The following is a 41,013-nucleotide window of genomic DNA, read 5'->3' on the forward strand; positions in this document are numbered from 1 at the left end:
CACCACCCCAGGGGTGTGTACTTCCGGTATGTGTAGGCCCTTAAACCACCAACCCCCCCGTGTTACCACACGCTTCTGCGACGCTTGTCGGCCCCGGTCCCGCAGCTGCGGGACCGGGGCCGACAAGCGTCGCGAAAACTACTTCTTGGTGATGTCCGTCCAGACCGGCGTTCCGTACGCGTCGTACCGTACGTCCGTCACGTTCTTCGAATATCCCGCAGTCGTCGCGTAGTTCCACAGCGGGATCGTCGGGAGGTCGCGGACGAGCTCCTTCTCGGCGTCCTGCCACAGCGTCAGCGCGGCCGCCTCGTTCGGGGCACCCATCGCCTGGTTGGCCAGGTCGTCGAAGGTCTTGTTCGAGTACGTGGAGTCGTTGGCCGCCGCGCCGGTCATGTAGATGTCGGCGAGGAAGTTGTCGGGGAAGGCGTAATCGCCCTTCCAGCCCGTACGGAAGAGCGTCGAACCCAACTTCCTGTTCGTGACGTCGTCACGGAAGCTGGCGAACTCGGGGTACATCTTGGCTTCGCAGGGGACCCCGAGGTTGGCGCTGATGCTGTTGCACACCGCGTCGATCCACACCTTGTGCGGACCGTCGGCGTTCGAGGCGATCTGCACCTTGCCGCCAGGGACGCCGCCGCCCTCGGCGATGAGCGCCTTGGCCCGGACCGGGTCGAACTTGCCGACCTCACCCAGGACGTCCTTGTGGCCGGGGATGCCCGGGGCGAGCCAGTCGACGGCGGCCGGACGGTCGTTCTGGTAGAGCGCCTTGAGGATCGCCTCGCGGTCGATGCCCATCGAGAGGCCCTGCCTGACCTTGGCCTTCTCCGGCTTCTTCCACTCGGCGTTGTAGAGCGGGAAGGCGATCTTCTGGATGCCGAGCTGCGGCTGGGCCACCGCCCGGTCACCGAGGTCCTGCTTGTACTTGGTGCTCGCCGCGATCGGGATCTGGTCGATCACGTCCAGCTTGTTGTCCATCAGCGCGACGTAACCAGCGTCGTAGCCGGTGTAGAACACCAGTCGGCCGCCGGCCGACTTGGCCTTGTCGGCACCGGCGTACTTGTCGTAGCGCTTGACGGTGATGGACTTCTTCTGCGCCCACCCGCCGTTCTTGGTGTCGATCTCGAACGGACCGTTGCCGATCGGCGTCTTGCCGTACTTCGCCGGGTCCTTGTAGAACTCCTGCGGCAGCGGGTTGTAGGCGGTGTACGGAAGCCGCGCCTGGAACGAGGCCACCGGCTGGGACAGCTTCACCGTGAACGTCGTGTCGTCGACGACCTTGAGCCCGGACATCTCCTTGCCCGTGGGCGCGGGCGGCTTCTGCGCGCCCTCCTCGCCGTCCGGGTCCTTGGGGTGCACGACGTCGTAACCCTCGAAGATGGAGAACCAGGAGGAGTTGATCTGACTGTTCGCCGCGTTGGCGCCCCAGTTCCACGCGTCCACGAAAGACTTGGCGTTGACCGGCTCGCCGTTGTGGAAGGTCCAGCCGGGCTTCACCTTGATGGTGAAGTTCTGGTTGTCCGTGCTCTGGAGGTCCGCCGCCAGCGCGGGGACCGGGCCGCCGGTCTTCTCGTCGTACGTGTACAGACCCCGGAACATCAGGTTCTGCGCGTAGGACCCGCCGGTCTCCATGGCGTTGGCCGGCTGGATCGGCCGCTGCGGCTGGGAGCCGTACGCCGTCCAGTACCCCTTGGGCAGGGAGTCGGTGCTTCCACCACCGCCGCAGGCGGTGGCGACCAGCGCGATTGCCGAGACCACGACGAGTGGTGCCGTGTACCGGACGGTGGGACGTCTCATCGTGAGGCCTCACAGTAAGAATTCGGACAATTAGTACGAATTTCCCACATGATCCACAGCCCTGCACGCTGGACTACGCCAATACACCTCAAAGTATGAAAAAGAGCCCCGGACCAGTGAACCGGTCCGGGGCCCCTTCGCGTACTCGAAGCATCACGCTACGCCGACGATGTCCTTGTCCTCGGCGAAGTGGCAGCGGCTCGGGTGGGCCGCGAGGTCCAGCATCCCGACCGGGATGATCAGCTCCGGTGTCTGCTCCGCGCAGATGTCCTCGGCCTTCCAGCAGCGCGTACGGAAACGGCAGCCGGACGGCGGGTTCGCCGGCGACGGCACGTCTCCGGTCAGGATGATCCGCTCGCGTGTCTCCCGGCCCGCCGGGTCCGGCACCGGAACCGCGGAGAGCAGCGCCTGGGTGTACGGGTGCGTCGGGTGTTCGTAGATCTGCTCGTCGGTGCCGATCTCGACCATCCGGCCGAGGTACATCACCGCGACACGGTCCGAGATGTGCCGGACGATCGACAGGTCGTGCGCGATGAACACGTACGACAGGCCCAGCTCGTCCTGCAACTTCTCGAACAGGTTGATGACCTGCGCCTGGACGGAGACGTCCAGCGCGGACACCGGCTCGTCCGCCACGATGATCTCGGGGTTCAGGGCCAGACCGCGGGCGATGCCGATGCGCTGCCGCTGACCGCCGGAGAACTGGTGCGGGTAGCGGTTGATGTGCTCCGGGCTCAGCCCGACCAGCTCCAGGAGCTCCTGGACCTTGGCCTTGCGCTCGCCCTTGGGCGCGACCTCCGGGTGGATGTCGTACGGCTCACCGATGATGTCGCCGACGGTCATCCGCGGGTCGAGCGAGGTGTACGGGTCCTGGAACACCATTTGGATGTTCCGGCGGACGGCCTTGAGGGCCTTGCCGGACAGCTTGGAGATGTCCTCACCCTTGTAGAGCACCTGGCCGGCGGTGGCCTTCTCCAGGTTCATCAGGAGCCGCGCCACCGTGGACTTGCCACAGCCTGACTCACCGACGACGCCGAGCGTCTCGCCCTTGTACAGGTCGAAGGTCACGCCGTCGACGGCCTTGACCGCGCCGACCTTCTTCTGGAAGAGAATGCCCTGGGTGATCGGGTAGTGCTTGACCAGATCCCTGACCTGCAGGATCGGCTCACCCTTGGCCGGGTTAGACGAGGCTGCCATCGAGGACCTCCTTCGAGAAGTGGCAGGCGCTGCCGCGGCCGGAGGTGACCTCAAGCAGCTGCGGGGTGTCGGTACGGCAGATGTCCTGCGCGTACGGGCACCGCGGGTTGAACGCGCACCCGGACGGGATGCGCATCAGGTTCGGCGGCAGGCCCTTGATCGCGTAGAGCTCCTGGCCCTTCTGGTCCAAGCGCGGGATCGACTCGAGGAGGCCCTTGGTGTACGGGTGCGACGGGTTGGCGTACAGCTCCCGTACGGGTGCCTGCTCGACGATCCGGCCCGCGTACATCACCGCGATCTTGTCGGCCACGTCCGCGACCACACCCAGGTCGTGGGTGATCAGGATCAGACCCATGTTGGACTCGCGCTGCAGCTCCGCGAGCAGGTCCATGATCTGCGCCTGCACCGTCACGTCGAGGGCCGTGGTGGGCTCGTCCGCGATGATCAGCTCGGGGTCCAGGGCCAGCGCCATGGCGATCATGATGCGCTGGCGCATACCGCCGGAGAACTGGTGCGGGTAGTCGTTGACCCGCTCCTTGGCGGCCGGGATACGCACCCGGTCCATCAGCTCGACGGCCTTGACCTTCGCGTCCTTGCGGGACATGCCACGGTGCACCCGGAACATCTCGCCGAGCTGGAAGCCCACCGAGTAGACCGGGTTCAGGGCGCTGAGCGCGTCCTGGAAGATCATCGCGATCTTCTGGCCGCGGATCTTCCGGCGCTCCTCTTCGGACATGCGGAGCATGTCCTTGCCGTGGAAGCGGATCTCCCCGGAGGGGATCCTCCCCGGCGGCATGTCGAGGATGCCCATGATCGCCTGGGCGGTCACGGACTTACCGGAGCCCGACTCACCGAGGACGGCGAGGGTCTCACCGGCGTTCACGGCGTACGAGACACCGTTGATCGCCTTGGCCACACCGTCGCGGGTGTGGAACTCCACGAACAGGTTGTCGACCTCGAGCAGCGGAGCGGCCGCGGCGTCCTTCACTGCGTCCTTCGCGAGAGTTTCGGTCGTCACTGTGCCACCCACCTCAACGGAGCTTCGGGTCGAGGGCGTCGCGAACCACGTCGCCGAGCAGGATGAAGCTGAACACGGTCACCGAGAGGAACGCGGCCGGCCAGAACAGCTGGGCCGGGGCGTCGCGGATCACGGTCGTCGCGTTGGAGATGTCGCCACCCCACGAGACGATCGACGACGGGAGCCCGATGCCCAGGAAGGACAGCGTGGCCTCGGCGGCGATGAAGGTGCCCAGCGAGATGGTCGCCACCACGATCACCGGGGCGATGGAGTTCGGCAGGATGTGCTTCGTGATGATCCGGCTGGTCCCGGCGCCCAGGGCTCGGGCGGCGGTCACGTAGTCGTTCTCCTTGGTCGTGATGACCGAACCGCGCATGATGCGGGTGACCTGCATCCAGCCGAAGACACCGAGTGCGGTGCAGACGGTGAGCACACCGCGGTCGTCCTTGAAGGCGTTCATGAACACCAGGGCGCCGAGGATCGTCGGGATGCCGAAGAAGATGTCGGTGAAGCGGGCCAGGATCGCGTCGACCCAGCCGCCGAAGTAACCGGCGAGGGCGCCGACGAGGGTGCCGAAAACCACGATGAACAGGGTGGTGCCGACACCGACCATGATCGAGGCGCGGGCACCGTACATGGTCCGGGCGTAGACGTCACAGCCCTGGACTGTGGTGCCGAACAGGTGCCCGTCGGACGAGCCCAGGTTGGTCTCCTGGATCGGGCAGAACTTCGGGTCGGCGCCGGTGAACAGCGAGGGCCAGGCGGCCATCACCAGGATCACGACCATCAGGAACGCCGAGATCCAGAACTTGGGCGAGCGGCGCATCTCGCGCCAGGCCTCGCCCCACGCGCTGCGGGCCTGCTGGGCCGCGGCGGCGGGCTCCGCCGATGTGGAGGGCTCCGTACGCGGGCCCGCCTTCGTCAGCGTGGTGCCTTCTTCGGCGGCCAGGGCGGTGGCGGGGTTCTCCCCCACTGCCGAGGTCAGGGCTTGGTCGGCGCTGCCGACCGGAAGCTGTTCGCCGGACTTCTTATGGTTCTCAGGCATACCGGATCCTCGGGTCCAGGACGGCGTACAGCAGGTCGACGATCAGGTTCATCACCATGTAGATGATGACCAGGGCCGCGACCGCGCCGACGACGGTGGCCGACTCGTGCTTGGTGACCGCCAGGTAGATCAGGCGGCCGACGCCGTCGACGTTGAAGATGCCCTCGGTGACGATCGCACCGGCCATCAGGCCGCCCAGGTCGGCGCCCAGGAAGGTGACGACCGGGATGAGCGAGTTGCGCAGCAGGTGGACCGTGACGACACGGCGGCGGGGAAGCCCCTTCGCGGTGGCGGTACGGACGTAATCCGCGCGCATGTTCTCCACGACGCTGGTGCGGGTCAGCCGGGCGACGTACGCCATCGACAGACCGGCGAGCACGATGGCCGGGAGGATGAGCTGGCCCCAGGTCGGCGTGCCGACCTGGGCGGTGGCCTCGAAGACACCCCACTTCAGGCCCAGCCCGTACTGCAGGATGAAGCCGAGCACGAAGACCGGGACCGACAAGATGACCAGCGTGCCGATGAGCACGATCGAGTCGATGAGCTTGCCGCGCTTGAGGCCGGCGAGCAGACCGAGGCCGATGCCCAGGACGATCTCGATCGCGAAGGCCAGCAGGGCGAGCCTGATCGTGACCGGGAACGCGATCGCCAGTTCCTCGGAGACTGGAAGGCCGGAGAAGCTGATACCGAAGTCGCCCTGCACCAAGCCGGAGATGTAGTGCCAGTACTGCAAGAGCAGAGGCTGGTCCAGATAAAACTGCTTGCGCATCTCCGCCACGAAGGACGGATCCACCGCCTTGTCCCCGAACATGGCCGAGATGGGGTCGCCACCAAGTTTGTAGACCATGAAATAGATCAAGAACGTTGTCCCGATGAACACCGGGATCATCTGGAGCAGTCGTCGCACGACATATCGCCCCATACATACCCTCCTGCAGTCATAGCCGGCCGGTCCGCCCGGCTGCCGCGCCACAGCCGACGCGGCCTGTTTCCAGACATCGCCGGCCAGGTGATCAGTATTGTCCCTTACCCACGATTCTCGCCCGTTTTGCGGGTCCGTTTCGGTATGGCTCGGAACGCAGCCCGGCCGGAGGTATAACCCCCCGGCCGGGCTGAGAACGTGCTTACACCGTGCTTACTTGACGGTGATCTGGGTCCACATCGGGACACCGAAGACGTCGAAGCTGACGTTGCTCACCTTGGTCGAGGAACCGGCGGTGGTGGCGTAATACCACAGCGGGATCGACGGCATGGTCTTGACGAGCTCACGCTCGGCGTCCTGCCACAGCTTGACGGCCTCATCGCTGTTGGTCGCCGCGGAGGCCTGCTTGGTCAGCGCGTCGAACTTCTCGTCGCTGTACTTGGAGTCGTTCGAGGAGGCGCCGGTCTTGTAGATGTCGGCGAGGAAGTTGTCCGGGTACGCGTAGTCACCCTTCCAGCCGGTTCGGTACGCCGAGGTCATCTTGCTCTTCGTCACGTCCGTACGGAACGACGCGAACTCGGGGTACATCTTGCCCTCACACGGGATGCCCGTGTTGAGGTTGAAGTTGTGGCAGACCGCGTCGATCCAGGTCTTGTGCGGACCGTCGGCGTTCGACGAGATGGTCAGCTTCCCGCCGGGGATGCCGCCACCCTCCTTGATGAGAGCGGCGCCCTTCTTGGCGTCGAACTTGCCGAACTCACCAAGCACGTCGGTGTGGCCCGGGATGCCCGGGGCCAGCCAGTCGATCGCCGCGGGGCGGTCGTTCTGGTAGACCCCCTTGAGGATGGCCTCACGGTCGATGGCCATCGAGATGCCCTGGCGGACCTTGGCACCGTCCGGCAGCGCCTTCCACGCGGGGTCGTACAGCGGGAAGCCGATCTTCTGGAGGGCCAGCTGCGTCGAGGTGATCGCGCGGTCGCCCAGGTCCTTCTTGTATTTGGTCATCGCCGACGTCGGGATCTGGTCGATCACGTCGAGCTTGTTGTCGAGCAGCGCGACGTAGGCGGCGTCGTAACCGGTGTAGAACACCTGACGGACACCCGCGGCCTTCGCCTTGTCCTCACCGGCGTACTTGTCGTAGCGCTTGACGGTGATGGACTTCTTCTGGTTCCAGCCGCCGTTCTTCTTGTCCAGCTCGAACGGGCCGTTGCCGACCGGCTCCTTGCCGAACTTCTCCGGGTCCTTGAAGAACGCCGAGGGCAGCGGGGAGAAGACGTTGTACGCCAGCTTCGCCTTGAAGGAGGCGACCGGGGTGGAAAGCTTCACCGTCAAGGTGGTGTCGTCCACGACCTTCAGACCGGTCATGGTCTGCGCGGTCGGGGCCGGCGGGGCCGCGTCCTTGGGTGCGTCCTTCGGGGCCGACGGGTGAACCGCGTCGAAGCCCTCGATGTCGGCGAACCAGGAAGCGTTGATCTGCTTGTTGGTGGCGAGCGCGCCCCAGTTCCAGGCGTCCACGAACGACTTGGCCGTGACCGGCTCGCCGTTGTGGAAGGTCCAGCCGGTCTTGATCTTGATGGTGAAGTTGGTGTTGTCCGTCGTCTGGAAGTCCGCGGCCATGGCCGGGACCGGCGCGCCGGTCTTCTCATCATTGCTGTAGAGACCGCGGAAGAGCACGTCCAGCGCGTACGAGCCACCGGTCTCGTTGGCGTTCGCCGGCTGGATCGGGTTCTGCGGCTGGGTGCTGCTCGCCGAGTAGTAGCCCTTGGGCAGCTTGTCGCCGCCACCGCTGCTCGAACCACAAGCCGTCGCAGCGAGCGCGAGTGCCGACGCTCCGACGACCAATGTCACACGCTTTCCGCGCATGGGTGCCTCCCCTGTTTCTTTACCTACGGAAGTGGGAGCGGTGAGCGTCAATGAGCCCCACCGCACCTGCCCGGCGAGTCAACGCTCCCGAGCGCATGACCTGGTTCCGAGCACAAGCGCGTCTACTATCCGTCACCGAATGGCTGTATCCAACAAGTCGGAGATTGCATTTTGATCACATAGGCCGTACGGGCGTCTCATATTTCGGACGCCCAGGACTCGTGCGCAAGCTGCACCATTCGGGGAGGTCGTACCGCTGACCGGAGCATACAGTCCGATGAACGAAACATAAGCAGTTGGTTAAGACTGAGTTCCAGCGACAGGAAAGTGCACGCAGAGTGACTGGATTCAGTCGCGGCCAGGCCGCCCGCGAGCGACCGTCAGCCGCGGACCCACCCTGCGCGACCTGGGCAGATTCAACAACCGGTTGCACGTAACCACACCACACATCATGGCAACGCGATCACTGGATGTCATCAGTCCTGAGCACACCGCATGGACATGTTGATTACGCGACGCGGCGGTAACATCCACGTTTCCAAGATCGCCACTACAGGCGGACCTTGTCCGACATGCGGACTCGACGGCCTTTCACCTTACCTTCGTCGGTTGAAGTCATGCCCTGCCTTCACATACAGGGGTGCGAGATGCCATGCACTCCGCATGTCCACGGTTCCCCACTAGCGAGCGATTTACGACCTTGCCCGAGACTGTCCGTTTTGATGACAGTTCCGCATCGATTCAGATCATTCACGTATGAAATGTCCGGATCGCCCATATTTAACGGCGACGGAACTGGTGACGGCCGACCGCCGCCCCGGACCGGGGGCGCCAGCCGGCCGCCGTCGTACGGACTACCGGTACCGCGCTACTTCTTGGTGATCTCAGACCACGCCGGACGGCCGAAGGCGTCGTACTGCACGTTGGTGACCTTCGTCGAGTGACCACCGTTGGTCACGTGGTACCAGAGCGGAATGCTCGGCAGGGTCTTCTTCAGCTCCTGCTCGGCCTGCTGCCAGATCGGGAGTGACTGCTCGGCCGGGGCCGCCATCGCCTGCTTCGTCAGCTTGTCGAAGGCCGGGTCGGAGTACGTGGTGTCGTTCGACGGAGCGTCGGTCTTGTAGATGTCCGCCAGGAAGTTGTCCGGGAACGGGTAGTCGCCCATCCACGCGGTGGAGTACGCCGAGGTCATCTTCTTGCTGGTGATGTCCTGCCGCAGGTCGGCGAACAGCGGGTAGGGCTTGCCCGCGCAGACCTCGCCGCCCATGGTCTGGTTGATGCTGTTGCAGACCGCGTCGGCCCACGTCTTGTCGCCGCGGTCGCTTCCGTACCCGATGGTCATCTTGCCGCCGGGCAGGCCGCCGCCCTCCGCGATCAGGGCCTTGGCCTTGACCGGGTTGAACTTGCCGGTCTCACCCAGGACGTCACTGTTGCCGGGCAGGCCCGTCGCCAGCCAGTCGGTGGCCGGCTTGTAGTCCCCGTTGAACAGTGACTTGACGATGCCCTCGCGGTCGACGGCCAGGGAAATGCCCTCCCGGACCTTCGCGCCGTCCTTGAGTGCCTTCCAGGCCGGGTCGTAGAGCGGGAAGCCGATCTTCTGGATCCGCAGCTGCGGCTGGGTGATCGCCCGGGTGCCCAGGTCGGTCTTGAAGGTCTTGAGCGCCATCGGCGGGATCTTGTCGATCACGTCGAGCTTGTGGTCCCGCAGAGCGGTGTACGCGGCGTCCGGCGTTGTGTAGAAGACCAGGCGCGCGCCCTTCGACTTCGCCTTGTCACCGCCTTGGTACTCGTCGAACCGCTGCATAGTGATCGACTTCTTCTGCTGCCAGCCGCCGTTCTTGACGTCCAGCTTGAACGGCCCGTTGCCGATCGGCTCCTTGCCGTACTTCTCCGGGTCCTTGTAGAACTCGGCGGGCAGCGGCGAAAAGACGATGTAACCGAGCTTGGCCTTGAAGGAGGAGACCGGCTGCACCAGCTTGATGGTGAAGGTGTGATCGTCGACGATCTTCAGCCCGGACATCTCCTTGGCCGTGGGCGCGGGGGCCTCGAGCGGGCCCTTCTTGCCGTCCGGGTCCTTCGGGTGGACGTCGGCGTAGCCCTCGATGTCGGCGAACCACGCGGCGTTGATCTGCTTGCTGGGGCTCAGTGCGCCGAAGTTCCAGGCGTCCACGTAGGACTTCGCGGTGACCGGCTCGCCGTTGTGGAACTTCCAGCCGGACTTGATCTTCACGGTGTAGTTCTGCGAGTCGGTCGTCTCGAAGGTCTCCGCCATCGCCGGAACCGTGGCACCGGTCTTGCTGTCGTAGTCGAAAAGCCCGGTGAAGAGCATCATCAGCGGGAACCCGCCGCCGGTCTCGTTCGCGTTGGCCGGCTGGAGCAGGTTCTGCGGCTGGATGCTCGACACCGTGTAGTAGCCGGCCGGGACACCCGAGCCGCTGGAACTGCTGCCACCGCAAGCGGTCGCGGTCAGCGCCAGCGCGGCCAGGCCGGCGATACCGGTGAAGCGCGTACGTGTACGCATGGGGAATCCTCCTGCGGGAAAAACCGTCGGGTGGTGTGAGCTGGACGGCCGCCCTGGAAGGGGGTACACGCCAACCACATCCGCCAGTCCGGGGGCGGCTCAATGCCGTGCGATCCCGGGCCTGTGGGCGGAGCGCCTCTCACTATTGGTCAATGCCAGGCAAAGACCAACCCCCCGGGCGATCTCATTCAGATAACACCCATCTGCCATACACGGCACATATCCCCTGGTCAAGAGCATAGAAAAGGGATAAAAGATCCGACCGTACGGGCTCCTGATCCCTGTGCCTCGCCGCTGTCCCCGACTACTCCGTCGGGGTAGTCGCGTCCCCCCTGGTGGGCGCCACGGTTACGCCGCGACCTTCGGAGTAAAAGTGGTCCGGGTGCGGTCATCGTCGTAGCTGAAGACGACCTCCGCGCTGAACGCGTGAGCCGGCCGGGCGAGAAGGTCGACCGTAGGGACTGTTCCGGACTCCTCGATCAGTTCCACCTCGCCGGCGGTCATCCCGGCACGCACCGCGAGATCTTCCCAGCTCCAACCCACTGCCTCGCGTGCCCCGTAAACGGCAACGGCAAGCGCCATCGCAGCGCCGGTCTCCGCACGTACTCACCGAAACCGGCCGCCGTACCGGCGCACTTCTACGGCGCTGTGGCGGCGTCCCCCGTGATGGGCGCCACCGTCTCGACGGCCAGCGCCGGGATCCTGTCATGCGCCAGCTCGGCGGTCTTCAGCAGCGGACCGGGGAAGTGACACGCCACCTTGTGGCCTTCGAGCAGCGACTCGACCGACACCAGTGGAGGCTCCTTCTCGGCGCAGATCTCCTGCGCGAGCGGACAGCGGGTCCGGAAGCGGCAGCCGGACGGCGGGTTGATCGGGTTGGGCGCCTCACCGCGGGCCCGCACCCGTACCCGGGCCGCGGCCTTGTCCGGGTCGATCTCGCAGACCGCGGACAGCAACGTGTGGGTGTAGGGGTGGTGCGCGTTCCCGTACAGCGAATCCCGGTCGGCGATCTCGACGATCTTCCCGAGGTACATCACCGCGACGCGCTCGGAGAAATGCCTGACGACCGCCAGGTCGTGCGCGATGAACAGGAAGGCGATACCCAGGTCGTTGCGCAGCCCCTGGAGCAGGTTGACCACCTGGGCCTGGATCGACACGTCCAGCGCGGACACCGGCTCGTCGGCCACGATCAGCTTCGGCTCAAGAGCCAGCGCGCGGGCGATGCCGATGCGCTGCCGCTGCCCGCCGGAGAACTCGTGCGGGAAGCGGTTGTAGTGCTCCGGGTTCAGCCCGACCCGCTCCAGGAGTTCCTGGACCCGCTTCTTCCGGCCGCCCTCCGGGTTGATGTTGTTGATCTCCATCGGTGCCGCGACGATCGCACCGACGGTGTGCCGGGGGTTCAGGGAGGAGTACGGGTCCTGGAAGATCATCTGGATCTCGGAGCGGATCGGCGCGAGGTGCTTGCGGCTGAGCCTGGCGATGTCCCGCCCCTCGTACCGGATATGACCGGCCGTCGGGTCGATCAGCCGGGTGATGAGCCGGCCGGTGGTGGACTTACCGCACCCGGACTCTCCCACCAGTCCGAGGCTCTCCCCCTTGTCGAGCGTCAGGCTGATGCCGTCGACGGCCCGGACGGCGTCGGCTGATTTGCGGAAGATGCTGTGACTCCGGACCGGGAAGTGTTTGACCAGGCCATCGACCTCAAGCAGTGCTTCCGTCAGTTTCGGCTTGCCGAGCACCGGGCTGGTGACTGTCTTGTCCATCTCTTCTGTCTCCTGACAGTCGGTCAGCCGAGCAGTGGCCGGATCTCATCGGTGAACACCTGCTGCTTCTCCTCGGAAGTGAGGTGGCAGGCAGTCGCGTGCCCGACAAGCGGCAACAGATCAGGGCGTACGGTCGAACAGGCGGCGTCGGGGACTTTGGCCACGTAGTCGCACCGGGGGTTGAACGGACAGCCGGGCGGCGGCGAGAGCAGGCTCGGCGGAGTGCCGCGCACAGGCTTGAGCGGCACGTCCACATCCGACCCCAGATCCGGCATCGAGGACAGCAGCCCCCAGGTGTACGGATGCTTCGGGGCTTTCAACACCTCGCGTACGGTGCCGCGTTCGACACACCGCCCGGCGTACATGACCAGCACGTCGTGCGCCATCGAGGCGATCACGCTCAGGTCGTGGGTGATGAAGATGATCCCCGTACCGAACTCCTCCTGCAGGTCCCGCAGCAGGTCGAGGATCTGCGCCTGGATGGTCACATCGAGCGCGGTGGTCGGCTCGTCGGCGATCAGCAGGTCGGGGTCACAGGACAGGGCCATCGCGATCATGGCGCGCTGCCGCATCCCGCCGGAGAAGTGGTGCGGGTAGTCGTCCACCCGGGTCTTGGCGCTGGGGATGCCGACGCGGTCGAGCATCTCGATGGCGCGTTCCCGGGCCTGTTTGCGCGAGGCGCCGGTGTGGCGGCGGTACATCTCGATGATCTGCTCGCCGACCGTGTAATAAGGGGAGAGGGCTGCGAGCGCGTCCTGGAAGATCATCGAGATGCGGTTGCCACGCAGGCTGCGCATGTCCCGCTCCGAGCGACCGACCAGTTCCTTGCCGTCGAACCGGATCCCACCCTCGAGATGTGTCTTGTCCGGGTTGTGCAGACCCAGGATCGCCAGCGTACCGACGCTCTTTCCGGACCCCGACTCCCCGACGATCCCGAGGGTGCGCCCGCGTTGGACGTCATAGGACAGGCCGTCCACCGCCTTGACGACACCGTCGTGTGTGGAGAAGTGGACTTTGAGGTCCTGGACGGCCAGGAGGGGCTCCCCGGTCGGCTCTGCGGTCGCACCCCCGCGCAGGCCGGGTTCGATTGCGACTGCTTCCATGGCCGGCTCCCCTGCGGAGGATTCGTTCTTACTGAGGTTCATGGAGGTCTCCGCCGTTCAGCCGAGCCGGACACGGGGGTCGATGGCTGCGTACAGCATGTCCACGACCAGGTTCGCCAGCACGGTGATGGTCGCGGCGACCAGCACCACGCCCATCATCATGGGCAGGTCGGAGTTGACCACCGAGTTCACCGCGAGCATGCCGACGCCCTGCAGGCTGAAGGTCGATTCTGTGATGATCGCGCCGCCGAGCAGGACACCGAAGTCGACACCCAGGATGGTGACGATCGGGCTCATCGCCCCCCGGAAGGCGTGCTTGAAGTAGATCTGCCAAGGTGCGAGCCCCTTGGCCCGCAAGGTCCGGACGAAGTCCTCGTTGAGGACATCGATCATCGTCGACCGGGTCAGTCGTGCGTACAAGGCCATGAAGATGGCCATGAGACAGAACCATGGGAGCAGGAGGCCGATGAACCAGGCTCCTGGACCGTCGGTGAAATTGTGGTAGACCGGCCGGTCAAGCCAACCGAGCTGATTAACGAACACCCAGGTCAGGAAAGGCCCTAGAACGTAGATCTGGGTGGAGACGAGGACCAGCGAAGCGCTCATCCCCAGTTTGTCGCCGAGCCCGCCGCGGCGCAGGGCTGCGATCGTCCCCAGAGTGATGCCGAACAGCAGGATCATCACCAGGGCGCCGACGGCCAGGGAGATCGTCACCGGGAACCGGTCGACGAGTGCCGTGGTAACCGGTTGCTTGCTGGCGAACGAGTAGCCCAGACAAGGCGCTTCGCACATCTTGCTGCCGATGTTCCGACCGGTGAAGATGCCCGCCATGTACGTCCAGTACTGCTGGTACAACGGCTTGTCGAGACCCAGGTCGTGCTTGATGAGTTCGCGGGTGGCATCAGTGCACTGCCTGCCGCAGGACAACGTGACGACGTCGTCCGCACCAGAGGAGGCGAAGAACAGATAGAACGTGATGGTGCTGATGATGAACAGGATGACGACTACACCGAGCAGCCGTCGTGTGAGGAATCGGAGCATGGACCGGCTCTCCTCCGGACCGGGCGCGGAGACGTCGGCGCGGGCCGGTCCGGAGGGGTCACCTCCGGACCGGCCGCCCCGACAACGTGCGCCTGGAGAACGGGACTTCACCCGGACCACGGCGCGGACGGGGACGGTCGTCCCCGGTCCGCACGGTGGTCCGCAACAAAGTCGGCTACTTGACGAAGACGTCGTTCAGGTCGATCTGGCCGTAGCCACCGTTGTGGGCACCGCCCACGTTCGGGCCGTACATCAGCATGTGCCGCTGGTAGATGTACGGGATGACCGGAATATCCTCCATGATTCTCTGGTCAAGCTTCATCCACTCGACGCCCTGTTCCTTCAGGTCCGAGATCTTCATGATCCGGTCGATCTCGGAGTCCACCGCGGGGTTGTTGTACAGCGCCAGGTTCTGGCCCTTGTCGCGGATCTGCCGGCCGTCGAAGACCGGGGTGTAGACCGTGGCTCCGGTCGGCCAGTCGGCGCCCCAGCCGTTCCAGTGGATGTCGAAGGGCTTGTCCAACTTGGCGACGACGTCCTGGTACTCCTTGTCCGGGAGTTCCTTCAGTTCGACCTTGAAGCCGGCCGCTTCCAGACCCGCCTTGACCGCCACGGCGCGCTGCTGCGAAACCGCGGTGGCACCGTAACCGAAGACGATCGTCTGGCCGAGCTTGCCGGCCTGCGTCAGGATCAGCTTGGCCTTCTCCGGGTCACCGGTCGGCGGGATGCTGTCCAACGGGCTCGGGTACTTCTTCCAGCCCAGCAGGGACGGCGAGCTCAGAGTCGTGGAGAAGTCGCCGGCGACCGGGCCGCCCTCAGCCAGCCGCACCTGCTGCCGGGGGAAGGCGGTGAGCAGCGCGAGCCTGACCTGCTTGTCGGGGATGCGCTTGTTGTTGATGGTCCAGTAGTTCGCGTACGGTCCGATGCTGTCGGTGACCCGGGCCTTGAGCGCCGGGTCGTTGAGGACCCGGTTCGCCGTGGCCGAGTCGAAGCGCTCGGTCAGGGTGAACGCGCTGGCGTCCGAACCGTTGGCCTGGATGAGACGCTCGAACTGCTGGGTCGGCTGCACGCCGACCTCGACCTTGAAGGTGTCGACGTACTGGTGCCGGACCGAGTCTGACTTCGGGTCCCAGTTCTCGTTCTTCACCAGCGTGATCGACTTGTCGGGCGTGTGCTCGGAGATCTTGTAGGGCCCCGAGGCGAACGGCCGGAGGTCGTACTCCTCTTTGGTGTCCTTCGCCTTCGGCACCGCTGCGGTCATGCCCATCGCCGCGGCGAAGGGGAAGTCGCCGTGGGCCTCTTTGAGGTGGAAGATGATGGTCTTGTCGTTCGGGACCTCGACCATGTCCGGGCCGAGTTCCTTGCCGTCGTACGGACCGCCGTAGACGTCGCTGAACTTCTCCGTCCCGGCCAGCCACTGCTGGATCCAGGTCGGCCCCTCGGTGAAGGCCGGGAAGAACGTGCGCTCGACGCCGTACTTGACGTCCTTGGAAGTGATCGGGCTGCCGTCCTCCCACTTCAGGCCGTCCTTGAGCGTGTACTTCCAGGTCTTGCCGCCGTCGGTGGTCGTTCCGGCGTCGGTGGCCAGGTCGCCGACCAGGATCTGCTTGTCGCCGACGGTCTTGGTGTACGTGAGGCGACGGGTCAGCAGCTCCGCCATCGTCATCTCATGGGCGACGTAGGTGCGGGCCGGGTCCAGGTGGGCGAAGTCGCGGCGGTTCAGGATGGACAGCGTGCCGCCCTTCTTCGCCCCTGGAACCTCTACGGCCGGGCCCGTGGAGTCCTGGGCCGTGCCGACGGAGACCTTGGCCTCCTGGACCGGGGGCGCGGACTGCTTGGGTTCGTCCGCCTTGTTGCCTCCGCCTCCACTGCTGCACGCGGAGGCGCCGAGAGCCGCCACCGCTATTACGGCAGCGAACCGGCTTGCGGTTCTGGTCTTCATCTTGTTGATCCCCCTGTGCTGTGTCCCGGCCTGGGAGGGCCGGGCGCGTGACGACCGGTGGTCGTGCGGCGCGGACGGAGCGGACCGTGCGGGTTTTCACCCGCGCCTGAGAGCGGGTGGGCTGTGGGGACGGACGACCGGGTCAGCGGTCGGTCTTCGGATCCAGGGCATCGCGGACCGCATCGCCGAACAAGTTGAAGGCGAGCACGAACAGGAGCATCGCCAGCGCCGGGAAGGCGAGGTAGGTGATGTCGGTCATGTAGACGTCGGCGCCACGGCGGAACATCCGTCCCCAGTCCGGGGTTGGTTCGCTGATGCCGACGCCCAGGAATGACAGCCCGGCCTCGATCGTCACGTACGACGGGACATCGAGGGTCGCGACGATCAGGATCGGCGTCCACAGGTTGGGGAGGAGTTCCTTGAACACGATCCGTCTGGTCCCCGCGCCGGAGACCTTCGCTGCCTCGACGAACTCCCGGGACCGGAGCGAGAGCACCTGGCCGCGCAGGACACGTGCGATCCGCACCCAGCCGAAGAAGGAGAGGACGACGATCAGTGCGGTGGCCCGGAGCCACGTCGGGGTCTGCCGGTCCGACGAGACGAACAGGGCGATCACTACCGGCGTGAACGCGATGAAGAACAGTTGCGACGGCATGGCCAGCAGGACGTCGATCACCCGGCCGACGATGTAGTCGAACTTGCCGCCCAGATAGCCGGCGGTGATGCCCAGGACGGTGCCGACCACCGTCACGATCACCACAACGGCAATGGAGATCATCAATGAGGTACGGATGCCGTAGACCAACTGCATCATGACATCGCGACCGAGGGTCGGTTCGATGCCGAACCAGAAGTCGCCGCTGATCCCGCCGTTGGGCCCGATCGGGAATCCGTATTCGTTGAGCAGACCGACCTTCTGCTGGCCGTACGTTGTGTAGGCGTCCTTGCCGTACGCCATTCTGATCAAAGGCGCGCAGAGTGCCACAAGGAAGAAGAACAGGACGACACCGGCGGCGACCATCCCCGTGCGGTCACGGCGGAACCGCAGCCAGGCGAGCTGCCGGGGTGAGCGCCCGACGATCTCCTTGTGGAGCTGGACCTCGGCCGGATCCGGCAGAAGGCTTCCGCCTGTTCCGACCGGCGGGGATCCTCCCGCCTTCGGGGCAAGCTCTGGTTGCGTGGTCATACGGCGGAGTCCCCCGATGTGAGGCCCGGCTACAACTGGCGTTGGTTTGGGTGGCCGCACGGACTCTCGCAACCGATTCGCAGGGGCGTCAAGAGGTCTGAACCCACGGACCTGCTAAGCGATCGACTATTTACACAGGCGTTGCGCATTGGTTATGAAAACAAACCAGAAAAACCAAAACGTTGACCATAGATCATCGCCGACCGGAATGATCAATTCCTTCGCAGTTGATCAACTACTACACGAGTAATCGGGATTTTTCACCCCATCTTAAAGATCAAAAGCAAAAGAACCGATGACCCGCAGCATAAATGCCATAGGTCATCGGTTCTTTTTTGATCGAAATTTATCAAATTCGATCAGAGGAACGTTTCGATCATCTCACCAGCCGGAACACCAGCCCCGGCCGTCCCGCCCGTCAAGGGCGGAGCCGGTTCAGTTGCGCTTGGCGCGCGACACCGAACGGGCGCGGTCGTTCTGGCTGAGGATGACCTTGCGGATACGCACGGTCTCCGGGGTGACCTCGATGCACTCGTCCTCGCGGCAGAACTCCAGGCACTGCTCGAGCGACAGCTTCCGCGGCGGGATGAGGTTCTCGGTGGTGTCCGAGGACGCCGCCCGCATGTTGGTGAGCTTCTTCTCCTTGGTGATGTTGACGTCCATGTCGTCGGAGCGCGAGTTCTCTCCGATGATCATGCCCTCGTACACCTCGGTGGTGGGCTCGACGAAGATCACGCCGCGCTCCTGGAGGTTCATCATCGCGAACGGCGTCGCGACACCGGCGCGGTCGGCGACCAGCGAACCGTTGTTGCGCATCCGCAGCGGGCCGAACCACGGCTCGTGGCCCTCGAAGATGCTGTGCGCGATGCCGGTGCCGCGGGTGTCCGTGAGGAACTCCGTACGGAAGCCGATGAGGCCACGGGCCGGGACGATGAACTCCATGCGGATCCAGCCACTGCCGTGGTTGGTCATGGTCTCCATGCGGCCCTTGCGGGCGGCCATCAGCTGGGTGATGACGCCGAGGTACTCCTCGGGGCAGTCGATCGTCAGACGCTCGACCGGCTCGTGGACCTTGCCGTTGATCTCGCGGGTGACCACCTGCGGCTTGCCGACGGTCAGCTCGAAGCCCTCACGGCGCATGGTCTCGACGAGGATGGCCAGCGCCAGCTCACCACGGCCCTGCACCTCCCACGCGTCGGGACGCTCGGTGGTCAGGACGCGGAGCGAGACGTTACCGATGAGCTCCTTGTCCAGGCGGTCCTTCACCATGCGGGCGGTGAGCTTGTGGCCCTTGCCGCCCTTGCCGACCAGCGGCGAGGTGTTGGTTCCGATGGTCATCGAGATGGCCGGCTCGTCCACCGTGATCAGCGGCAGCGCGATCGGGTTCTCCGGGTCGGCGAGGGTCTCGCCGATCGTGATCTCCGGGATACCCGCGACCGCGCAGATGTCACCAGGACCGGCCTTCTCAGCCGGCTTGCGGGTGAGCGCCTCGGTCATGAGCAGTTCAGTGATGCGGACGTTGGACATCGTGCCGTCGCGCTTGATCCACGTGACGGTCTGGCCCTTCTTCAGCTCGCCCTGCTCGACACGGAGCAGTGCGATACGGCCGAGGAAGTTGTCCGCGTCGAGGTTGGTGACGTGGGCCTGCAGCGGCGCGGACTCGTCGTACTCCGGAGCCGGGACGTGCTGCATGATCGCGTTGAAGAACGGCTCGAGGTTCTCGCTGTCCGGGGGGACGGTGCCGTTCTCCGGCTGCGTCATCGAGGCCACACCGTCACGGGCGCAGGCGTAGACGATCGGGAACTCGATCTGCTCCTCGGTCGCGTCCAGGTCCAGGAACAGGTCGTACGTCTCGTTGACGACCTCGGTGATCCGGGCGTCGGGACGGTCCGTCTTGTTGATGCACAGGATGACCGGCAGCTTGGCTGCGAGCGCCTTGCGGAGCACGAAGCGGGTCTGCGGGAGCGGCCCCTCGGAGGCGTCCACGAGCAGGACGACCGCGTCGACCATCGACAGGCCGCGCTCGACCTCACCACCGAAGTCGGCGTGGCCGGGGGTGTCGATGATGTTGATCGTGACGATCTCCGGGATGTCGCCGGTGCCACCGTCCTTCGGGTGGTACTTGACCGCCGTGTTCTTCGCGAGAATGGTGATGCCCTTCTCGCGCTCCAGGTCGTTCGAGTCCATCATCCGGTCGTCCAGGTGCTGGTGCGCGGAGAACGCACCGGCCTGCTTGAGCATGGCGTCGACCAGGGTGGTCTTGCCGTGGTCGACGTGGGCGACGATGGCGACGTTACGGATGTCGGTGCGCGTGGGCATGCGGCGGCGTTCTCTCGATCGGCTGGAGTGGACGACGACGCGTCCCGGAAGATCTGTGTGGATATACCAGTGCCCATGGTACGGGGCGTGGAGGGTGTCAGCCCGCCCGCGTCGTTTCGGGCCGGTACCAGGCAGAATCAACACGTGGCGAACTCGTTTGGTGACAAGTGGCGGCAGTGGACCGGCCGTGGGCGTACTCCAGCGGCCCAGGGACAGTCCGAAAGTACGGAACAGCGGCCCTGGGACCGGACCGGGGGCGCGCCCGGGCCGGACACCCGACTGGGGGCACCCGAGCCTGGAACCCCTGTCGGGCGGGCCTTCCTGCTGCACCAGAAGCTCCTGGAGGCCTACCAGGCCGGGGATGTGGCCCTGGTCCAGCAACTGTCCGACCTGTTCCCCGACGGTCCGGACGGTGAGCCGTACCGCACTTTCGCGCGGATCATCGCGGCCGAGGCGCGGGCGGACGACGCCCAGGCCGCCGGGCTCGCCAAAAGCATGTTGGACGGCATGACGGTCGGCGGGCCCGACTGGAACACCGCCCGGCACCTGTACGGCGAGGTCGCGGTGCAGGCGTTGGTCATGGGCACACTGCCACTGGCCGGAAACCTCGCCACCGCCGAGCAGGCACTGTCCGCGGGTGACGAGTATTACCTGCATCCCTCCGGGGCCATGTTGAAGTTCGAACCCTCCGAGGACAGGCATCCGCTGCTGCACGTCCTGCACGGTGACCCCGTCAAGGCCGTACGGATCGCCCGGGGCAATGTGAAGCAGGAGCGGAAGACACCCGCCGGGCACGCGGACTCACTGTGCGTGCTGGCCCTGTGCCTGCGGGCCGCCGGGGACGCCGACGGCGCGCGGCAGGCGCTGGCCGAAGCGGAGGCAGTCCTCCCGGGCCGGCCGCGGATCGCCGCCACGCGCGCGCGGGTGGAATCAGACCCGAATGCGACGGTTTCACTCGAGAAGGATTGATCCACTTATTGATCCACTCGATGGTGCACTCGATGGTGCACTCGATGGTCCACCTATTGATCAACTTAATGATCCACAGCGGAAAGCAAGATCGTCATGCCTGCGCGAGCGCCGAATACGGCGCCCCCCAGACATGACGATCTTGTTATTTCCGGAGCTCCCGCAAGGAGTTGCTCGAAAAGCAGATCACAACCCGGAAAAACCTCCGGGAAAGCCTTCCTAATGAATCATCAGCCACGGCACACTGCGTCACGTCCGATCTCGGCGCAGGAGGTGCGTACGCATGACCTCGACCGTGGAGTACGAGCTAGACAAGGCCCGGCGAAAGCTCGATGAGCTGGCACTCAGCGTGCGGGCCATCGTCCGGCAGATGGGTGAGACCCGCGATGTGCGGCGGGTGGGCGGAGACGTCGACCGGCTGCGCGACAGCCTCGCCCTGCTCGGTGAACACACGCCGACGCGGACCAACGGCTTGTCGAATCTGGAGGAACACGAGGCGCTGGACGACCTTCCGTACGACCCGGCGCTGTTCGCGGACGCGGACGACGAAGGCGTCGGCGGGATGCGGCCCGCGCCGCAACCGCACAAGTAGCAGGTCTCCGAAGCACGAAGGAGGGCACAGCAGAATGGCAACCGGCACCTCGGCGCCCGGCAGGGCACGTATCGAGCAGCGGCACCTGCGTACCGACCGGTGGTGGATCGCACCTGCCGTGACGGTCACCATTCTGCTGGCCTTCATCGTGTACGCGACCTGGCGGGCGTTCGCGAACGACGACTACTTCAGCGAGCCGTACGTCTCGCCGTTCTACTCGCCGTGCCTCGCGTCGAACTGCGAGGACATGCCGCTGGGCGTGAACACTCCGCTGCTGGGCGGCTGGTGGCGGCTCTCCCCCGCGCTGATCATCCTGATCTTCCCGCTGGGGTTCCGGCTCACCTGCTACTACTACCGCAAGGCCTACTACCGCGGATTCTGGGCCTCGCCGTCGGCCTGCGCGGTGCCCGAGCCCCGGACGAAGTACACCGGCGAGACCCGCTTCCCGCTGATCCTGCAGAACCTGCACCGGTACTTCTTCTACTTCGCGGTGGCCGTCGCGCTGATCCTGTCGTGGGACGTCCTGATCGCCTTCCGCGACTCGCACGGAAACTGGGGCCACGCGGGGCTCGGCACCCTGGTCCTGCTCGTCAACGTCCTGCTGATCTGGGCGTACACAATTTCCTGCCACTCGTGCCGGCACATCATCGGCGGGCGGCTGAAGAACTTCTCCAAACACCCGCTGCGCTACCGCTACTGGGGCTGGGTCAGCCGGTTGAACAAGTACCACATGCAGTTGGCCTGGGCCTCGCTGTTCAGCGTCGCGCTGGCCGACCTGTACGTCTACTTCGTCGCGAGCGGCGCCTTCGACGACCCCACCTTCTTCTAGACGACCCACCTTCTTCTTCCTCAAACTGGCACGGGAGACGCTCTTCATGTCTGAAGTGGAACGGCATCCGTACGACGTGGTCGTGATCGGTGCGGGCGGCGCCGGGCTGCGCGCGGCGATCGAGGCGCGGATGCGCGGGCAGCGGGTGGCGGTCGTCTGCAAGTCACTGTTCGGCAAGGCCCACACGGTGATGGCCGAGGGCGGCATCGCCGCGTCGATGGGCAACGTCAACAGCAACGACAGCTGGCAGGTGCACTTCCGCGACACCATGCGCGGCGGCAAGTTCATGAACCACTGGCGGATGGCCGAACTCCACGCGATGGAGGCCCCCGACCGGGTGTGGGAGCTGGAGACCTGGGGCGCGCTGTTCGACCGGACGAAGGACGGCCGGATCTCGCAGCGCAACTTCGGCGGGCATGAATACCCCCGGCTCGCGCACGTCGGGGACCGCACAGGTCTGGAGCTGATCCGCACCCTGCAGCAGCAGATCGTCGCCCTCCAGCAGGAGGACTTCGCCGCGACCGGGGACTACGAGTCCGGCCTGAAGGTCTTTCAGGAGTGCACAGTCACCCGGCTGTTGACGGAATCCCTGCCGGACGGGACAACGCGGATCACCGGGGCGTTCGGCTACTGGCGCGAATCAGGCCGGTTCACGGTTTTCGAGGCACCGGCCGTGGTCCTGGCCACCGGCGGTATCGGCAAGTCCTTCAAGGTCACCTCGAATTCCTGGGAGTACACCGGCGACGGGCAGTCCCTGGCCCTGCTGGCCGGCGCGCCGCTGGTCAATATGGAATTCGTCCAGTTCCACCCGACCGGCATGGTCTGGCCGCCCTCGGTGAAAGGCATCCTGGTCACCGAATCCGTCCGCGGGGACGGCGGGGTGCTGCGCAACTCCGAGGGCAAGCGGTTCATGTTCGACTACATCCCCGACGTCTTCAAGGAGAAGTACGCGAAGACGGAGGAGGAGGGCGACCGCTGGTACACGGACCCGGACAACAACCTCCGCCCGCCTGAGCTGCTGCCGCGTGACGAGGTCGCCCGCGCCATCAACTCCGAGGTCAAGGCCGGTCGCGGGACCCCGCACGGCGGCGTGTTCCTGGACATCGCCTCCCGGCGGTCCAAGGAGGAGATCCGCCGCAAACTCCCGTCGATGTACCACCAGTTCAAGGAACTCGCCGACGTCGACATCACCGCCGAGCCGATGGAGGTCGGTCCGACCTGCCACTACGTGATGGGCGGCATCGAGGTCGCCCCGGACACCGCGGCGACGCCGGGCGTCACCGGCCTCTACGCGGCGGGCGAAGTCGCCGGAGGCATGCACGGCAGCAACCGGCTCGGCGGCAACTCCCTGTCGGACCTGCTGGTCTTCGGCCGCCGGGCCGGGTGGCACGCGGCGGAGTACGTCCAGGGCCTGAGCACCCGGACGGCCCCGGACGAACGGCAGATCGAGTCCGCCGCCGAGGAGGCGCTGACGCCGTTCGCGGTGGAGGGCGGGGAGAACCCGTACACCGTGCACCAGGAGCTGCAACAGACGATGAACGACCTGGTCGGCATCATCAGGAAGGAAGGCGAGATGACCGAGGCCCTCGCCCGCCTCGACGGGCTGAAGGCGCGGGCCGCGAAGGCCGGTGTCGAAGGCCACCGGCAGTACAACCCGGGCTGGCACCTGGCGTTGGACCTGCGGAACATGATCCTGGTCAGCGAGTGCATCGCGCGTTCGGCCCTGGAGCGGCAGGAGAGCCGCGGCGGGCACACCCGCGACGACTTCCCGGCGATGTCGGACCAGTGGCGGCAGGTGACGCTGGCCTGCGAGCTGAACGACCAGGAGACCGGCGGTCCGCTGTCGGTGCACCTGGCCCGGCGCACCACTCCGCCGATGCGCGCCGACCTGATCGCCCTGTTCGAGCGCGCGGAACTGGCCAAGTACCTGACCGAGGCGGAACTGCCGGACGAACCGCCGGTGAAGGAGGGTGGTGAGTGATGGCCGACAACGTTGAGTTCCGGGTGTGGCGCGGTGACGCGGACGACGGAGAGCTGCGCGACTACAAGGTTGAGGTGAACGAGGGCGAGGTCATCCTCGACATCGTGCACCGGTTGCAGGCCACCGAGGCGCCGGACCTCGCCGTGCGGTGGAACTGCAAGGCGGGCAAGTGCGGTTCGTGCAGCGCGGAGATCAACGGCAAACCACGGCTGATGTGCATGACCCGGATGAGCACGTTCACCCCCGGCGAGGTCATCACGATCACCCCGCTGCGGGCCTTCCCGGTGATCCGCGACCTGGTGACCGACGTGTCGTTCAACTACGCCAAGGCCCGCGAGGTGCCGTCGTTCCGGCCGCCGGAGGACCTGAAGGCCGGTGACTACCGGATGCAGCAGGTGGACGTCGAGCGTTCGCAGGAGTTCCGCAAGTGCATCGAGTGCTTCCTGTGCCAGAACACCTGTCACGTCGTCCGTGACCACGAACCGAACAAGGCGGCGTTCTCCGGTCCGCGCTATCTGATGCGGATCGCCGAACTCGACATGCACCCACTGGATGTGGCGGACCGCCAGAAGGCGGCCCAGGAGGAGCACGGCCTGGGTCTGTGCAACATCACCAAGTGCTGTACGGACGTCTGCCCCGAGCACATCGCGATCACCGACAACGCCCTGATCCCGATGAAGGAGCGCGTCGCGGACCGGAAGTACGACCCGCTGGTGTGGCTGGGCAACAAGATCATGCGCCGCAAGGACTAGCGAAGGGCGCGAAGCGTCCCCGAGCGCGTCCGGGGGACGCATCTTTCCGGGCGACGCACGGCGCCGAACAGCGACTGAGCGAAGCGAAGGCGATGTGAGGAAAACGCCGTGCTTGGAGCCCGCTTAAGGACAAGCGAAGGGCGCGAAGCGTCCCCGAGCGCGTCCGGAGGACGCATCTTTCCGGGCGACGCACGGCGCCGAACAGCGACTGAGCGAAGCGAAGGCGATGTGAGGAAAACGCCGTGTTTGGAGCCCGCTTAAGGACAAGCGAAGGGCGCGAAGCGTCCCCGAGCGCGTCCGGAGGACGCATCTTTCCGGGCGACGCACGGCGCCGAACAGCGACTGAGCGAAGCGAAGGCGATGTGAAGAAAACGCCGTGCTTGGAGCCCGCTTAGGACAGCAGCGCGAGTTCGAACCAGACCACTTTGCCGCCGCTCTCCTGGCGGGTGCCCCAGCGTTCGGCGAGCATGCTGACCAGGGCCAGGCCCCGGCCGCCCTCGTCGGTCTCCTGTGCGTCGCGCAGTCTCGGCAGTGACTTGCCCGAGTCGGCGACCTCGCACAGGAGCTGTTTGCCACGGATCAGCCGCAGCCGGACCGGCCCCTGGCCGTACCGCAGCGCGTTGGTGACCAGCTCGCTGACCAGCAGTTCCGCACTGTCGATGAGGCTGTCCAGCGTCCAGGCGGCGAGCGTCTTGCGGGTGAGTTCGCGGGCCCGGCCCACCACTGTGGGCTCTGCTGGCAGCCACCACGCGGCCACCGCGTCGTCGGGGAGCGCGCTGAGCCTGGTCATCAGCAGCGCCACGTCGTCGTAGCCGGTGGGCCGGTGCAGGGCGGCGATGACCGAGTCCGCGGCTTGCTCCAGGGGGCCGCGGTGCTTTTCGAGCGCGTCACCCAGCTGGGCGATCCCGGTGTCGATGTCCCGGTCGCGGTCCTCGACCAGACCGTCGGTGTACATCGAGAGCACCGTGCCCTCCTCAACGTGGAAGCTGATCTGGTCGAAGGGCACCCCGCCGACGCCGAGCAGCGCGCCGGAGGGCTGTTCGAGCTGGATGACCGGCCCGGTGGGCGGCAGCAGCAGCGGGGGCAGGTGCCCGGCAGAGGCCAGTTCGCCGTGGCGTTCCACCGGGTCGTAGACCACGTAAACGCAGGTGGCGTAGTGCAGTTCGCCGAGGCTGATGACGATCGCGTCGAGGTTCCGCAGGACTTCGGCGGGCGGCATGTCAAGGGAAGCGAGCGTACGGACCGCTGTGCGCAACTGGCCCATGACGGCGGCGGCCTGCACGCCGTGGCCCATGACGTCGCCGACCACCAGGCCGATCCGCGCCCCGGACAGGGGGATGACGTCGAACCAGTCGCCGCCGACTTCGGTGGCCACGCTGCCCGGCAGGTAGCGGTGGGCGAACTCGACGCCGGGGAGTTCGGGCAGCTCCTGCGGGAGCAGACTGCGCTGGAGCATCACCGCGGTGTCGCGCTGCCGGTGGTAGAGCCGGGCGTTGTCGACGGAGACCCCCGCCCGCGCGGCCAGTTCAGTGGCCAGGGTGAGGTCGTCGGGGTCGAAGGCGGGGCGTCCTTCGCCGCGGCCCAGGAGCAGCGTGCCGAGCACATTGCCGCGGGCGGACAGCGGGACGACCATCATCGTGTGCAGGCCGAGCGCGCGGGCTGCTTCGGCCCGGTGCGGGTCGTGGATGAGCTGTTCGTACATTTCGTCGTGGACGCTGGACATCAGGTACGAGCCGCCCGTACGCAGACACCGGCCGAAGGCCGACTCGGCGGGGTAGACCAGTTTGGTGCCCTGGGCCAGGAGCTCTTCGGTGTAACGCCCCGGACGGGCACCGCGGGACGCGACGCGGGACAGGACCGAGCTTCTCCCGGGTCGGCCCGGCATCAGTTCGTTGCCGTCGAGGGCGCCTTCGAGCAGGTCTACAGCGGCCAGGTCGGCGAAGCCGGGGACAACGGAGGCGACGAGTTCCTCGGTGATGCGGACGATGTCGAGGGTGCCGCCGATGCGGGTGCCGGCTTCGTTGAGCAGTGCCAGGCGTTTGCGCGCGGCGTCGACCTTGACCATCGCGTAGTGGCGTTCGGTGACGTCGACCAGGGAGCAGCTGATGCCGAGGATGTTCCCGTTGCGCGCCTGGAGCCGGTTGTACGACATCGACCAGACCGGGCGGGGGCTGCCGTCCGGCGGGGTGGAGCCGAAGATGCGCGAGTCGACCACCGGTTCGCCGGTGTCCAGGACGCGTTGCTGTACGGCCCGCACCCTGGCTGTGTCCACACCCGGGAGCACGTCGTCGACCGTACGGCCCAGGTGGTCGATGCGGGGGACGCCGTCCATGGCGGCCATGGCCTCGTTGACCGCGAGGAAGCGCAGTCCGGTGTCGAAGATCCCGACGCCGATGGGCGACTGGTCGAACAGTGCCTCGCGCATGGCGAGGTCGGCTTCGACCCGGTGCAGTTGTTCGGCGTCCATCGAGGTGATCAGGACGAAGCGGTCGCCGTTGGCGTCCTCGGCGACGGCGACCCTGGACTCCACCACCCGGACGCTGCCGTCGGGCCGGCGGACCCGGAAGACTCCGCTGAACGGGATCCGGCACTTCACGTCGGCGCTGAGCTCGTCGTGCAGCCGGTCCCCCAGCTCGACGTCGAGGGCTTCGAGCGCGTGCCGCCCGATGACGTCCTCGCGCCGGTAGCCGAAGAGCTGCTCGGCCGCGGCGCTCCACATGTCGATGGCACCGTTGGCGTCCAGGACCCAGGTGGCAGTGGGGACCAGATCGACCAGCGGGCTGGGCGTCAGCGACTGCGGGCCTTGCGGAGTGGACCCGCCACCACGCTCGTCGGACCCGGAACGCTCTGCCATCGGCTGGGGACCCCTTCCTGCTGCGGCGTACTGGGGTCCGCTTTCCCGGTTCGCCCCTGGCTCAAGCACCTCATGTTCATACATCCGACTTGTCATGAAGTGTTGCTTATTGTCGCAGTACGTCCAGTTTCCCGGCGATCAGGCGGAAGGTCGGCGTGTCCGGCTCGGCGGGTGGGATTTTTCAGCAGGCGCGGGTAACCATCGCCGCGGCCACCAGCCGGGCGGCCTCCCGGTCCTGCGGCAGCCAGTCGAGAGCGTCGATGTCGGCCGGGGCGAGCCAGCGCAGGGCGCCGTGGTCGGCGAGTGCCCGCGGCTCCCCTTCGAGCAGTTCAGCGAGCCAGACGCGCAGCTCATAGCCCTTGCCGACCGGCCATCCACCGGGGATGCGGGAGAGCGGCCGTACGGTGGCACCCAGTTCCTCGGCGCACTCCCGGACGAGCGCCAGCTCCTCGGTCTCCCCCGCCTCGACCTTGCCACCGGGGAACTCCCAGCCGCCGGCCAGCTCCGGCGGGTAACTGCGCTGCGCGGCCAGGACAAGGCCGGCACGGAGGATCGCCGCGCCGACGACGAGCTTGAAGGGTTCGTTGGTCATGGTGGATCAGCGTACGGGGGCCTCCTGGCACAGGCCCCGTACAAGAGGTGGTCTTGACGTACGGCCCGACACGTACCAGCGTCATCGCCATGGCTGAACTACTGGACGACAAGACGATCGCCGAAGCACTGCCGGAGCTGGACGGATGGGAGGGCGACAGCACGGGCATCCGCCGGAAGGCACAGGCGGTGGACTTCCTGACCGCGATCAAGATCGTGGACGAGGTCGCCGTGGCCGCGGAGGCGATGGACCACCACCCGGACATCGACATCCGCTGGCGGAACCTGGTCTTCGCGCTGAGCACCCACGACGCGGGCGGGGTGACAGAACTGGACCTGACGCTGGCCCGTTCGATCGACGGGATCGTCCGGGCGCACGGCTGACCCGAAGAATCACTCCGCCGGCCGGAGGATCGGGAATCCCGGCGGACGGACCTTCGTCGGTTCACCCCACGGTTCGGTGGCCGTGGGCGCCACCGGGGCGATCCGTTCGGCCGGCACCGGCGGGTTCTGCGCGGCCAGTTCCTCGTCCTTGCGGCGTTCAGCGTCGAGCAGTTCGCCCCCGGTGTCGTAACGCCACGGGTTGATGATCCGGTCGAGGTTGTTCACCGTACGCCGCCCTCGGCCGGTCCTTCTTTTTCCGCCTCGATCTCGGCCCGCAGCTGCGTTTGGTAACGCCGGGCGGACGCCTCCTGCTCCTGGCGCTCCTCGGGCGTCGACTGCTCGTGGTGCGCGCGGGCCGAGTCGACGCCGTGCGCGATGACCATGCACTCGTCGTGCATGTCACCCAGGGATTCCTGGATCTTGCCGATGTCGTGTTCGAGCTTCTGGAAGTAGACAAACGCCACGGCCCCCGCGTTGCCGTCCCACGTGCTGTCGAGAGTCGTGTTGCCTGACTTGATGTTGGCGCTCAGGGCCCCGCACATGCCCGAGAGGTTCGTCCACACCTCAGCGCACTTGGCGAACTCCTCCCAGTCGCCGGTGACGACGCTGAGGGCCTTTTCGAGCGGGTCGAAGCCGAACGCCCAGTCGCACACCTTCATCGCCCAGGCGGTGGGGCTGACCAGGTCGGAGGCGTCGTTGAAGATCTGCGTCGGGGTGGACGTGGGGATCCCGCTGGCCGTGCTGGCGCTGGTCGTGCCGCTGGTGGCCGGGAAGGCCTACTGGGGCGCGCTGCTCGTGCTGCCCGCCGGGGCTGCCGCCGCGCTGGGGATCCTCGGTCGGCGGCGCCGGGACAGCAGTCTGAGCCTGTGGGGGTTCGCGCTGGTGTGGGTGGCAGTTCTGGGGTTCGGGGCGTACGTGAACGCCCTCGGGAAGTAGCTTCCCGAGGGCGTTACGGAGGGCGTTTCGCGTGTTCCGGCGTTTCGGCGTTTCGGCGTTTCGGCGTTTCGGCGTTTCGGCGTTTCGGCGTTCCGGCGTTCCGGCGTTCCGGCGTTCCGGCGTTCCGGCGTTCCGGCGTTCCGGCGTTCCGGCGGAGTGTGCGCCGGTGTTCTGTCGGGCTGCGACTCAGCTGTTCAGCTTCACCGAGTTGGCGATCTGGTCCATGGTCGCCAGCGCCGGAGCCTCGGGTGAGGAGTCCAGGCAGATCTCCAGTACGGGGATCTCCGTGGCTTCGGGGGCTGGCTTGACGACCATGACGCCGCAGTAGCCCTCGGGCACTGAGGGCTAGCCGGCGAGCACCGGGATCTTCCACATGGCCAGGTAGTCGTCCTGGCCCTGGAACTTGATCGGGCCCTGCTTGAGGATGTTGTCAGCTCCGGCGCCGGTGCCGAGGCGGGCTGCGTAGAGCTCTTTGCCCATGCCGATGGTCAGGGACTTGGGGTCGATCCAGCCGCCGGTGAACAGCTTCAGGTTCTGGACGACCAGGCCGCGTGAGCACTCTGCCGCGCCACGCTCAGGGCAGCTGTACGGCCCCATCCTGTAACGGGTTTCCACGCCCGACACACTCGCGTCGACGCTCTGCTTCTGCCAGCCCGGCGGCAGCATGAAGGTCATGAGCTTCTTCGGTCCTTCGACCGGGACTCCGCCGTGGAGGCGCTGACCTCCCGTCAAAGCCGTACTGACAAAGCCCGGTGTTGTGCTCAGGTCTACGCCGCCGGTCGGTTTCACGGAGCCCTGGGGTTCCAGCGCGGGACCGGCCGGTATCGAGTGAGGTGCTGCGGTTTTCTGCCCGATGTCGGTCGTAGTGCTGTCGCCGCCTTCCCCGGAGCCCCTGACGAGATACCCGCCGGTCGCCGAGACCGCGGACAAGACCACCGCGCCGATGACAAGGAGGACCCGTTTCTTCCTCCGGTCCGGCGCGATCGCCTCGAAGACGACCGGGGTCACCACCGGCCGGGATTGCGGTGACAACTGCTCCGGTTGGGGAACCGCCCGCTGGTTCACCTGTGCAGGAACGGATTCCGGCAAGAAATCAGGCCCTGTCGCGGGCTGGAATTCGTCCGTCCAGGCCGAACCGTCCCACCAGCGGAGGGTGTTCGGTCGCCCGGTCGGATCGTTGTACCAGCCACTGGATCCATCCCCCGTTGTCATGCGGCGAGATGCTAACAGAAGGTGAAATTCACCTATTCAAATCCAGTCAACATCGGCACATGATCTGGCTAAACCGGTGGATACCAGACCTGTGCCGTTCCGGGAGCGCACTCGCGCATCCGCGGCCGGACGTTGCCGGAGCTGTCAGCCCCCGCAGCATCCAGGCACAGCTCGGAACGTCTGCTCACCAACGAGCCGCCGTTTCCGTAGCGCCAACGCTGGGCGCTGACTCCCGTGCACTCAGCGAACAGCACAGTCCCGGAGTCGGATGCCTCCAGGCAGGAACTCCCCTGTTTGAGGGCCCCGTCCGCCGCCCGCCCCCAGTTCTGCGCAGTGGTGCCGTTACAACCCGCCACGATGACCGCGCTCCGGGCTGCGTCCGGCCGCGTCCCCAGGCACAGCCCCGGCAGCGCCGAAGTCACCGCTCCGGTGGGGTCGCCGCCGGCCGCGTCGAAAGTGAACGACTCGGTCGTCAGACCGGTGCCGCCCTCCCAGATCTCGAACCCGGCCTGCGCCGAACAGAAGGAGGAGTCAACCGGGACGAAGCCCCGCTGGACGGCGTCCCTGGTGAACGCTCGCAGATCCAGATCCGTGACCGTGTCGGCCGGGGTGGTCAGTTCGTAGACGATCAGGGTGTGACTGTCCTTCTTCGGCTCTTCGTACACCCGGTACGTCGCGGCTCCGAGGATCAGCGGAACAGGCGACAACTTGCCGTGCGGCTTTTTGTTCCGGCTGTTGAGCCAGATCATCAGCTCGGCGCTCTCGGTGAAGGAACACTCTCCGCGGACGGGGCTGTACCAGAGGTCGTAAGACGTGTTGTACGTCCCTGCGTCGGAACCTTTGGTCTTCCAACTGCTCGTGGCGTAGCGCAGGTTGTCCACCGGGATGGGCAGGACACCCCCGGTGGGCGGAGTCGTGATGTGCGCGTACGCGCCCGGACCCCGGTCGGGGTCCGTCAGGGTCCGGCGGTTGATTCCACTCCGCGTCACAGAGAAGGCGCTGCCTTCGCCCTGGCGGACGCACAGTCCGCCCGTTGAGTTCCACTCGTTGGGATTGATGAGGTAGCGGTTCTGGCCAACGGACTGTGCGGGGTGGCGGTTCACGTCGGACGAGCAGAGTTCCCCGGATTCCGGGACCAGCGGTGTGACCGGTGGCGGAGCCGGGACCGGCTGCTTCTGGAACAGCTGCGCGGGCGACGACGGGTCCGGGTTCAGCGCGTTCCCGACGGCCGCTGTCCCGAACACGACGAAGCTGATTAAGACGATGACGACGACACGTCGGCCACGGCTGGTCAGCTGACGCCATATTCGTTCCATGCGCTCCTGCACCACTACCTCGTCTGTCGTGGGGTGGTGGTCTGGCTCTGCGTACGAGGTGTGCTCGTCGCTGCCTTACTCGTCGAACCCTTGGGCGGGCGGCTGGTGGAGGCCGGGGGACGGCTGGTCGACGGCGGTGTGCTGGCCGGCGGTGTGGCGCTCCGCGACGGCGGGATTGTGACGGGCGGCGGGACGGAGCCGAGCGGTACGGAGTCCAGGGTCCACTTCAGGGAATAGCGGGGATCCGCAACTCCCTTCGCGTACGCCGCCGCCGCAGCCGGAGCGGTGGCGATCCGCCAGTCCGCCTCGCGTTCCTTGCGCGCCTCGTACCAGATGACACCAATGATGTCGGGGTTGTCCGGCAGTTGCTGGAACATCTGAGCGATCCACTCGGCCTTGCGTCCGTCGAAGTCCACCGCCCCGGTCTCAGTGACCACGACCGGCTTCTTCGTGAATGCCCGCAGGCTCTTCACTGTCGGCTGGAAGACCTCGCTGAACGACTTGTACTTCTCGACGCCCTTGGTGCCGTAGTAGCCGGACAGACCGACCCAGTCCACGTAGTCGTCACCGGGGTAGAGCTGATCGAGCGGAGTGGCGTTGGTGTAGTCCACGTTGGGACTCCACACCCAGGTGACGCGGCTCGCTCCGGCCTTGGTGAAGAGGTCCCGTACGTGCCGCCACATCTGGATGTACTGCTCCGGAGTGTTGCCGTTCGCCTGGGCGGCCCACGGGTACCAGAACCCGTTCATCTCATGGGCCAGCCGGATGGCGACCGGGTATCCGAGGTCCTTGACGCCTTTGGCCCACGACGTGATGTACGAGTCGAACTTGCCCTCGATGATGCGGGACAGGGCGTACTCGGGCTGGTCGCCGCGCTCCTTCTCGACCTTGGACTCTTTGTGGAAGTCCCACGGCTCCCAGGCCAGCATCGGCATCATGCCGCGCTTGGCCACCTGGTCGAAGTACCGGCGGTCGAAGGGCGAATCAGCCCAGCCCGCGGAGAATTCGAGCACCTGCGGCTGGTGGTCGACGGCCTTGACGAAGTCGTTGAGCGGCCCGAGGTCGTACGAACCCTGCTTGGTCATGATGCCGGTGAAGGCCTTGCCCGCTTCGGGGAACTGCACCTTGGGCGCGTCCGGTGCGGGCTCCGGCGGGACCCAGGCCGGACGCGAGTGGGCCACTGGCAGACGACCGTCCCCGGGCTTCCCCGCACCGACCAGACGTGGCGCCAGACCGAAGGTGTAGCCGAGCATTACCAGGGAGAGCAGTAGCCCGAGCACCCGCGGGATCGTGATCCTCATGCTCGGCCGTCCGTACCCGGGAATCCATTGCCCGCGGCTGTGGAAGCCTGCTGGAACAGCTCATCGAAAGCACGTGCCTGTACGAGATCCTCTGCCGCACCGACGAAGGCCTGGGCCGACTCCTTCGGCAGGACGACAACAGGGTCGGGCCGCCCTGGCACGTGGACTCCCGCAGCGACCGCCTTGGACTCCCGGCGCCCGCTGACGAACGAGATCAGCGGCGGTGTGAGGCCGGCGAACATGGTGACCCCCGCCCAGAACCGCAGCACCGTCACATCGTGGTGCAGGGTGAAACTCGCCCCGATCAGTCCGGCGGCGACCACCGCCCACAGCATGTGCAGGCGGAAAGTGGTGAACGACTCGGCGCTGCGCAGTTCCCCCTTAGCGGTCACCGCGTAGGCGAGCGGTCGGCGCAGGACAGCGGCGAAGGCCGCGGCGACGTAGACCGGTCCGGCGAACAATGCGAGCCCCATGCCCGCCATGCCGATCTCCCGGCGTTCGTGCGCGGCCAGGTTGAACCGGCGAAGCCACAGCCAGAGGACGAACCAGCTGCCCATGCTGGCCCCCCACAGGATCGCCCAGTGGCTGCTGTTGAGGGATATGGACGTGATCCCGAGGGTCAGGTAGACCGCAGTTGCCAGGCCGCCCAGAAGGGTGTTCAACGCGACGCTCGGATAGTAGAACTGCACGAGCCCGTACAGGATCCGCTGTCTCAGGCGCAGTTTGATGCCGGTGCGCATCCGCTTCTTGAACAGGATCTCCCAGATCCCGTACGCCCAGCGCTTCTGCTGGTTGAAGTAGTCGGTCCAGGAGCTCGGGCCTTCGCCGACGGCCAGGACGTCGGGTGTGTAGACGCCCTTCCAACGCTTGCCGGTTCCGGGGTTGACGGTGGACTGCACCCGCATGCTGGTGAGGTGGTCCTCGATGATCGAGTCCTGGTAGCCGCCGATCTGCCGCCAGGCGACCGGCCGGTACAGGTGGTTCGTGCCGATGAGCAACGGGGCGTCCATGCCGTTGCCGCCGCGCTCGACCAGGCCACTGAACAGGTACTGCTGGACCGATGCTCCGTGCACCACCCAGTTGTCGTACATGTTCCCGTACACCTGCGGGGCGACCACAAAGGCGATGTCGGGATCGCGGAAGTAGCCGAGGGTGCGCTTCAGGAAGCAGGTCAGCGGTACGTGGTCGGGGTCCATCTGGGCCACGACGTCGTAGTTGTGCTCGTGTTCGGCCCGCCAGGAGTTGTGGTTCCCGGACTTCGTCTTGGCCCGGAACTCCCCCTCGGCCTGGTTGTACTCGGGGCGTCCCTTGCGGCTGAAGTGGCGCACGCCGATGCGGGCCGCCATCGCCTTGACCGCGGGGTCGTCACCTTCGTCGAGAATCCACACGTCGACATGGCCGTCGTACTCGATCTCTTTCATCGCCCGCAGAGTGCGCTCGACGATTTCGATCGGCTCCTTGGCCGGAACGATGGTGGTCAGGACCGCGACGCGCAGGCCGCTGGGCGGCTCGACGGGCAGGGGGTCCTTGGCCCGGAACGCGAACACCCAGACGGCGAGGTTCTGCACGAGGCGGAGCAGTTCGACCTCCACCACCGCGCAGAAGCAGATCCGCGCGACGGTGAGCTTCCAGCCGCAGTTCCAGGCGATGCCCGGCCCTGGGACGTGTTCGGGTAACAGGAGCCAGGCGACGAACGCCAGACCGGTCAGCGCGTTGACGGCGACCAGGAGGGTGAGCATGACTTTGGCGCCGGTCGAGGTGACGGAGCGGTATTCGACCTTTCCGCCGTCCCGTGCCGGAGCCAGCGGTCCTGTGGTTTCGGCGCAGGCCACGTAGGCCCGCTGGGCCGCTGCGTTCCTCCGTGCCCGCCGGTCGAACCGTCGTTGATGACGACCGGTCGGGCGGTCCCGCCCGCGTCGGGCTCTGCCATCGACTGTCCGCTGAGCCACAGGACCTGCTTTCGCGTGATCAGGGGTTGATTTTCATCGAACCGGCTATCTGGTCCAACAAGGACAGTGCTGGCGCTTCTGAGGCCTGGTCGACGCACATCTGCATGACGGCGACCTCGGATGTCTCCGGCGCGAGCTTGACTGCGACGACGCCGCAGTAACTGCCCGGTGCGGTCTGACCGGCGAGCATCGGGATGTTCCACAGGGCCAGGTACGCGTCGCGGTCCTGGAACTTGAACTGCTTCTGCTTCAGCGGCTGCATGTCGCCCGGCGGCTTGTCGCCGCTGAGCTGCGTCTTGTAGAGCTCCTGGCCCATCCCGACGGTCAGCGACTTGAGGTCGGCCCAGCCACCGCTGAGGATCCGGAGGTTCTGTACGGCTGTTCCCCGTACGCAGGATCCGCTCGCCCGGCCGGTACAGGCGTAAGGGCCCGTCACATAGCGGGCTTCCTCGCTGGTCGCCTTCGGATCGACCTGGACCTGCCAGCCCTGGGGAAGGCTGAAGGTCACCTTCTTCTTCGGTCCGCTGATCTCCTGGCCGCCGGCGATCGGACGCCCACCGGTGAACGCGGTCCCGGCGAACCCGTCGGGGCTGTTCGGGTCGCTCGGCAGCACGGAAGCCTGGCCGGACGGAGACGGGGAGTTGTTGGGCTTGGCCGACTTGTCCTTGTCGCCGGAGGAACCGATCAAGTAGCCAGCGACAGCGGTGGAGACCGCGACAATGACCGCCACCGCACCGACGATGACGTTCCGTCGGGTCTTGTTCGGCTCCACGGCTTCGAACACGATCGGGACTGGACGGTCGGGTCCGGTCATCGGCGGCGCTGAGGAGCCGAAGGATGGTCCTGCCTGCGCACCCCGCCCCGTCTGCAGCATCTGGGTCGGGGCGTTCGAGGCTCCGGACACAGCTGACGCTGCGTCAAGGGTGGGCTCGCCGGGCGCTCCAGCCGGACGCGTGTCCGCCGTCCACACAGCGCCATCCCACCAACGCAGCGTATTAGGCTGACCGTATGGATCATCAAACCAGCCGCTATTCATATCACCCGTCGCCATGCGGCGAGATATTAGCAGCGGAGAACAGCACCTATCACGGAGCAGTCAGATCTGCTCTTCGACCGTGCCCCACGTCACAGCTGGCCACTCTCGCCCCGGAGAGGTTTCGCATCTGTTCGGTGGCCGCCTCGGTGGCCGCTTCGGTGGCCGCTCGGACGACTGCCCGAAACGGCCGCCCACAGAACCGCTTTGCTTGCCGGTTTCCCGGATACGACTGCCCCGCCCCCGGCACACCGCGTGACGATCCGACGCTCCAGGAAGTACCTGCAGGTCAGACCCGAACAGCGATTTCCCACCTACGGATCGACGGTCGTCCAGTAGTAACTACTAGCAAGCTCAGGACCCTTCGGGGCCCTGAGCTGCTGAGCTTGAGAACTCTGGAGGGCTGCGGAGAGCGTTTGGAAAACGCGTCGTGGCGCGCACCCCTGGCGAAAAACCCGTTGTCCGCCAACGGCTTGACAGCGCATCTGATCACGGTGTGTGCTGATGGCGCTACAACGCAGAAACGCCCCTCGAAGGCCCTGCAAGGCCAGCCGAGGGGCTCACCGCAACAACCCCCGCAAGCACCGGAGGACCGCCATGGCTAATGCCTACGTTATCGCTGTCGCACCCGCAGCAGCCAGCAGGACCACGCTGCTCACCGGCCTGCACGGCGGCGCCTACGAGGCCGCCGACCGCCTGTTGTTCGCCGACCCACAGCCCGTCGGGACCGCCGTCTCCATCGCCGCCGCCCGCGCCATACTCGGCGTCGGAGCCGCCGCCGCCAAGACCCCCCGCTTCGACCTCGCAGCCTTCACCGCCTACGTCCGCGACGGCATCAGCGGCCTCGCCCACGGCGTCTCGCCCCTCCAGCTCTCACCTCACTCTGCCGGGTGATGGCGGATCCATCAGTTTCAAAGCAGTTTGAAAGTCATGAGTGCTGCGAATGCCGCCGTCAACTTCTCCGAGCTGGTCAACAAGAACAAGCAGACACTCGCCAGGCTCGAGGTTTCACCCCTCCTGCTGCTGCTGCACCGCCGGGACGGGGAAGACCTCGTGCTCACCACCGCGACCCGTGCGGAGCAGGACCAGACGGTCGTGTCAGCTGCCACACGCATGCTCGCCGCAATGGCACGACGGGAGCTCGGCTGCATGGAACTACTCCTCGACATACTCCTGGACGCCTTTCCTTGGGTCCGGTTCACCGACGCGGCCGCGGCCACCAGAACGGTGTCGAAGATGTTGCGCTTGCGGAAGGTGGAGTCGTCCACGCCCAGCATCAGCGTTCTGCTCGGCGTGTTCGACACGCAGAAGGCAACGGAATTACGAACTCAGAGGACAAGTCAGGGCAGACCGTCAAGGATCTTCGCACGCGGAGATGTGTCCCTGATCGACGTGGAGCAGCTCGATACCAAGCTCGGTTCCGGGTGGGTCACCGCGGTGGAACAGACCCTCGTCGACCTAGCCACGCGACCCGGCCTGGGATCCCTGCCCCGGAAGCACTTCGGGAAGCCGACGAACCTGCCTGAAGGCAGGAATTCTCAGAAGCCGCCCGCCCGATGCTCACTCGGACTGACCCCGCGCACCCGCTTGAAGGCCGAACTCAGCGCGAACGCACTCCCGTACCCCACCTGCCTGGCCACCGACTCGACAGTTGCCTCCGGCTCGCGCAGCAGACCAGCGGCCATCTCCAGGCGCCAGCCGGTCAGATAGGACATCGGTGGCTCGCCGACCAGTTCGGTGAAACGGCGGGCCAGAGCCGCGCGGGAGACACCCGTCTTCGTGGCCAGCGCGGCCACCGTCCACGGATGTGCCGGATTGCTCTCCAGGAGTCGCAGCGCCTGGCCCACCACCGGGTCGGCCTGCGCCCGGTACCAGGCGGGGGCTTCGGCCTCCGGGCGGGAGAACCATGCCCGCAGCACCGCGATGAGCAGCAGGTCGAGCAGTCGGTCGAGGACCACTTCCTGGCCCGGCTCGTCCTTGCCGATCTCCTCGTTGAGGTAGGCGATGAGCGGGTTGTGGAACTCCTCCGCCGGAAGCACCAGCACGTGCGGCAAGGTGTTCAGCAGCCGCCGGCTGATCTCGCCGTCCATCTTGTACGTACCGGTGAGCATGACCGTACTGCCGTCCGCGCTGTCCCCCCAGTTGCGGACGCCGAGGTCCATCTGCGCACACAGTTCCACGCCGTCCGGGGTGGTGCTGACCTCACCCGGGTGGATGACGATGCGCGGTTCGGTCGACGGGTCGTCAGCGACGGTGTACGGCTCGGGGCCGCGCACGATGGCGACATCAGCGGAGCGCAGCCGTACGGGACCACCGACGTCCGGGACTACCCAGGCGTCGCTTTTCACCATGCTGATCAGCGTGATCGGGGCGTGGTCCTCGATCCGCAGGGACCAGGGCGGGTTCAAGACCGACCGCAGCAGGAACGCGCCGCGGGCCCGCGGGCCGTCGAGGAGACCTGTCAGGACGTCCATGGGCCTCAGCGTAGACGCACGGACATGGAAGTGAGCTCCTGACCGATGGTTGACCGATCCGTCCGGCGATTAATTGAGGGTATGACAGACACCAAGCAGCAGAAGGCAGTTCAGCAGATCCTCATCACCGCGGGAACGGGGAAGATCGGCCGCCGGGTGGCTGGGCGACTCACCTCCCAAGGGTTTCCGGTGCGCATCGCGTCCCGCTCCAGCGAGGCCCCCTTCAACTGGGAGGACCGAACCACCTGGGAGGGGGTATTGCGGGACGTCAAGGCGGCGTTCCTGATGTACACGCCGGACATCGGGATCCCCGGAGCGGATGACGCACTCCGGGCGTTCGGCGAACTGGCAGTGTCCAAAGGCGTCCAGCGCCTGGTGTTGCTCTCCGCCCGCGGCGAGGACCAGGCGCGCCCCGCCGAGCAGGCCGTACGGGAGTCCGGCGCAGAATGGACAATCCTGCAAGCGGCCTGGTTCCACCAGAACTTCGACGAGGGTGTCTTCCTCGACGCGGTGCTCAGCGGCGAAGTCGCCTTCCCCGCCGGGACGGTGCTGGAACCGTTCATCGACGCCGGGGACATCGCGGACGTCGCCGTCCTCGCGCTGACCGAGGACGGACACACGGGTCAGAACTACGAAATCACCGGCCCCCGGCTGCTGACCTTCGCAGACGCCGTCGACGCGATCGCCCGGGAGACCGGCCGGAACGTCGACTACATCCCGGTCACCGGGCGGGAGTTCGGCGCCGTACTGGAATCGGAGTTCGGCATGCGGCCTGCGGAAGCGGCCTTCATGACCGGGGTGTTCGCCACCCTGCTGGACGGCCGCAACGCCCACGTGACCGATGTCGTGCAGCGTCTCCTGGGCCGCGAGCCCGTGGACTTCGATGATTTCGTACGGTCCGCAACCGCGTCGGGGGCCTGGAAATAGGGGTCGCAGCGGGCGGCAGCTTCCGGGCCTGCGCCGACAAGGGCCGCCTGGCCTGGACTGTCGGTTTCGGCTTCATGATCCAGTGACGGATGATCCCGACTTTCGCGATCATCCGTCACTGGATCACGACTGCCACCAGCGCCTGGGGCCGGGCGAACCTTCGCCGGCTCCACCGCGGGAACGCGGACGCGGCACGCCCTGCCACCCTCGGACCCGACCAGCGGTCAGTAGTGGTAGCGGGCTGCGAGGATGACGATCTCTTTGTCAGTGACCAGATAGACGAGCCGGTGTTCGTCATCGATCCGGCGCGACCAGGCACCGGGCAGGTGGTACTTCAGCGGTTCGGGCTTGCCGATGCCCGAAAAGGGGTCACGCCTCGTGTCGTCGATGAGCTTGTTGATCCGAGCGAGCATCTTGCGGTCGTTCATGAGCCAGGACGTGTAGTCCTCCCAGCCCTGATCCTCGAAAACAAGCCTCACCCGGCACCCGCACCTGCGTCCGCGGAGTCAGGATCGATCAACTCGCGCTCCGCGACGTTGACACCGGACAGCGCATTCTCATACGCCTTGAGCAGACGGCGGGCATTCGCGGGCGAGCGCAGGAGGTAGGAGCCTTCGCGTAGGGCTGCGTAGTCCTCCGCGGAGATGAGCACGGCGTTCCCGTGCTTGGAGACGATCTCTATGGCGTCGTGATCGTCGTTGACTTTTTTGATCAACGGAAAGAGATCCCTGCGCGCCTCACTCGCAGTGATGGACATGCTCCGCCTCCCTCAATGAGTGGTACTGAATAGCGTACCACTTTCAAACCTTGCAGTCAGGGAGCGCGACTGACGATGAATCAGGAAAGTCAGCACCGAACCAGCACGGGAATGAGTCAGGGGCCGACTCGCGAAAGAGGCGACCCCTGCTGACCTGCGTGTTTGCCAGGTCAGCCACACGGTGTTAATTCAGCCGCTCAGACGTTGAAGCGGAATATCTAACAAAACGCTCCCACCTGCGGAAACACCGCATCCGGAGGACCTCACCCAGGACCCAATGCCGCGTAGCTTAAGTTGATCATGCTGTGAGGATGAGTTCGGTGGCGTTGACCAGGTCGATTCGCGGGGGCGTGAGGTGGCGGGTGCCGGTGTCGTCGGGGCGTTTGACGCGGTAGCTGTTGTGCCGGCCGCGTTTGACGACGCGGGGGTAACTCCGGTCGCG

At 66.2% G+C, this 41,013-nt stretch carries 36 protein-coding genes and 3 pseudogenes; 10 read left to right on the forward strand and 29 right to left on the reverse strand.

Annotation, left to right across the window (positions count from 1 at the left end; genetic code table 11):
* Positions 1–138 precede the first annotated feature (138 nt).
* The 14 genes from AC0Z36_RS23655 to typA form a co-directional block, all read right to left on the reverse strand.
* Entirely contained in the window at positions 139–1,794 is a 1,656-nt protein-coding gene (locus AC0Z36_RS23655) for a peptide ABC transporter substrate-binding protein (protein ID WP_485465037.1), read from the reverse strand.
* 153 nt (positions 1,795–1,947) lie between these two features.
* Positions 1,948–2,991, reverse strand: a complete 1,044-nt coding sequence (locus tag AC0Z36_RS23660) for an ABC transporter ATP-binding protein (protein ID WP_485465038.1) — start codon at positions 2,989–2,991, stop codon at positions 1,948–1,950.
* Entirely contained in the window at positions 2,975–4,009 is a 1,035-nt protein-coding gene (locus AC0Z36_RS23665) for an ABC transporter ATP-binding protein (protein ID WP_485465039.1), read from the reverse strand. Before AC0Z36_RS23665 ends, AC0Z36_RS23660 begins: the two co-directional genes overlap by 17 nt.
* A 13-nt stretch (positions 4,010–4,022) precedes the next feature.
* Entirely contained in the window at positions 4,023–5,054 is a 1,032-nt protein-coding gene (locus AC0Z36_RS23670) for an ABC transporter permease (protein ID WP_485465040.1), read from the reverse strand.
* On the reverse strand, positions 5,047–5,976 hold the full coding sequence (locus tag AC0Z36_RS23675; protein ID WP_485465041.1) for an ABC transporter permease: 930 nt from the start codon (positions 5,974–5,976) through the stop codon (positions 5,047–5,049). The genes AC0Z36_RS23670 and AC0Z36_RS23675 overlap by 8 nt, the downstream gene beginning before the upstream one ends.
* Positions 5,977–6,189: 213 nt before the next feature.
* On the reverse strand, positions 6,190–7,839 hold the full coding sequence (locus AC0Z36_RS23680) for a peptide ABC transporter substrate-binding protein (RefSeq protein ID WP_485465042.1): 1,650 nt from the start codon (positions 7,837–7,839) through the stop codon (positions 6,190–6,192).
* An 868-nt stretch (positions 7,840–8,707) separates the two neighbouring features.
* Positions 8,708–10,360 (reverse strand): peptide ABC transporter substrate-binding protein, encoded by a 1,653-nt coding sequence (locus tag AC0Z36_RS23685; RefSeq protein ID WP_485465043.1) that lies wholly within the window; start codon positions 10,358–10,360, stop codon positions 8,708–8,710.
* A gap of 348 nt (positions 10,361–10,708) precedes the next feature.
* The gene (locus tag AC0Z36_RS23690; protein ID WP_485465044.1) at positions 10,709–10,876 is read right to left on the reverse strand and encodes a hypothetical protein; all 168 of its coding nucleotides are present in this window, start codon (positions 10,874–10,876) and stop codon (positions 10,709–10,711) included.
* A 122-nt stretch (positions 10,877–10,998) separates the two neighbouring features.
* Entirely contained in the window at positions 10,999–12,123 is a 1,125-nt protein-coding gene (locus AC0Z36_RS23695) for an ABC transporter ATP-binding protein (RefSeq protein ID WP_485465045.1), read from the reverse strand.
* Between the two features lie 23 nt (positions 12,124–12,146).
* Entirely contained in the window at positions 12,147–13,226 is a 1,080-nt protein-coding gene (locus tag AC0Z36_RS23700) for an ABC transporter ATP-binding protein (protein WP_485465046.1), read from the reverse strand.
* 57 nt (positions 13,227–13,283) lie between these two features.
* The gene (locus AC0Z36_RS23705) at positions 13,284–14,267 is read right to left on the reverse strand and encodes an ABC transporter permease (protein ID WP_485465047.1); all 984 of its coding nucleotides are present in this window, start codon (positions 14,265–14,267) and stop codon (positions 13,284–13,286) included.
* A 175-nt stretch (positions 14,268–14,442) separates the two neighbouring features.
* On the reverse strand, positions 14,443–16,209 hold the full coding sequence (locus tag AC0Z36_RS23710; RefSeq protein ID WP_485465048.1) for an ABC transporter substrate-binding protein: 1,767 nt from the start codon (positions 16,207–16,209) through the stop codon (positions 14,443–14,445).
* Positions 16,210–16,351: 142 nt separating this feature from the next.
* Entirely contained in the window at positions 16,352–17,395 is a 1,044-nt protein-coding gene (locus tag AC0Z36_RS23715; RefSeq protein ID WP_485465049.1) for an ABC transporter permease, read from the reverse strand.
* Positions 17,396–17,830: 435 nt separating this feature from the next.
* On the reverse strand, positions 17,831–19,714 hold the full coding sequence (typA, locus tag AC0Z36_RS23720; protein WP_485465050.1) for a translational GTPase TypA: 1,884 nt from the start codon (positions 19,712–19,714) through the stop codon (positions 17,831–17,833).
* A 144-nt stretch (positions 19,715–19,858) separates the two neighbouring features.
* Here typA and AC0Z36_RS23725 point away from each other — a divergent pair, with 144 nt between their 5' ends.
* The 5 genes from AC0Z36_RS23725 to AC0Z36_RS23745 all read left to right on the forward strand — a co-directional run bounded on the left by AC0Z36_RS23725 (position 19,859) and on the right by AC0Z36_RS23745 (position 24,837).
* Positions 19,859–20,683, forward strand: coding sequence for a hypothetical protein (locus AC0Z36_RS23725; RefSeq protein ID WP_485465051.1), 825 nt, complete (start codon positions 19,859–19,861; stop codon positions 20,681–20,683).
* Positions 20,684–20,966: 283 nt separating this feature from the next.
* Complete coding sequence (locus tag AC0Z36_RS23730; RefSeq protein ID WP_485465052.1) at positions 20,967–21,275, forward strand: hypothetical protein; 309 nt, start codon at positions 20,967–20,969, stop codon at positions 21,273–21,275.
* A 34-nt stretch (positions 21,276–21,309) separates the two neighbouring features.
* Entirely contained in the window at positions 21,310–22,104 is a 795-nt protein-coding gene (locus AC0Z36_RS23735) for a hypothetical protein (RefSeq protein ID WP_485465053.1), read from the forward strand.
* 46 nt (positions 22,105–22,150) lie between these two features.
* The gene (locus tag AC0Z36_RS23740) at positions 22,151–24,085 is read left to right on the forward strand and encodes a fumarate reductase/succinate dehydrogenase flavoprotein subunit (RefSeq protein ID WP_485465054.1); all 1,935 of its coding nucleotides are present in this window, start codon (positions 22,151–22,153) and stop codon (positions 24,083–24,085) included.
* Positions 24,085–24,837: a succinate dehydrogenase/fumarate reductase iron-sulfur subunit gene (locus tag AC0Z36_RS23745; protein ID WP_485465055.1), complete on the forward strand. Its 753-nt coding sequence runs from the start codon at positions 24,085–24,087 to the stop codon at positions 24,835–24,837. Before AC0Z36_RS23740 ends, AC0Z36_RS23745 begins: the two co-directional genes overlap by 1 nt.
* 391 nt (positions 24,838–25,228) lie before the next feature.
* On the opposite strand, the gene AC0Z36_RS23750 is transcribed toward AC0Z36_RS23745, so the two are convergent.
* Together AC0Z36_RS23750 and AC0Z36_RS23755 are read right to left on the reverse strand one after the other, a co-directional pair.
* Positions 25,229–27,691 carry a SpoIIE family protein phosphatase gene (locus AC0Z36_RS23750; protein WP_485465056.1) on the reverse strand — a complete coding sequence of 821 codons (2,463 nt, stop codon included), beginning with the start codon at positions 27,689–27,691 and terminating at the stop codon, positions 25,229–25,231.
* Positions 27,692–27,872: 181 nt separating this feature from the next.
* Positions 27,873–28,283: a (deoxy)nucleoside triphosphate pyrophosphohydrolase gene (locus AC0Z36_RS23755; RefSeq protein WP_485465057.1), complete on the reverse strand. Its 411-nt coding sequence runs from the start codon at positions 28,281–28,283 to the stop codon at positions 27,873–27,875.
* Positions 28,284–28,372: 89 nt separating this feature from the next.
* On the opposite strand from AC0Z36_RS23755, the gene AC0Z36_RS23760 reads away from it, so the two are divergent.
* Positions 28,373–28,666, forward strand: coding sequence for a 4a-hydroxytetrahydrobiopterin dehydratase (locus tag AC0Z36_RS23760; protein ID WP_485465058.1), 294 nt, complete (start codon positions 28,373–28,375; stop codon positions 28,664–28,666).
* Between the two features lie 9 nt (positions 28,667–28,675).
* Here the strand turns inward: AC0Z36_RS23760 and AC0Z36_RS23765 are convergent, their stop codons facing one another.
* Together AC0Z36_RS23765 and AC0Z36_RS23770 are read right to left on the reverse strand one after the other, a co-directional pair.
* Positions 28,676–28,891: a hypothetical protein gene (locus tag AC0Z36_RS23765; RefSeq protein ID WP_485465059.1), complete on the reverse strand. Its 216-nt coding sequence runs from the start codon at positions 28,889–28,891 to the stop codon at positions 28,676–28,678.
* Complete coding sequence (locus AC0Z36_RS23770; RefSeq protein ID WP_485465060.1) at positions 28,888–29,325, reverse strand: hypothetical protein; 438 nt, start codon at positions 29,323–29,325, stop codon at positions 28,888–28,890. Before AC0Z36_RS23770 ends, AC0Z36_RS23765 begins: the two co-directional genes overlap by 4 nt.
* A gap of 10 nt (positions 29,326–29,335) precedes the next feature.
* On the opposite strand from AC0Z36_RS23770, the gene AC0Z36_RS23775 reads away from it, so the two are divergent.
* Positions 29,336–29,602 carry a hypothetical protein gene (locus tag AC0Z36_RS23775; protein ID WP_485465061.1) on the forward strand — a complete coding sequence of 89 codons (267 nt, stop codon included), beginning with the start codon at positions 29,336–29,338 and terminating at the stop codon, positions 29,600–29,602.
* A gap of 186 nt (positions 29,603–29,788) precedes the next feature.
* Here AC0Z36_RS23775 and AC0Z36_RS23780 read toward each other — a convergent pair whose 3' ends face one another.
* From AC0Z36_RS23780 to AC0Z36_RS23815, 8 genes and pseudogenes are all read right to left on the reverse strand, one after another.
* A complete protein-coding gene (locus tag AC0Z36_RS23780) occupies positions 29,789–29,917 on the reverse strand; it encodes a hypothetical protein (protein ID WP_485465062.1) in 129 nt (42 codons plus the stop codon).
* 30 nt (positions 29,918–29,947) lie between these two features.
* Entirely contained in the window at positions 29,948–30,613 is a 666-nt protein-coding gene (locus AC0Z36_RS23785; RefSeq protein ID WP_485465071.1) for a hypothetical protein, read from the reverse strand.
* Positions 30,614–30,709: 96 nt separating this feature from the next.
* Positions 30,710–30,814: pseudogene (locus AC0Z36_RS23790) on the reverse strand (DUF2510 domain-containing protein); the annotation flags it as partial.
* Positions 30,815–30,882: 68 nt separating this feature from the next.
* The gene (locus AC0Z36_RS23795) at positions 30,883–32,130 is read right to left on the reverse strand and encodes a ricin-type beta-trefoil lectin domain protein (protein ID WP_485465063.1); all 1,248 of its coding nucleotides are present in this window, start codon (positions 32,128–32,130) and stop codon (positions 30,883–30,885) included.
* Positions 32,131–32,144: 14 nt separating this feature from the next.
* Positions 32,145–33,431 carry a glycoside hydrolase family 26 protein gene (locus AC0Z36_RS23800; protein ID WP_485465064.1) on the reverse strand — a complete coding sequence of 429 codons (1,287 nt, stop codon included), beginning with the start codon at positions 33,429–33,431 and terminating at the stop codon, positions 32,145–32,147.
* Complete coding sequence (locus tag AC0Z36_RS23805; RefSeq protein WP_485465065.1) at positions 33,428–35,263, reverse strand: glycosyltransferase family 2 protein; 1,836 nt, start codon at positions 35,261–35,263, stop codon at positions 33,428–33,430. Before AC0Z36_RS23805 ends, AC0Z36_RS23800 begins: the two co-directional genes overlap by 4 nt.
* 136 nt (positions 35,264–35,399) lie before the next feature.
* On the reverse strand, positions 35,400–36,164 hold the full coding sequence (locus tag AC0Z36_RS23810) for a hypothetical protein (protein ID WP_485465072.1): 765 nt from the start codon (positions 36,162–36,164) through the stop codon (positions 35,400–35,402).
* 159 nt (positions 36,165–36,323) lie between these two features.
* Positions 36,324–36,431: pseudogene (locus AC0Z36_RS23815) on the reverse strand (DUF2510 domain-containing protein); the annotation flags it as partial.
* Between the two features lie 579 nt (positions 36,432–37,010).
* Here AC0Z36_RS23815 and AC0Z36_RS23820 point away from each other — a divergent pair.
* Positions 37,011–37,307, forward strand: coding sequence for a hypothetical protein (locus AC0Z36_RS23820; RefSeq protein ID WP_485465066.1), 297 nt, complete (start codon positions 37,011–37,013; stop codon positions 37,305–37,307).
* Between the two features lie 36 nt (positions 37,308–37,343).
* A pseudogene (locus AC0Z36_RS23825) lies at positions 37,344–37,614 on the forward strand (hypothetical protein); the annotation flags it as partial.
* 337 nt (positions 37,615–37,951) lie between these two features.
* On the opposite strand, the gene AC0Z36_RS23830 reads toward AC0Z36_RS23825, so the two are convergent.
* A complete protein-coding gene (locus AC0Z36_RS23830) occupies positions 37,952–38,887 on the reverse strand; it encodes an AraC family transcriptional regulator (RefSeq protein ID WP_485465067.1) in 936 nt (311 codons plus the stop codon).
* A gap of 81 nt (positions 38,888–38,968) precedes the next feature.
* Here AC0Z36_RS23830 and AC0Z36_RS23835 point away from each other — a divergent pair, with 81 nt between their 5' ends.
* Complete coding sequence (locus tag AC0Z36_RS23835) at positions 38,969–39,814, forward strand: Rossmann-fold NAD(P)-binding domain-containing protein (protein WP_485465068.1); 846 nt, start codon at positions 38,969–38,971, stop codon at positions 39,812–39,814.
* 224 nt (positions 39,815–40,038) lie between these two features.
* On the opposite strand, the gene AC0Z36_RS23840 is transcribed toward AC0Z36_RS23835, so the two are convergent.
* Positions 40,039–40,293 carry a Txe/YoeB family addiction module toxin gene (locus AC0Z36_RS23840; RefSeq protein ID WP_485465069.1) on the reverse strand — a complete coding sequence of 85 codons (255 nt, stop codon included), beginning with the start codon at positions 40,291–40,293 and terminating at the stop codon, positions 40,039–40,041.
* Positions 40,290–40,571: a type II toxin-antitoxin system Phd/YefM family antitoxin gene (locus AC0Z36_RS23845; RefSeq protein ID WP_485465070.1), complete on the reverse strand. Its 282-nt coding sequence runs from the start codon at positions 40,569–40,571 to the stop codon at positions 40,290–40,292. The genes AC0Z36_RS23840 and AC0Z36_RS23845 overlap by 4 nt, the downstream gene beginning before the upstream one ends.
* Positions 40,572–41,013 lie beyond the last annotated feature (442 nt).

The sequence above is a fragment of the Kitasatospora sp. UYEF31 genome (assembly GCF_057291755.1).

Coding starts and splice junctions, on each gene's coding strand:
- AC0Z36_RS23655 (WP_485465037.1), bottom strand. CDS start 1,794: ATGAGACGTCCCACCGTCCGGTACACGGCACCACTCGTCGTGGTCTCG.
- AC0Z36_RS23660 (WP_485465038.1), bottom strand. CDS start 2,991: ATGGCAGCCTCGTCTAACCCGGCCAAGGGTGAGCCGATCCTGCAGGTC.
- AC0Z36_RS23670 (WP_485465040.1), bottom strand. CDS start 5,054: ATGCCTGAGAACCATAAGAAGTCCGGCGAACAGCTTCCGGTCGGCAGC.
- AC0Z36_RS23675 (WP_485465041.1), bottom strand. CDS start 5,976: ATGGGGCGATATGTCGTGCGACGACTGCTCCAGATGATCCCGGTGTTC.
- AC0Z36_RS23680 (WP_485465042.1), bottom strand. CDS start 7,839: ATGCGCGGAAAGCGTGTGACATTGGTCGTCGGAGCGTCGGCACTCGCG.
- AC0Z36_RS23685 (WP_485465043.1), bottom strand. CDS start 10,360: ATGCGTACACGTACGCGCTTCACCGGTATCGCCGGCCTGGCCGCGCTG.
- AC0Z36_RS23695 (WP_485465045.1), bottom strand. CDS start 12,123: ATGGACAAGACAGTCACCAGCCCGGTGCTCGGCAAGCCGAAACTGACG.
- AC0Z36_RS23700 (WP_485465046.1), bottom strand. CDS start 13,226: ATGGAAGCAGTCGCAATCGAACCCGGCCTGCGCGGGGGTGCGACCGCA.
- AC0Z36_RS23705 (WP_485465047.1), bottom strand. CDS start 14,267: ATGCTCCGATTCCTCACACGACGGCTGCTCGGTGTAGTCGTCATCCTG.
- AC0Z36_RS23710 (WP_485465048.1), bottom strand. CDS start 16,209: ATGAAGACCAGAACCGCAAGCCGGTTCGCTGCCGTAATAGCGGTGGCG.
- AC0Z36_RS23715 (WP_485465049.1), bottom strand. CDS start 17,395: ATGACCACGCAACCAGAGCTTGCCCCGAAGGCGGGAGGATCCCCGCCG.
- typA (WP_485465050.1), bottom strand. CDS start 19,714: ATGCCCACGCGCACCGACATCCGTAACGTCGCCATCGTCGCCCACGTC.
- AC0Z36_RS23730 (WP_485465052.1), top strand. CDS start 20,967: ATGACCTCGACCGTGGAGTACGAGCTAGACAAGGCCCGGCGAAAGCTC.
- AC0Z36_RS23735 (WP_485465053.1), top strand. CDS start 21,310: ATGGCAACCGGCACCTCGGCGCCCGGCAGGGCACGTATCGAGCAGCGG.
- AC0Z36_RS23740 (WP_485465054.1), top strand. CDS start 22,151: ATGTCTGAAGTGGAACGGCATCCGTACGACGTGGTCGTGATCGGTGCG.
- AC0Z36_RS23745 (WP_485465055.1), top strand. CDS start 24,085: ATGGCCGACAACGTTGAGTTCCGGGTGTGGCGCGGTGACGCGGACGAC.
- AC0Z36_RS23750 (WP_485465056.1), bottom strand. CDS start 27,691: ATGGCAGAGCGTTCCGGGTCCGACGAGCGTGGTGGCGGGTCCACTCCG.
- AC0Z36_RS23755 (WP_485465057.1), bottom strand. CDS start 28,283: ATGACCAACGAACCCTTCAAGCTCGTCGTCGGCGCGGCGATCCTCCGT.
- AC0Z36_RS23760 (WP_485465058.1), top strand. CDS start 28,373: ATGGCTGAACTACTGGACGACAAGACGATCGCCGAAGCACTGCCGGAG.
- AC0Z36_RS23770 (WP_485465060.1), bottom strand. CDS start 29,325: ATGAAGGTGTGCGACTGGGCGTTCGGCTTCGACCCGCTCGAAAAGGCC.
- AC0Z36_RS23780 (WP_485465062.1), bottom strand. CDS start 29,917: ATGGTCGTCAAGCCAGCCCCCGAAGCCACGGAGATCCCCGTACTGGAG.
- AC0Z36_RS23795 (WP_485465063.1), bottom strand. CDS start 32,130: ATGGAACGAATATGGCGTCAGCTGACCAGCCGTGGCCGACGTGTCGTC.
- AC0Z36_RS23800 (WP_485465064.1), bottom strand. CDS start 33,431: ATGAGGATCACGATCCCGCGGGTGCTCGGGCTACTGCTCTCCCTGGTA.
- AC0Z36_RS23820 (WP_485465066.1), top strand. CDS start 37,011: ATGGCTAATGCCTACGTTATCGCTGTCGCACCCGCAGCAGCCAGCAGG.
- AC0Z36_RS23830 (WP_485465067.1), bottom strand. CDS start 38,887: ATGGACGTCCTGACAGGTCTCCTCGACGGCCCGCGGGCCCGCGGCGCG.
- AC0Z36_RS23835 (WP_485465068.1), top strand. CDS start 38,969: ATGACAGACACCAAGCAGCAGAAGGCAGTTCAGCAGATCCTCATCACC.
- AC0Z36_RS23845 (WP_485465070.1), bottom strand. CDS start 40,571: ATGTCCATCACTGCGAGTGAGGCGCGCAGGGATCTCTTTCCGTTGATC.